35 protein-coding genes and 1 tRNA gene (2 of these 36 running past the window's edge) are annotated in these 57,671 nt (G+C 32.3%); 30 read left to right on the top strand and 6 right to left on the bottom strand.

Annotated elements, in window-relative coordinates:
* The 15 genes from dxs to EHE19_RS11180 all read left to right on the top strand — a co-directional run.
* Positions 1-1,747, top strand: partial view of a 1-deoxy-D-xylulose-5-phosphate synthase gene (gene dxs, locus EHE19_RS11250; RefSeq protein ID WP_137695851.1) — the 3' portion only. Its footprint begins 137 nt before the window's first position; the window shows 1,747 of its 1,884 coding nt (coding positions 138-1,884); its start codon lies beyond the left edge, outside the window; its stop codon occupies positions 1,745-1,747.
* Between the two features lie 3 nt (positions 1,748-1,750).
* Positions 1,751-2,569, top strand: coding sequence for a TlyA family RNA methyltransferase (locus tag EHE19_RS11245; protein WP_137695852.1), 819 nt, complete (start codon positions 1,751-1,753; stop codon positions 2,567-2,569).
* Between the two features lie 138 nt (positions 2,570-2,707).
* The gene (locus EHE19_RS11240; protein WP_137695853.1) at positions 2,708-3,565 is read left to right on the top strand and encodes an NAD(+)/NADH kinase; all 858 of its coding nucleotides are present in this window, start codon (positions 2,708-2,710) and stop codon (positions 3,563-3,565) included.
* A 4-nt stretch (positions 3,566-3,569) separates the two neighbouring features.
* Complete coding sequence (locus EHE19_RS11235) at positions 3,570-4,025, top strand: arginine repressor (RefSeq protein WP_137695854.1); 456 nt, start codon at positions 3,570-3,572, stop codon at positions 4,023-4,025.
* Between the two features lie 963 nt (positions 4,026-4,988).
* A complete protein-coding gene (recN, locus tag EHE19_RS11230) occupies positions 4,989-6,692 on the top strand; it encodes a DNA repair protein RecN (RefSeq protein WP_137695855.1) in 1,704 nt (567 codons plus the stop codon).
* A gap of 312 nt (positions 6,693-7,004) precedes the next feature.
* Positions 7,005-8,333, top strand: coding sequence for a SpoIVB peptidase (gene spoIVB, locus EHE19_RS11225; protein ID WP_137695856.1), 1,329 nt, complete (start codon positions 7,005-7,007; stop codon positions 8,331-8,333).
* 229 nt (positions 8,334-8,562) lie between these two features.
* The gene (spo0A, locus tag EHE19_RS11220) at positions 8,563-9,405 is read left to right on the top strand and encodes a sporulation transcription factor Spo0A (protein WP_137695857.1); all 843 of its coding nucleotides are present in this window, start codon (positions 8,563-8,565) and stop codon (positions 9,403-9,405) included.
* Positions 9,406-9,995: 590 nt separating this feature from the next.
* Complete coding sequence (locus EHE19_RS11215) at positions 9,996-10,685, top strand: response regulator transcription factor (protein ID WP_137695858.1); 690 nt, start codon at positions 9,996-9,998, stop codon at positions 10,683-10,685.
* A 98-nt stretch (positions 10,686-10,783) separates the two neighbouring features.
* Positions 10,784-12,298: a sensor histidine kinase gene (locus tag EHE19_RS11210; protein ID WP_137695859.1), complete on the top strand. Its 1,515-nt coding sequence runs from the start codon at positions 10,784-10,786 to the stop codon at positions 12,296-12,298.
* Between the two features lie 69 nt (positions 12,299-12,367).
* Positions 12,368-13,942 carry a S1C family serine protease gene (locus EHE19_RS11205; RefSeq protein WP_137695860.1) on the top strand — a complete coding sequence of 525 codons (1,575 nt, stop codon included), beginning with the start codon at positions 12,368-12,370 and terminating at the stop codon, positions 13,940-13,942.
* Between the two features lie 568 nt (positions 13,943-14,510).
* Positions 14,511-16,001 (top strand): HD domain-containing phosphohydrolase, encoded by a 1,491-nt coding sequence (locus EHE19_RS11200; protein ID WP_137695861.1) that lies wholly within the window; start codon positions 14,511-14,513, stop codon positions 15,999-16,001.
* 41 nt (positions 16,002-16,042) lie between these two features.
* On the top strand, positions 16,043-17,527 hold the full coding sequence (locus EHE19_RS11195) for a glycogen synthase (protein ID WP_137695862.1): 1,485 nt from the start codon (positions 16,043-16,045) through the stop codon (positions 17,525-17,527).
* Positions 17,520-18,155 carry an endonuclease III gene (nth, locus tag EHE19_RS11190; protein ID WP_137695863.1) on the top strand — a complete coding sequence of 212 codons (636 nt, stop codon included), beginning with the start codon at positions 17,520-17,522 and terminating at the stop codon, positions 18,153-18,155. Before EHE19_RS11195 ends, nth begins: the two co-directional genes overlap by 8 nt.
* Before the next feature lie 220 nt (positions 18,156-18,375).
* Entirely contained in the window at positions 18,376-20,562 is a 2,187-nt protein-coding gene (locus tag EHE19_RS11185) for a cell division protein FtsA (protein WP_244648206.1), read from the top strand.
* A gap of 36 nt (positions 20,563-20,598) precedes the next feature.
* Positions 20,599-22,290, top strand: a complete 1,692-nt coding sequence (locus tag EHE19_RS11180) for a sensor domain-containing diguanylate cyclase (RefSeq protein ID WP_137695864.1) — start codon at positions 20,599-20,601, stop codon at positions 22,288-22,290.
* Here EHE19_RS11180 and EHE19_RS11175 read toward each other — a convergent pair.
* Both EHE19_RS11175 and rpmB read right to left on the bottom strand, forming a co-directional pair.
* On the bottom strand, positions 22,280-22,978 hold the full coding sequence (locus EHE19_RS11175; RefSeq protein ID WP_205314708.1) for a hypothetical protein: 699 nt from the start codon (positions 22,976-22,978) through the stop codon (positions 22,280-22,282). The genes EHE19_RS11180 and EHE19_RS11175 overlap by 11 nt on opposite strands.
* Before the next feature lie 665 nt (positions 22,979-23,643).
* Positions 23,644-23,832, bottom strand: coding sequence for a 50S ribosomal protein L28 (gene rpmB, locus EHE19_RS11170; protein WP_137695866.1), 189 nt, complete (start codon positions 23,830-23,832; stop codon positions 23,644-23,646).
* A 556-nt stretch (positions 23,833-24,388) separates the two neighbouring features.
* On the opposite strand from rpmB, the gene recG reads away from it, so the two are divergent.
* The 4 genes from recG to EHE19_RS11150 are packed head-to-tail and all read left to right on the top strand — an operon-like array spanning position 24,389 to position 28,083.
* Positions 24,389-26,518, top strand: a complete 2,130-nt coding sequence (gene recG, locus EHE19_RS11165) for an ATP-dependent DNA helicase RecG (RefSeq protein WP_425314288.1) — start codon at positions 24,389-24,391, stop codon at positions 26,516-26,518.
* A 36-nt stretch (positions 26,519-26,554) separates the two neighbouring features.
* Entirely contained in the window at positions 26,555-27,130 is a 576-nt protein-coding gene (gene rsmD, locus EHE19_RS11160) for a 16S rRNA (guanine(966)-N(2))-methyltransferase RsmD (protein WP_137695868.1), read from the top strand.
* A gap of 7 nt (positions 27,131-27,137) precedes the next feature.
* Complete coding sequence (gene coaD, locus EHE19_RS11155) at positions 27,138-27,644, top strand: pantetheine-phosphate adenylyltransferase (RefSeq protein WP_137695869.1); 507 nt, start codon at positions 27,138-27,140, stop codon at positions 27,642-27,644.
* Position 27,645: 1 nt separating this feature from the next.
* On the top strand, positions 27,646-28,083 hold the full coding sequence (locus EHE19_RS11150; protein ID WP_137695870.1) for an ATPase: 438 nt from the start codon (positions 27,646-27,648) through the stop codon (positions 28,081-28,083).
* Here EHE19_RS11150 and ylbJ read toward each other — a convergent pair.
* Complete coding sequence (gene ylbJ, locus EHE19_RS11145) at positions 28,075-29,346, bottom strand: sporulation integral membrane protein YlbJ (protein ID WP_244648202.1); 1,272 nt, start codon at positions 29,344-29,346, stop codon at positions 28,075-28,077. The genes EHE19_RS11150 and ylbJ overlap by 9 nt on opposite strands.
* A 711-nt stretch (positions 29,347-30,057) precedes the next feature.
* The gene (locus EHE19_RS11140) at positions 30,058-31,125 is read right to left on the bottom strand and encodes a branched-chain amino acid aminotransferase (protein ID WP_137695871.1); all 1,068 of its coding nucleotides are present in this window, start codon (positions 31,123-31,125) and stop codon (positions 30,058-30,060) included.
* Positions 31,126-31,571: 446 nt separating this feature from the next.
* Between EHE19_RS11140 and EHE19_RS11135 the strand changes: the two genes are divergently transcribed.
* From EHE19_RS11135 to EHE19_RS11105, 7 genes are all read left to right on the top strand, one after another.
* Positions 31,572-32,723, top strand: a complete 1,152-nt coding sequence (locus EHE19_RS11135; protein ID WP_137695872.1) for an aminotransferase class V-fold PLP-dependent enzyme — start codon at positions 31,572-31,574, stop codon at positions 32,721-32,723.
* Positions 32,724-33,612: 889 nt separating this feature from the next.
* Entirely contained in the window at positions 33,613-33,780 is a 168-nt protein-coding gene (locus EHE19_RS11130) for a hypothetical protein (RefSeq protein ID WP_171003466.1), read from the top strand.
* 884 nt (positions 33,781-34,664) lie between these two features.
* Complete coding sequence (locus EHE19_RS11125; protein ID WP_171003467.1) at positions 34,665-37,424, top strand: CotH kinase family protein; 2,760 nt, start codon at positions 34,665-34,667, stop codon at positions 37,422-37,424.
* Between the two features lie 285 nt (positions 37,425-37,709).
* Positions 37,710-37,787: transfer RNA gene (locus EHE19_RS11120), tRNA-Pro, on the top strand.
* A 252-nt stretch (positions 37,788-38,039) separates the two neighbouring features.
* Positions 38,040-38,336, top strand: a complete 297-nt coding sequence (locus tag EHE19_RS11115) for a hypothetical protein (protein WP_137695873.1) — start codon at positions 38,040-38,042, stop codon at positions 38,334-38,336.
* A 697-nt stretch (positions 38,337-39,033) separates the two neighbouring features.
* Positions 39,034-42,120 (top strand): rhamnogalacturonan lyase family protein, encoded by a 3,087-nt coding sequence (locus EHE19_RS19945; RefSeq protein WP_137695874.1) that lies wholly within the window; start codon positions 39,034-39,036, stop codon positions 42,118-42,120.
* A 280-nt stretch (positions 42,121-42,400) separates the two neighbouring features.
* Complete coding sequence (locus tag EHE19_RS11105; protein WP_137695875.1) at positions 42,401-44,188, top strand: dockerin type I domain-containing protein; 1,788 nt, start codon at positions 42,401-42,403, stop codon at positions 44,186-44,188.
* An 813-nt stretch (positions 44,189-45,001) separates the two neighbouring features.
* Here EHE19_RS11105 and EHE19_RS11100 read toward each other — a convergent pair.
* Positions 45,002-46,861, bottom strand: coding sequence for a CotH kinase family protein (locus tag EHE19_RS11100; protein ID WP_137695876.1), 1,860 nt, complete (start codon positions 46,859-46,861; stop codon positions 45,002-45,004).
* Between the two features lie 1,149 nt (positions 46,862-48,010).
* Here EHE19_RS11100 and EHE19_RS11095 point away from each other — a divergent pair.
* Complete coding sequence (locus EHE19_RS11095; RefSeq protein ID WP_137695877.1) at positions 48,011-53,032, top strand: endo-1,4-beta-xylanase; 5,022 nt, start codon at positions 48,011-48,013, stop codon at positions 53,030-53,032.
* Positions 53,033-53,641: 609 nt separating this feature from the next.
* Here the strand turns inward: EHE19_RS11095 and EHE19_RS11090 are convergent.
* Entirely contained in the window at positions 53,642-53,956 is a 315-nt protein-coding gene (locus EHE19_RS11090; protein ID WP_171003468.1) for a hypothetical protein, read from the bottom strand.
* A 520-nt stretch (positions 53,957-54,476) separates the two neighbouring features.
* Between EHE19_RS11090 and EHE19_RS11085 the strand changes: the two genes are divergently transcribed.
* The 3 genes from EHE19_RS11085 to crcB form a co-directional block, all read left to right on the top strand.
* Entirely contained in the window at positions 54,477-55,727 is a 1,251-nt protein-coding gene (locus tag EHE19_RS11085) for a radical SAM protein (RefSeq protein WP_137695878.1), read from the top strand.
* Positions 55,728-56,183: 456 nt separating this feature from the next.
* Positions 56,184-56,813, top strand: a complete 630-nt coding sequence (locus tag EHE19_RS11080) for a cohesin domain-containing protein (RefSeq protein ID WP_171003469.1) — start codon at positions 56,184-56,186, stop codon at positions 56,811-56,813.
* 601 nt (positions 56,814-57,414) lie between these two features.
* Positions 57,415-57,671: the 5' portion of a fluoride efflux transporter CrcB gene (gene crcB / locus EHE19_RS11075; protein WP_137695880.1), read on the top strand. The gene runs 124 nt beyond the window's last position; the window shows 257 of its 381 coding nt (coding positions 1-257); the start codon lies at positions 57,415-57,417; its stop codon lies off the right edge, out of view.

Genomic DNA, 57,671 nt, shown 5'->3' with positions numbered 1-57,671 from the left:
TCTTGGAATTGTTGAGTTGACACTTGCCCTTCACAAAAATTTTAATTCTGAATTTGATAAAATTGTCTGGGACGTTGGTCATCAATCATATGTGCATAAGATACTAACAGGACGTAAGGACAAATTTGATACACTTAGAAAGCTTGGAGGACTTGCTGGTTTTCCAAAAACTAGTGAAAGCAAGCATGACTGCTTTAACACAGGACACAGCAGCACGTCTATTTCTGCTGCTCTTGGTATAGCTAGGGCAAGAGATTTAAATAATGAAAAGTATAGTGTTATTGCCGTTATTGGTGACGGAGCTATGACTGGAGGTATGGCATACGAAGCGCTGAATGACGGTGGAAGGCTAAACAGTAATTTTATAGTTATACTAAATGATAATGAAATGTCAATTTCCCAAAATGTTGGAGGTTTGTCAAAATACCTTAGCAGGCTTAGGACAGACCCAGTATATACAAAAGCCAAAGAGGACGTTGATAATTTTCTTGAAAAATTGCCTAAGTTTAGCAAAAAGGCAAGAGCTGCTGCAATAAAGATAAAGGGAACAATAAAATATCTGTTTGCACAAGGAGTGTTTTTTGAACAATTAGGATATAAGTATTATGGACCAGTGGATGGACATAATTTTGAAGAGTTAAATAAGGCATTAGTTGCAGCTAAAAAGATTAAAGGACCTGTTTTGCTTCATGTAAGCACTCAAAAGGGAAAGGGTTATTCTTATGCTGAGGAAAGTCCTGACAGATTTCATGGAATAGCTCCCTTTGAAATAGAAACAGGTGAAACATTAGGAACAAGTGAGCCAGATTTTTCAAAGGTATTTGGCGATACTGTCTGCCAATTAGCAGCTGTCAATGATAAGGTTGTTGCAATTTCGGCTGCTATGGTAAAGGGAACAGGACTCCATAAATTTAGCACAGAATATCCTCAGAGATTTTTTGATGTTGGAATAGCAGAGCAGCATGCAGTTACATCAGCTGCTGGAATGGCGATTAGCGGGATGATACCTGTAGTTGCTATATATTCCTCGTTCTTACAAAGGGCATATGACCAAATAGTACATGATGTTGCGGCTCAAAAGCTTCATGTAGTATTTGCAATAGATAGAGCTGGGATTGTTGGCGAAGATGGTGAAACTCATCAAGGGATTTTTGATATATCCTTTTTGAATCATATACCCAATCTTACAATTATGGCACCTGCCGATTACTATGAATTAAAACATATGCTTGATTTTGCTGTTAATAAGCAATCAGGACCAATTGCAATCAGGTATCCTAGAGGAAGAGGCAAAACTCTTATGACAAATGAAATTCCTATTAAAATGGGAAAAGGTGCCATTGTAAAGGAAGGTAAGGATGTTTGTATCTTAGCTGTTGGGACTATGGTGGCTACGGCTTTGGAAGCGGCTGAAAAACTCGAAAAGAGTGGCATCAGTGCTGAAGTAGTTAGTGTTAGATTTATTAAGCCAATAGATGAAAAATTAATCATTCGTTGTGCCCATAAGTTCAAACAGATAGTTACGCTCGAAGATAATTGCCGGGTTGGTGGCTTTGGAAGCAGAGTATTAGAAGTAATTAATAAAAATGGATTTGCAACCAATTTAAATATTATGGCATTGCCAGAGGAATTTATTCCTCATGGTTCTAGAAATGAATTGCTTAAGAATTTAGGATTAGATTCTGATTCGGTTGCAAATAGTATTTTAGAATATTTCGCTAGGGCTAAAGCGGGTTTTGGAGGATAAACGTTGGAAAAGGAAAGACTTGATGTATTACTTGTTGAAAAAGGTTTGTTTGAAAGCAGAGAAAAGTGCAAAAGTGCCATTATGGCAGGTGTTGTTTGGATTAATGGAGTACGTGAAGACAAGCCGGGAACTAAGGTTTCAGTAGACTGCCAGATTGAGATAAAAGAAAATATAAATCCTTTTGTTAGCAGAGGCGGATTGAAGCTTGCTAAGGCCATAAGCGAATTTAATATAGTTCTTGAAAATAAAGTATGTTTGGATATAGGAGCATCAACAGGCGGATTTACTGATTGTATGCTGAAAAATGGTGCTGCTAAGGTAGTAGCCATTGATGTTGGTTATGGTCAGCTTGCATGGGAACTTAGAAATGATTCACGTGTTATTTGCATGGAGCGGACAAATATAAGATATGTTAAACCAGAGGATATAGGATTCCTTTCTGATTTTGCTTCAATTGATGTATCATTTATTTCATTAACGAAGGTAATGCCTGCTGTGTTAGAATTATTAAATGCTGATGGGGAGATTGTTTGCTTAATTAAACCTCAGTTTGAAGCTGGACGAGAAAAGGTTGGAAAACATGGCGTGGTTAGAGACAGCGCAGTACATAAAGAGGTTATTTTAAACATTGTAAATTTTGTACTTGCCCAGAATTTATATATAAAGGAGCTGTCTTATTCGCCAATTAAAGGTCCTGAAGGAAATATTGAGTATTTACTTTATTTATCAAAGCAAGATCAAGGCAATTCGTGTAATGAAGTTAATGAACTTATAGATAGTGTGGTTACAAGTGCTCATTTGTCACTTGCTGGAAAGATATAATTAAGTATTAATTTAAGTAATATTTCCTAACTTTTGTAATTGTAAATTACAGGAGTAGACTTAGTTACCTGTACTGATTTATATGCGGAAGTTGATTATTACATCGAAATCACTAAATACAGCCTCCTGGAGGGTAAGATGAAAAACATAGGTATTATAACGAATAGAGAAAAAGACATTGGATTAAAATATACAAATCAGTTGATTGAAAGTGTAAAGAGACATGGTGGTCAAGTTATACTTCCAACTCCTAATTCAAGTGGCAAGGAAGGAATTGACGATGAGGTCAATGAAATATGTGCAAGTTGCGATTTGATTATATGCTTAGGTGGAGATGGTACTTTTTTAAAAGCGGCTAGAGCTGCTTATTTATACAATATACCAATGTTAGGCATTAATCTTGGTTCTATGGGATTTTTAACAGATATTGAAAAAGGAGAAATTGATAAAGCTGTAGAAAATATATTTAGTGGAAATTATAAAATTGAAGAAAGAATGATGATTTCTTCAAAAATATATAAGGGTGGAAAGTTGTTTGCTGAAGATGAAGCAATAAACGATGTTGTAATATCCCGTGGAGGAATACAAAGAATTTTGCATTTGAGTACATTTATTGATGACAACTTCATCGAAATGTTTCCATGCGATGGCATTGTATTAGCAACTCCTACTGGCTCTACAGCATATTCATTATCGGCAGGGGGACCTATTGTTGATCCAACCTCAAACCTTATTATTGTAACGCCTATTTGTCCTCATATACTGTATTCTAGTTCTTTTATTGCAAAAGAAGAGCAGATTATTAAGGTGTGTGTGGCTGATGGTTTTGAACACACAGCACTTGTAAATGTAGATGGACAAAAGCTTTATGAAATATCAGGAGGAGACTATCTTGTAATTGAAAAGACAAACAGTAAAGTTAAAATTTTAAAGATTGATTCGAAAAATTTCTTTACAATAGTTAGAAATAAATTTTACGATAGAAAAGAGGATTGATAATATGAAGTATAACCGTCATGCAAAAATTTTAGAAATAATAGATAATAACGTAATAGAAACTCAAGAAGAACTTGCTGAGAAGTTAAAAGAGCAAGGTATGGAAGTGACTCAAGCTACTGTTTCTAGAGATATAAAGGATCTTAGATTGATTAAGGTTATGTCATCTGATGGCAGATATAAATATGCTACATTAACCCAAACAGAAAATCATATATCAAGCAGATTAACAACTATTCTAACTGAATCGTATGTATCAAGTGATTATGCAAATAATATAGTAGTTGTAAAAACTCTTTCTGGAATGGCGCAGGCAGCAGCTTCTGCAATTGATGCCCTAAAATGGGAGGAAATATTAGGTAGTATTGCAGGCGATGATACATTATTAATTGTTTGCAGAGCTGAAAAAATAGCAGAGGAAATAGTGAATAAATTTAACAAAATGATAAAACAGTCTTAATATAAAATTTTAATTTTGAATTTTTGAGATTTATTATTTTTGATATTTTTTTACTAGGTTTAATTTGTGTTTTATATTTATTAAATGTTTAACACATTCAAGGGTTAATTTATCAAGAAATAGTAAGACTTGTGTTTATATTTATTAGATGCATAATACATTCAAGGGTGCATGTATCAAGAAGCAGTAAGACTTGTGTTTGATATTTATTAGATGTTTAACCCTCCAGGTCTGCTTGCTTTAAGGACCTGGTTCTAGCTAGTGTTTGATATTTATTATATGCATAACAGATTCAAGAGTGCATGTATCGAGAAATAGTAAGACTTGTGTTTGAAATTTATTAGATGCATTGCAGATTCAAGAGTGCATGTATCAAGAAGCAGTAAGACTTGCGTTTGATATTTATTAGATGCATAATACATTCAAGGGTGCATGTATCAAGAAATAGTAAGACTTGTGTTTGAAATTTATTAGATGCATTGCAGATTCAAGAGTGCATGTATCAAGAAGCAGTAAGACTTGTGTTTGATATTTATTAGATGCATAATACATTCAAGGGTGTATGTATCAAGAAGCAGTAAGACTTGTATTTGATATTTATTAGATGTTTAATTCATTCAAGGGTGCATGTATTAAGAAGTAGTAAGACTTGTGTTTTATAATTTATTAAATAAATAACTAAGAGATTAGGTATAACTTGCTTTATTTTCTTTTGAAGTTTATATTTTATAAAAGGTTAACTTCTATCAAAAGGATTAACTTCTATGAAAAAGGTTAACTTATATGAAAGTTTATATTTTATGGAAGTCTTAAATTCCGTAGAAGATTTAGATTTGGAAGTTATAGATTGAAAGTCATAAATATTTAAGTCATACAATTATAGACTTTTATTTAGGCTGCTTATAGAATTGCAGCTGTCTTATTTTACCATTGTTTTATAAAATTTAAGGTAGGTGAATATGAATGCTTTTGCAGCTTGATATTCAAAATATAGCTCTTATTGATAAACTCAGCCTTGAGATAACACCTGGACTTAATGTACTTACAGGTGAGACTGGTGCGGGAAAATCAATTATAATTGACTCTATAAATGCTATTCTAGGTGAAAGAGTTAATAAAGATATAATTAGAAATGGAAAAGACAAGGCAATTATTGAAGCTATATTTGATTACAATAAAAATACATATGTAAGTGATATTTTAGAACAGCTTGGAATTGAAGCTGAAGATGGGAATATTATTATTTCCAGAGAAATTTCTTTATCAGGTAAAAATACTTGCAGAATTAATGGCAGGCTTGTTAATGTATCTACTCTTAAGCAGGTAGGAGAACTGCTAATAGATATACATGGACAACACGACAACCAATCCCTTCTAAAAACTGAGACTCATATAGAACTTTTAGATGCCTTTGGCGGTGCTGCTCTTGAAAAGTACAAAGCTGAATATTCTGAACTTTTTGAAGAGTATAAATCAGTAAAGTCAAGAATTCAGGGACTTGTTGGTGACAAAGGTGAAATTGCTCGCAGAATGGACATGCTGAAATTTCAAATTGACGAGATTAAAAATGCCAAACTCAAAAAAGGTGAAGATGAGATTTTAAACAAAAAGAGACAGGTTTTAGTTAATTCTGAAAAAATAATGAGTTCTATTATTATGTCTTATGAACTGTTAAACGAAGATAATAATGGCAAATCTGCTATGTATATTTTAAACAAAATTCTTCAAGAACTTTCAAGCATATGCAAATATGATGAGGGAATAATTCCTATATCAGAAAAATTAGAATCTGTTATTTATCAATTGGAGGATATTTGCGGAGATATTATGGAAAAAAGGGATGGAGCAGAATTTGATCCTGAAGAGTTATCCCGTATTGATGAAAGACTTGATATAATTGCTAGGCTTAAGAGAAAGTATGGATATACAATTGAAGAAATTTTAGAATTTTATGAAAAATCTAAAAGTGAATATCAAGAACTTCTGCAAAGTGAGAGCTTAATAGAAGAATTAAATAAGCAATTAGATGAACTTACCCAAAAGTTGCTTTCTAGTAGTAAACAGCTGCATATAGAGAGGGAAAAGGCTGCACATACTCTTGAAAAAAATATTACAGCAGAGTTAGAAAATTTGGAGATGAAAAATTCCGAATTTAAAGTAAATTTATTATATAAGGAGAATGATACAAATTTTACTAAGAATGGACTAGACTGCGCTGAATTCCTTATTTCCAGCAATATAGGTGAGCCTTTAAAGCCATTGAGTAAAATTGCATCTGGAGGAGAAATGTCAAGAATAATGCTTGCTATAAAGACTATTCTTGCCAATGTTGACTCAATACCAACTTTGATATTTGATGAAATTGATACAGGTATAAGTGGAAAAGCTGCTCAGAAAGTAGGCGAAAGGCTGTCATATATTTCAAAAAATCATCAGGTGTTATGTGTTACCCACTTATCACAGTTAGCTTGTATGGCAGATAATCATTTATTAATTGAAAAAAATTCAAATGGTGAAAATACCTTCACAACAGTAAAAAGTCTCGATTCAAAAGGAAGAATTGAAGAAATTGCCAGAATAATTGGCGGTTCTGACATTACAAATCTTGCAATTAAGCATGCTGAGGAACTTATAAAAGCAGCTAAAATTTTCAAATCAAAAAAATAAAATAATTACTTTCATGTTTTAATTTACTTGAATAATAAAAATCCATAAAGGTTAACTTATGATTAGATAATTCGGTCACGCTTAAAAAAATAAAAAAAGCGTGACTTGTTATTTAGTTGTAATGGTGTTTTATAAGAAGTTTGTTTTTTTAAAAAGCTTGTTTTAATAAGTTTATTTTAACAATCTTATTTTTAAGAAGTTTATTGCAATATGTAAAGGCAAGCAGCATGTTAAATTATTTTTTATTTAGAAACAGCAATATAATAATATTTCATTTATTATATTGTTGTTTCTCATGGGGAGCGTGAAAACATGCACTATTATAAAACCAATAAAAAAAAGCTGTTTGTATTACTATTTGTATGTATTTGTGTAATTACATTTAGTTATGTGCAGGCATTTTCTGTAATACCCAAAAAGATTACACTTTTGGAAGGAGAGGAATATGTTTATAATTTTCAAAGCTTTTATTTTGTAAATATAAAAGCCGATAACAGCGAAGCTTTAAAACTAAATAATAAAGATATAGAAGCAAATGGTAATTATTTAGAATTGCTGTCGCCATTAGCATTTAAAACAGAAAAAAAAGGAACTGTAAATTTAGATTTTAAAGCATTTGGTCTAATTCCTCTTAAAACAATGCAAGTGGATATTATTCCAAGTAAAAAGCTTGTAGCTTGCGGAAACACTGTAGGGGTTAAAATAAAAATGGAAGGCATATTGGTTATAGGAATAAGTGATGTGGATAAAGGCTCAGGTGAAAGAAATGCTCCGGCGAAAGAAGCAGGAATTAGGGTGGGGGATATTATTTATGAAATTAATGGGAAGAAAATATCAGGCATAAATGAACTAATTGAACAAATTGACAGTAGTAATGGAAAAAAACTTGAGGTGGCGTATAAAAGAGGAAATAACATTATGCGTACAATATTAACCCCAACTATAGGTATAAACGATAAAAAATACCATATTGGGTTATGGGTAAGAGATAGTACAGCAGGAATAGGTACAATGACATTCTATGACCCTGAATCGCGCACCTTTGGAGCATTAGGACATGGTATAACAGATATTGATACAGGGCTATTAATGCCTGTAAGAAGCGGAGAAGTTCTTGAATCAAATATAGTTGCTATAAAAAGAGGAGTTCAAGGCACTCCTGGCGAATTAAAAGGTATATTTATGGAGAATAAATTGCCAATGGGTAATATATTTAAAAATGATGAATGCGGAATTTACGGCAAATTATTTAACAATGATTTGAAAATGTTTAAAAATAAGGCTTATCCTATAGGGATTAGAGGTCAAGTAAAGGTTGGAAAGGCAACTATTTTATCAAATATAGAAGGCAATACTATAGAAGAGTTTGATGTATATATTGAAAAGGTTGCACGACAATCCTTCAGCGGACCTAAAGGAATGGTAATTAGGGTTACTGATAAAAGATTATTAGACACAACAGGCGGCATTGTACAGGGGATGTCGGGCAGTCCAATAATTCAAAACGGTAAACTAATTGGAGCGGTAACACATGTTTTGGTTAATGATCCAACTAGAGGCTATGGAATTTTTATTGAATGGATGCTAAAAAATATTGACGGAAATTCTAATAATCATTTGCAAGAGTTGAAAGTTGGTTGAAATTTTAATAAAATAACATTATATTATTACTCTTTGGGCAATAATATAATGTTTTTTCTTTATAATATTAGAGAAATATGGTAAAATAGAGGCATACACAAGTTATTTTGTTTTTGTAAAAATATTTTTCTTTGGCAATTAATGAAAAAACTTGTAATTATGTCGAGTTCAAAATATAATAGATACATGACATATTTTGGTAAAATAAAAAACGTAGGGGGTTATTGCTTTGAGTAATAATAAAATTCAAGTACTTATTGCGGACGACAATCGTGAATTCGGAGATATCCTGTGTGAGTATTTATCAAATCAAAATGATATTGATGTTGTAGGTCTTGCAAGAGATGGTTTGGAGGCTGTTGACTTAATATTTCAGAATACTCCGGATATCGCAATACTAGACATTATAATGCCTCATTTAGATGGTCTTGGGGTTTTAGAGAAGATTGCTGAGTCCACTATGGAGAAAAAACCATTATTTATTGTTCTATCAGCAGTTGGCCAAGACAAAATTACACAACGAGCACTTGCATTAGGGGCAGAATATTACATTGTTAAGCCTTTTGACATGGATGTTCTAGTTAACAGAATCAGACAGTTGAAAACTAATACTTACTTAACTGCACCGCAGAATTCTATTTCATCATCTATCTCTTCTCACAAGAATGAGTACTTTACTACATCTGAGAAGAGACCAGCTCATATCAATAATACTTCAAGAAGCTTGGAAGTAGAGGTAACTAATATTATGCATGAAATAGGTGTTCCTGCACATATTAAAGGTTATCAGTATTTAAGAGATGCTATTATGATGGTAGTTAAAGATTTGGATGTAATCAATTCTATTACCAAATTGTTATATCCTAGTATTGCCAAAGAATACAATACTACTCCAAGCAGAGTAGAAAGAGCTATTCGTCATGCTATTGAGGTGGCTTGGAGCAGAGGTCAAGTAGAAGCTATCGACGCTCTGTTTGGCTACACAGTAAACATTGGAAAAGGCAAGCCAACCAATTCTGAGTTTATAGCTATGATTGCTGATAAATTAAGATTAGAAATGAAGGTTAGCTAATTTAAATTGAAACAAATTGTGTCTAACAACACTGCATTTATTTATCAATTAGACTCTTCTGCTTTATTGAATTAAAAACCACAATAAAGCGGAGGAGTTTTTTTGATTAAAATATTTAATTTTGTTTTAGGTTCTATGTAAATAATTGGGGTATAAATTAATTAAAAAGTAACTTTTGATAAACTAAAATTTATTTTTTAACCTAGACGGTATAATAAACATTTTGTTAATATTTTAATATTTATATTACATTTTAAATTACTATTGATATAATTAAAATAAATGTCTATCTCTATTTAAAAATATTATTAATTTTAAAATAATGATAATATTATGGTAATTAAAGATAACTTAATAACTCAGATATTTGGAAATCGTTGTGCAGGTGTTTATCACTTAGAGTAATTGGATGAAATTGATACGGTTAATCACCTATAGACGCAAAAAAGCTGAGTTATTAATATTGCTAAGCAGTTTCAATAAAAAAATAAAATTTTGCTGATAATATAGTTATAAAATAGATAAAAAGGGGGGACGGGTTACGTGCCTGTTCTATAATCCGTTAGCAATTGGGGCGCGTAGACATAAGTATGAATAGCAAAAGTAAAATATTGATTGTAGATGATGACAGAAATATTTGTGAACTAATAGGATTATATCTTCAAAAAGAAGGCTATGATGTAGTTTTTGCATACAATGGAATAAACGCAGTAGATATTTTCAAAGTACAGACTCCTAGTTTAGTTGTGCTGGATATAATGCTTCCGGGTATTGATGGATGGCAGGTTTGCAGAGAAATTAGAAAGGTCAGTTCCATACCTATTATAATGTTAACTGCAAAAGGTGAAACCTTTGATAAGGTTCTTGGCTTGGAATTGGGTGCTGATGATTATATGGTCAAGCCCTTTGAGCCAAAAGAACTTGTAGCAAGGATAAAAGCAGTTTTGAGAAGATATGAACACAAAGAAGTAGATACTCAGGAGGTAGCATATACCAATTTGATAATAAATAAGAGCAACTATACTATAAGGCTCAAAGGAAATCTTATTGAAATGCCTCCAAAAGAACTTGAACTGCTATTCTTTTTGGCTTCCAATCCCAATAAGGTATTTACAAGAGAACAGCTTTTAGAGCATGTATGGGGCTTTGATTTTTATGGTGATTCACGAACAGTGGATGTTCATGTAAAGAGAGTAAGGGAAAAAATTGATATTGAGGGTCAGTCTTGGCAGCTAAAAACCGTATGGGGTGTAGGCTACAAGTTTGAAGTGAAAAGTTAGAATACTACACACAAACATATATACAACTTTTAACAAAAAAGGGGGAAACAAGTCCATAATTTTATTGGAGTTTGCGCCAATATAAAACTGGATTTAAAATGACGTTTAAATTTAATACAATATTTAAAAAGCTTGTTAGCGTATTTATCGGATTATTAGTACTCAACTATCTGGTAACAGGTGGCTTTTTGTTCTATTTTTTAAATGATTATAGTACAAAGCAAAAAGAAGATACTCTTAAAAGGAACGCTGAAGTTATAAAGAACGCTTTTATTATTTTATATGGTAATATGGATAATACATCTCTTAAATGGTTTCAGAGTTTCTTGAACCAATCAAGTGTATTAAGCAATTCTATGATATGGATTGTAAACAATTCAGGGCACATTGTATATAGTGAACCAAGCATGCCTGAGAGTTTTATTGAAAAATACAGGGATGAAAACAGACTGGCTAAATTACCTGATCCAAGGCAATATTCAGATGTTATGGAGGTTGGAAATGAAACACTTGTAAAGACAGGTAATTTCTTCGGCTTTTTCTCTGATGAAGCTTTCAAAAATGATGGAAGTTCGTGGTTAACAGTGCAAATGCCTATTCAAGTAATACCTAGTAACGGAAAGCAAATAACAATAGCTGCTGTTTACTTACACACACCTGTACCTGAGGTTCAGAGGCTTCAGTTTTCAGTATTGAGATTGTTCATGATATCTGGTGGATTATCAATATTGATAGCAATTTTTCTAGTGTATCTTTTCTCGGTTAAATTTACAAGACCATTAAAACAAATTAATCAAGTTGCAAAGAAAATTGCAGGCGGAGAATTCAATAACAGACTTGTTGTTAGTTCAAAGGATGAAATAGGTCAGCTGGCAGATAGTTTTAATCATATGTTAGATGATTTGCAAGAACTAGAAGAAATGAGAAGAGGATTTATTGCAAATGTTTCTCATGAACTTAGAACCCCAATGACTTCTATCAGAGGATTTGTTGAAGGCATAATTGATGGTACTATACCGCCCGAAAAACAACTTAATTATTTGCTAATAGTAAAGGATGAGACCATCAGACTCAGCAGACTTGTAAATGACCTTTTGGATCTTGCCAAAATGGAGGCTGGAGAGGTTACTTTAAATATTAAGCAATTTGATATAAATGAACTGATACGTATATGTGTAATTAAGCTTGAAACTTTGATAACATCTAAAAATATAGAAGTTGAAGCCAATTTTGCGGTTGAAAATTTAATGGTTTCTGCTGATAAAGACTCTATTGAAAGAGTTATAATAAATCTCTTGCATAACGCAGTAAAATTTTCTAATGAAAATGGGAGAATTATTTTAGAAACTGTAAAGAATAAAGAAAAGGTATTAGTTTCAGTATCAGATACTGGAATAGGAATAAATGAAGATGATATTAAACGAGTTTGGGATAGATTTTATAAATCGGATAAGTCCCGAGGGAAGGATAAAACGGGAACTGGTTTAGGACTGGCTATTGCTAAAAATATTATTAATGAACACAATCAAGAGATTTGGGTTGAAAGTACAATTGGTGTAGGTACTAAATTTACGTTTACTCTTGATTATTTCAAAAACAATCTAGAAGATTAACATTTTGTTCATAAATTTTTAAAGAAGTTTTATTACAATTTATCTAAATCTGTAAGGAGGGAAAGCTTAATGACCGACGAAAGTACTGAAAAAATAAATGATAACGATAACCAAAATATTGATACTAATGAGGATAATAACAATATTCAAAATATTAATAATAACGAGGTCAATAACAATAAAGTTTCAAATGAGAACCTTGGTGAAAATGGGATAAACAACACGAATTCAGCATATAGTTATTCTTTTCATGAGAGTAACCCTGTTAACAATGGTAATACTAGTAACAACATAGCTGAGACTTCAAACGAAAATCAGAAATATGAGGGTAATTCTTCTGCTTCGTATAACAATAGAAATTACGAGGATACTCAAAAAACTTTGCAGAATCAGAATTTGAATACTAGTTATAATGGCTATAACTTAAATATGAATAGCTATTATAAGGAGAATTTCAAAAAAACAAATAACAAAAAATCTGATGCATGGAAGTATATCTTAGTTTCTTTAGTTAGTGCTATAGTTGGGGCAGCAATTGTATCAGCTATGCTTATAGTTGTTGCACCAGCATTACAACCTCAAATAAAAAAACTATTGGGTATTAGTACGCAGGAAAATAGTAATATTGGAGCACAGACAGGCATAAGTGAAATAAAAAAGGTTGAAATAGTGCAAACAGGTGAAAGTGCTGTTACTAGTGTTGCAGAGAAGGTTGGTCCTTCTGTTGTTGGCATTAGAGCCTCTTATCAAAATACAAATGAGTTCTTTGGTTCACAAGCTGATTTTGGAGAGGGTTCAGGGATTATAATAAGCACAGATGGCTATATTCTTACAAACCATCATGTTATAGAACGTTCATTGAATAATAAAACCAGAGATATAAGAGCTGGCTCACAAATATTAGTATATCTTCCTAGTAGAATAGATAAACCCTATAAGGCAGAAATTAAGGGATATGACTCCAAGACTGATTTAGCTGTTCTAAAGATTAATGAGGGTGGGTTGCCAGCTATTGAGTTTGGCGATTCGGATACTGTAAAAGTAGGAGAGCCAGCAATTGCTTTTGGTAATCCAGGTGGATTAGAATATATGGGTTCATTAACAACTGGTGTTATTAGTGGATTAAATAGAACAGTTCAGCTTGATGGAGGCAAAAAGATTAGGCTTATTCAAACTGATGCAGCTATTAATCCTGGAAATAGCGGTGGTGCGTTAGTCAACATTAAAGGCCAGCTAATAGGTGTAAATACTATCAAAATGGTTGCTACTGGTTTTGAAGGCTTAGGATTTGCCATTCCAGTCAATGATGCAAAAAAAATTGCTGATGAATTAATTAAAAACACATATATATCTAAGCCTTATTTAGGAATATACGTTGATAATAGCTATACAGAAGAAATAGCTAGAGAAAATAATTTGCCTATGGGAGTTTTTGTAGCAGATGTTGAAATTTTAGGAGCAGCCCAGAAAGCAGGTATCAGAGCACTAGACATTATTACGAAATTTAATAATGTACCAGTTAAATCCTATGATGAACTAGAAGACGAAAAGAATAAATTTAAGCCTGGAGATGTTGTAGAAGTAGAAATTTATAGAGATGGCAACAGGAAAAAATTGAAAGTTACTCTAGGTGAAACAAAATAAAGATTATGATATAATAGGTACAGCATTTTATAATGTTTGTACCTATTTTTTATTAAGTCTAGAATCAAAATGAATTTTATTAATGAAGTCTTATTAATGAAGTAGTTTTAATGAATTTTTTGACGAAGTTTTTATGAATAAAATTATTTAATGAATTATTTTTAATTGTAGATTACATCAGCGACTTTAAGTGTTTCGGGGAAAATTTATCAGCTTAAAACCAAAGCGGTACCCGCAAATTATAGAAGAGGGGACATCTCTTTCATCGATATAAAATAAATTTATTACACAAAAATATACAATTTATGTTGCTAATGTAACAAAAAAACTTTAAAATTAAGATATGAGAGTCAAAATTTGATTTAAACAAAATTGGCTTATTAATACTTTTTTGCATATAATAGATTATTCTCAAAACATACTTATTTTGTGAGTTTTGAGTTTGCTACCACAATAATGCATATTTTGATTCACAAAGTCAGTTGGTGGTTAGCCCTTAACTCATACTATCTAGCTGGTAGTATTTGACTATGGTAAACTACTTAAAAATTTACTGATGGAGGAAGGTATGAACTTTAGTAAGTATTACATTTATATTATAAAATGTATTGCATTGATTGTAACTATTCCAGTATTAATTTATGGACATTCTAAGCATAATATATTTTTATTATCTATTGGTTTATTAGCATTTTTGATTTTTTTAGCAGTTAATGTTTTAGAAATTATTATAGTATCAAAAATCAGATCTAAAAATAAGCGCAGGCTACAAAAAATTATTAAAAATAAAGCAATAAAGAGTCTAAAACCTCAGCGCTTTTTTTATCCTAATAGAGATAAGGATGCTTTAAATGCCTATGAGTTATTAAAGCAAAAACAGGAAGAACTTGAGATATTAAGGATTACATCTGAGAAATTTAATTCTACAATGGATGTAGATAATATTGTAGAGTATATTTTTGATGTTTATCAAAAATTTACTAATTGTGATAGATGCTTAATTTGTTTTAAGGACGTTGATTCTCAAGATATCTTTTGCAGATATGAGTTTGGAAAAGAGTTATTTGGTGAAGTTGGAAAGTTTTTTGATGATGACTCAGTAATTACAAAATGCTTCAATACAAATTCAATTGTTGTTAACTGTGATATTCTAATTAAAAAACGAGGAATATACGGTGACAAGCTTGCAATTCCTTTAAGTATATCTACCGAACAGCTAGGTGTTATATTTTTAGAAACCTCTAAAAAGAATTCTTTCAAGAATATCAATTTGCCATTTATTAAAAGTTTGGCTAATTATGCTGCTGTTGCAATAAATAAGGCTGAATTATTTAACGATGTTTGGGCTCAGAAGCAGGAAATAGAGGCTCTTTATGAGGAAGCTGCTGCAGTTAATGATGACCTTAATGATAACATTGAAAATTTAAATAAGGCTAAAGAAGAACTTAGACAAAAAAATGAAGAATTGCTTAGATATTCTGAAAGTTTAAATACAGGGTACATACAAACCGTAATGTCATTAGTTAATGCAATTGAAGCAAAAGATGCCTATACTAGCGGACATTGTCAAAGGGTTATGGAAATAGCTTGTGAAATAGCTGCTAATATGAATCTTGATGAAGAGTCTATACAGGATTTAAAATATGCTGCAGTTTTGCACGATATAGGGAAAATAGGAATTTCTGCTGGAATTTTAAACAAGCCAGAGAAGCTGACAGAGCAAGAATATGAAGAAATTAAGAAGCATCCAGAGATATCATACAACATATTAAAAAATGTTGAATTTTTAAATAGAGGACTTAGAGCTATTTTAGAGCATCATGAAAAGTACAATGGGTCTGGATATCCTAATAACTTAAAAGGTGAAGAAATCAGCCTTTTAGGAAGAATATTGTGTATTGCGGATGCATTTGACGCAATGACTAGTAACAGAACCTATCGTAAGGGTATGACAATGGAAGTTGCAGTTAATGAAATTGAAAGATGCAAAGGTATTCAGTTTGATCCGAAAGTATCCGATGTATTTATTAAAATGATAAGAGAATTAGTAAATACATAAGTTAGATTATAAAAATGTCATTATACTGTGGAGGGAATATAGTGAAAATAAATAATAAACAACTAAAAGTGCTTTTTGTTTCTGCAGAGGTTGATCCATTTGCTAAAACAGGTGGATTAGCAGATGTAGCAGGCTCATTACCAAAAGAGTTAACTTTGCTAGGTCATGATGTAAGAATAGTAATGCCAAGATATGGAATTATTGATGTAAATACAAAATATGTTGCCGATGTTGCTGTTGAAATTGGGCATCGGATAGAAACATGTGTGATTAAAGAAGGAAGTATTTTCAATACTGAAAACAAAGCAATTCCTGTATACTTTATAGAAAACCACAATTATTTTAATAGGAATGGAATCTACTGTTATTTTGATGATGCACAGAGATTTATATTATTATGCAAAACAGCTCTTGAGATGTTACCAGCTATAGGTTTTAAACCTGATATAATTCATTGTAATGATTGGCATACTGGACCTATTTGCCTATTGCTAAATGAAAAGTACAGAAAGAACGACTTCTATAAAGATATAGCAACAATATACACTGTTCACAATTTAGAATATCAAGGTAATTTTGGTGCAGATGTTACTAGATATTTAAATTTGGAAGAAGGTTATTTTGTTTCTGATAAAGCAGAGTTTTATGGCATGTTTAGTTTTATGAAGTGTGGTTTAGTGTATGCAGATATTATTAATACTGTAAGTAAGCAATATGCAGAAGAGATATTAACCACAGCCTATGGTGAAAAAATGGAGGGTGTGTTAAATAAGAGGAAAGAAGATCTCTTTGGAATAGTTAATGGTATTTCATATGAAGAATTTGATCCTAGCAAGGATGAATGCTTATATGCCAATTTTGACAAAAATAACATAAAGCTAAAAAATAAAAATAAACAAGCAATTCAGGATGAACTGAATTTACCAAGAAGCCAAGCTCCATTAATGGGTGTAGTTACAAGACTTACAGGGCAAAAAGGCTTAGAACTTCTATTGGGATGTATAGATGATTTAATTATAAAAGAAAATGTACAATTGATTGTTTTAGGACTGGGTGATGAGTGCTATCACAATGCGTTTTCAGAGTTACAAAAGAAATATCCTCTTAATGTAGCTGCATTTTTTGAGTTTAATACTGATTTAGCAAAAAAAATATATGCAGCTTCAGATATGTTTTTAATGCCTTCTAGATTTGAGCCTTGCGGGTTAGGTCAGATTATAAGTCTTAGATATGGCACAATACCTGTGGTAAGAGCAACTGGTGGGTTAGCAGAGACTATTATTGATTATGATGAAAATAATGCAGAGGGGAATGGTTTTTCCTTTGAGGAATTTTCAGTAAGTGAATTTAACAAAACAATTTATAGAGCTATTGATGTCTACAAGAATAAGCCTAAGATTTGGGAGACTCTTGTATTAAGAGCTTTAGATAGTGATTTTTCTTGGAAAAAGCCAAGCAGAGCTTATCTTGAACTATACGAATTAGCTGTTAAAAGAAAAAAAGGTGAATTAATTACAAATGAATAAAAAGGAAAAAGTTATTCATATATTACAAATTTTTGACGGGATTTATCCTAACGCTGAATGTACACTTGATTATAAGAGTCCATTGCAATTGCTTATTTCAACGCAATTGGCTGCTCAGTGTACAGATGCAAGGGTGAATATTGTAGCTAAAGATTTGTATTCAAAATATAAAAGTGCAGAAGACTTTGCAAATGCTGATATTGCAGAATTAGAACAGGATATTAAATCAACTGGCTTTTATAGAAATAAGGCCAAAAATATTAAAGAGTGTTGCAGAATACTTGTTGATAAATACAATGGAGAGATACCAACAAATATGGAAGAACTAACAGCACTTCCTGGGGTTGGGCGTAAGACGGCTAATCTTGTTCTTTATGAGATTTATGGTATTCAAGGAATTATTGTAGATACACACGCAAAAAGGCTATCAAATCGAATTGGATTAACTAAAAGTGAAAATCCTGAAAAGATTGAATATGATCTTCAAAAAATCGTCCCAAAGGAAAGATGGGCAGATTTTTGTCATATGCTAGTATCTCACGGCAGAGCAGTATGTAAAGCTAGAAAACCTGAATGTGAAAAATGCGAAATAAGGGATTATTGTAGTTATATCGTTAAAAATAATTAGTAGTAGCTGTAACAATATTATTTTACAAACTTAATGAAGTTTTACAGAACAGCAAATAATTGTTGATTGTATTATGTGAATGTCAAATAGTCACATAGTGCATATCAAAAATCAAATTTTGTTTGTTCATAATGCTTTTATGAGTGTTTAAAAGCCAAAATCGGCTTATCTGCAGATAGTCTTTGTAAATTTTGCATTTTAAGCCGATGTGGAGGTTAATATGACTGATAAACAGACGATGTCAAATATAAAAGATACAAAAGATATTAAACAAGGCAGCCAAAATAAATTAAACCTAGTAAAAAAATCAAAAACAGTAAAAAAATCTATAAAGGCTGACTATAGTGCCGAAGATTTGATTTTTGCTCTTGATATAGGAACTAGAACTGTAGTAGGCATAGTTGGATATTATGAGAAGGAAATTTTTAAAGTTATTGCTGCAGAGGTAGTTGAGCATCAAAGCCGTGCTATGCTTGATGGTCAGATTCACGATATATTAAAGGTTGCTGAAGTAATTACTGAAGTAAAAAACAAACTAGAGAAAACTCTTGGTATTACATTAACAAGTGTTGCTATTGCTGCGGCTGGGAGAGTATTGAAAACTAGTCAGGTAAAATTAGAGTATGATGTTGATCCTGATACTGAAATAAGCGAAGAAATAGTTGGTGGCATGGAAGTAGATGCCGTTCAAAATGCTCAAGAAAAGCTTGATACTGAATTAGAAGATGAAAAAACAGTCTTTTATTGTGTAGGCTATAGTGTAGTAAATTATTTCCTCAATGGTTATGTTATTTCATCATTAGTTGGCCACAAGGGTAAAAAAATTGGAGTGGAAGTATTGGCTACATTTTTACCACGAGTTGTTGTAGACAGCTTATATACTGTTATGGACAAGGTAGGGCTTAAAGTGCACAGTCTTACTCTTGAACCTATTGCGGCAATTAGTGTGACTATTCCTAAGGACTTACGTTTGTTAAATTTAGTTTTGGTTGATATTGGAGCAGGAACTTCCGATATTGCTGTTACTCAGTCTGGGTCAGTTGTTGCTTATGGAATGGTTCCAATTGCTGGTGATGAGATTACAGAAAAAATTGCACATGAGTATCTAGTGGATTTTAATACTGCTGAGAAGATAAAAATTGATATTTCATCTGGAGTAGAAACCCTAAAGTTTAAAGATATTCTTGGTAAAAATATTGAAATTTCTAATAAGCACGCTTTGAGTATGCTTGATAGTACAATTGATTATCTAGCTAGCAATATTTCTGAAAAGATATTAGAGTTTAATAAAAAGGCTCCTAACGCAGTATTTCTTATTGGTGGTGGGAGTCAGATTCCAGGACTGACAAGCAAAATTGCCAATTATCTAGGTATCCATGAGGATAGAGTTGCTGTAAGAGGAAGAGATGTAATACATAATATAAAAACCAAGCTTAAGAAGCTATCAGGTCCAGAAGCTATTACTCCGCTGGGTATAGCTATGATGGCGTATATTCAGCAAGGTCAGGACTTTTTATCTGTTACCTTAAACGGAGAAAAGGTAAGACTTTTAAATTCTAAAAAGCTTAGTGTTGCTGACGCCTTGATTTTAGTTGGTTATAATCCTGAAATGCTAATTGCTAGGACAGGCAAGTCTTTAAGCTTTACTCTTAATGGCAAGCAAATGTATGTAAGGGGCGATTATGGCGTAGCTGCTGAAATCTATGTTAATGATAGTGTGGCTAGCATAGATACTCTATTAAAAATCGGTGATAAAATAAACGTAATTCCTGCTAAAAATGGAGAAAATGCTAGAAGGTGTATTGCTGACTATGTTAAAAATCCAGATCCTATTATAATACATTTGAATGGTGAAGCTATTACGCTTTCTCCTAGCGCAGCAATAAATGGAAGAACTTGTGATATTTCTGAAAATATTAAAGAAAATGATGTTGTAAGTATATATGAAACAATTACTCTTAAGGATTTGGTAAAGGAATTTGCACTTGATATAGAGGAAAAAGAATTATTAGTTAACGGCAGAAATAAAAGTCTTGATTATATACTGCAGAATAATGATGATATTAGGTATAATGAAATATATACTGAAATAGAAAACAATTCATTGGTACAGCATAATTACGTTAATGATGAGATGATTACTTCTCAAAAGCAGATAAGTGAAACTAACAGTGATGCTGACAAATCTAGTAATGATAGAGAGTTTTTTGTTACTGTTAATGGAGAGAGAGTTGTTCTTAAAGAATATAAATCTTATATTTTTGTAGATATTTTTAGTTACATCAATTTTGATTTATCTACTCCAAAGGGAAACATCGTGTTAAAACTCAATGGAAAAGCTGCAAATTTTACTGATAAAATTCAACGTGGTGATAATATCGAAATTTATTGGGAATCCAAAGGATAAGTACGTTGCTCGTAAGAATGTAGTTTTGGAGGTTGTATGAATAGAATTCAAAAATTCGAACAGGTATTAGGTAGATGTTGCTGGGGAATATTAGCTTTCTTGGCTATATCTGTGGCTATAAATATTAATCCTGCAATTAATATAATTAATTTATCAAAATCAGATATAATGTTAATTATTTTAATTGTGTTATTAAGTATTTTTAACTTTGTTCGGCTTAAATATATTAATAGTAATTTACTTTATACTGAAAAAGTATTTGATGTCTTTAGAATTATTGAAGTTGCATTGTTATCAATATTTATAAATGGCAACTATCAGCGTATAGAGCATTATCTTATAATCATTCCAATGATATTTTCTAGCCTTTCAAGGGGCAGAAAATCAAGCTTTGTGTTATTAGGTATTAATGCTGTAATTAAAATTGTAAAAGGATTTATAGTATATTTTTTATCAGATACTATTATTTTAAGTACTTCAGATTTATTTGATTACTGTATAGAATTAGTGTGGGTATATGTTATATGGATTTCAATAATAATTATCACATCTGCTTTTAGTAATCAAAATTGTAAGAACGAAATAGAAAACCAAAGATTAGTTTTTGAACTTGGAGAAAAATATGAACAGCTTGAAGCTGCTCAAAATGAAATAAAAATTCAATATGACAAGCTAAAAGAATCTAATCTCAAGCTTGAAGATTCTAATTTACGACTTACAAAAAGTATTGCAGAGTTCTATACTCTCCAGCAGATAAGTGAGGCTATAGGCTCTATTTTTGATATAAATGAATTACTTAAGTTTGTTAATGACGTAATTATTGGTGTTATGGGTGTAAACTATTCTACAATTGTATTTTTTGACCAAAAGAAAAATAAGCTGAAAGTACACTTTACAAATGTTAAAGATAAAGAAGATTTAGCAATATTAAGTGATAATATTAATTGTAGGTTTTTATTAGATATATTAGAGAGTGAAAAACCAATACTAGAAAATGATGTAGTACCAGAAAAGTTTGAGTTTATTCAAAGCAGAGTTATAGGCTCATTTATTTGTATTCCACTAAGTTCAAAATCCCGAAAGTTTGGATTGCTCCTAATTGAACATAAGAACAAAAATACATTCAACAATGAAAACCTAAGTCTTGTTACAACAATTTGTAAATCTGTAAGTATGGCAATAGAAAATGCTGAATTATATGCAAGTATGCAGGTTTTAGCTACTATTGACGGACTTACAGGTGTATATAATAGAGTGTATTTTCATCAGAAATTTGAAAATGAATTTAAATTAGCTAAGGAATCTGGATATGAATTAACTTTAGTTATATTAGATATAGATTATTTTAAGAAATTTAACGATACATACGGTCACTTATTTGGAGATGTAGTATTAAAAAGTGTTGCACAAATGGTTAAAAGCAGCTTAAGGTCTACAGATACTATGGCTAGATTTGGAGGAGAGGAATTTGTAATTATTTTACCTCGTACTTCAATAAAAAAGGCATATGAAAAGGTCGAGTACTTGCGACATAAAATTGCTAATAGTGTTATAACAGATAGTTTAGTATCTGCATCTGTTACGGCAAGCTTTGGAATTGCTAGTTTTCCAGAGACATCTAAGAGCGTTACTGAAATTATAAAAGATGCTGATAATGCATTATATAGAGCTAAGGATAATGGTAGAAATCGAATAGAGGTTGCAAAAGATTATGATATTATGGATTAGGTTTTTTATTGATTTTTATAGAATCAACAATATTCCAGAAAATATCATATTCTTTTGAGTTATATTGGTTAAGAGGCAAAAAATAACTGACTCTATATAGTTTTGAGTCTTTATAAAGAAATGCTTCGAGAGCTTTGTATTTTCCAGAAGTGCTATTATATGAATAATCCCAGAGATAGCCATCAAGTCCATTAATGCATATTTTTTTGGATTTAAAATCTATAAAGTCCAACATAGCAGTATTTTTTGAGTTTTCGAGAAATTCTTCAATTGAATAGGGCAGCTTCCAAACTTGAACAAATCCATTTTTGCTTATATCATTTTTGTTTTTAAAGTCAATGTGGTATAAAATTTCACCACCAGGCAAATTCGAAGGGATAAGTTCAAACATGCTGGGATAGCTAAATTCAAAGCCTTCTTCGGGACTCTTGAAGTCTAAAAATTTTTTGTGACTGCTAGCTGATGTTTGTATATATGGAGCGGTTTCAAAATTAATAGAGTAAATATCAGATATTCTAAACGAAAAAGGAAATGAAATATATAAATTCTTATCTAAAATCACATTATATTTTGGAGGTTTATCCAGCAATATTTTTAGTCCGACAATAGAAAATATGAGAAATATAACAGCTGAAGATATTATAATTATGTTTTTTTTATAGTTTTTTACTAGTAATAAATACATCATTATTTCTCCTATAATATGATTATTAAAAATAAATAGGCTTGCTATAAAATATGCATTTATATTGCTTTTGATTAATATGTTTTCTATTTCCTAAAATGTTTGCTTATTTACATTAGACATAGTTTTATCTTTAGTATATTAATGGGGAGTAGGATCTAAATAATTAACCTAATCAAATTACAATCAGTGATTCTTTTAAATAGATTTAGTGTTTTTGACTTATTTAAAATCATGATACTATATTTTATATTTATTCAATAATCCACTTTTTAGAAGTCAAATATACATATTTAATAATAAATACACATACCGGCTCATTTAGAAGCATGTTCTTAATAAAAGTTTTTTAGGAATAGTATCACGAAACTGAAAACACAGGAATATGATAAATAGTGAGGAGCTATATTTAGGGGGAGTGTATTTTATGAGAATAGTTGTAGTAAAGATGCCTAAACTTATTGGTGGTATATTGAAAAGAGTTTTTAAAATAGGATGATATACCGCTGATAGAATGTAACATTAGCTAAGAAAAAATTGCGAGAGCAATAAATAATGCAAATTGGTTATTCCAATTTTGCTTAAGTTAAATAAAGATAAAAAAATAAAAAAGCGTATCATAGACGCTTTTTTATTTTAAAGTAATTAAATTAGTTTACTAAAATAAATTAGATAGCTCTGGTAACTTTGTTTGAACGAAGACACCTTGTGCATATGCTAATTGATTTTGGTGTTCCATTGTCAACTATCTTTATTTTTCTAACATTTGGTTTCCATGTACGGCTAGTAGCATTTAACGCATGGCTTCGATTATTTCCAAATACAGTTGCTTTACTGCAAATTTCACATTTTGCCATATATAACACCTCCTTTAAATTATGGAGAATTCTAGTTTCTCTAATTTCGACATCAAAGCAATAACTATTTTAACATAACAAAACTTTTAACTCAAGCCTTTTTATATAAATTTTACTATTTAAAAAGCAAGCGAGAATATTCGAAATGAATTAATTTCCAATGTAAAGTATTTATTTTATAAATTGGTATTAATCTAAACAATGAAAAATATTGAAATATAAAAACTTAATCAATATTTTGTAAAAATAATGTTGAATAATACCTGAATTTGGGTATCCCAATCCGGGCATTTATTTTTGATAGAATGTGTATTATCTAATAAGCTTATGCTTTTGTTTAATAATCGCAGAAAGTGTGGTACAATAACATCTATATTGTTATAATAACTATGACAATATAGCTTAAATAAAGCTTATAAGAATAATGCTGGGCAATGACAGTACTTCTGAGTTATTATAAGATTTAAGAAATTAAAGTTGTATAAAATTTGATGCCTAGACCATGTCACTCTTTCTACCGAAAGTACTGTATGTTACTTTTATGTAAATATAAGACATGGATAATATTTATCATAATACTAAAGCATGGAGGCTAGAATTGAAACAATTATCGCTTGAAGACTTAAAAAAACAATCCATTAGATATATAAAGGGCGTTGGAGAGTCAAGATTATCCTTGTTTAAAAGGCTAAATATAAATAACTTCTTTGATCTGTTAACTTACTACCCAAAAGCATATGAGGATAGAAGCATAATTAAGAATATTGCTGACCTTCAAGATGGTGAGTTGTGTTCATTTGAAGGTACAATTGTATCTAATGTTAATGTAACAAGACCTAGAAGGGGAATGACTATATCTAAGGTATCAGTGCAGGACAGCACAGGTAAAATTACTGCGATATGGTTTAACCAGCATTACATAAAGAATTCGCTTACTGTCGGAGCAAATTATATTTTTTATGGAAAAGTTGAAAGAAAATTTAATAAACTTCAAATATCTAATCCAGTATTTGAAAAAATAGATAATACTCAATCACATAATAATGGCTTAAAGAAGAGTTTAAAAATTCTGCCTGTATATCCTTCAACAAAGGATTTAAGTCAGAACTTAATTAGAACCATAATGCAGGAAGCACTTAAAAGCTTTAATAATATTGAGTTAGAGGACATAATACCTAAGGAAATCAGGGAAAAATATAATTTGGCTGACATTATGTTTAGCTTAAATGAGATACATTTTCCAAAAACAGAATTAGATAAGGATATGGCTAGATATAGATTAGTGTTTGAAGAACTATTTTTGCTGCAGCTTGGACTTCTATCTTATAAGAATATTGCAACTGCTGAAAGGCAGGGTATAAAATATACAAAATCCTATGAGATGGAGGAATTTATAAAGTCGTTACCGTTTGAACTTACAAACGCACAAAAGAGAGTATTTAAAGAAGTTGAGCAGGATATGGAGAGCAATAACATAATGAACAGACTAGTTCAGGGTGACGTTGGCTCAGGTAAGACAATAATAGCTGTTTTGGCATTATTTAAAGCAGTAAAATGCGGCTATCAGGGTGCATTGATGGTTCCAACTGAAATATTAGCTGAACAGCACTACAATTCAGTTAAGCCCTTACTTGAAAAGTTTGATATTAAAGTTGAATTACTTTCTGGAAACCAATCAAAAAAGCAAAAGCAAGTCGTTTTTGAAGGCTTGAAAAATGGGACTATTAATGTGGTTATTGGAACCCATGCATTAATAGAGGATACAGTAGAGTTCTTAAATCTTGGGTTAGTAATAACTGATGAACAACATAGATTTGGTGTTAGGCAAAGATCAATTCTGACAGAAAAGGGAAGAAACCCTGATGTCTTGGTAATGACGGCAACACCTATTCCAAGAACTCTAGCACTTATTTTATATGGAGATCTTGATATTTCAATAATAGATGAACTTCCACCTGGAAGAAAACCAATAAAAACATACTCAGTAAATGAGTCAATGAGAGAAAGAATTAATAATTTTATTAGGGAAACCGTACAAGCAGGTCAACAGGTTTATATAGTATGTCCTTTGGTTGAGGAATCTGAGGAGATAGAGGCAAAATCAGCAGTAGTAACGGCTGAGGATATTAGCAAAAATGTTTTTAAAGATTTAAAGGTTGGTATTATTCACGGCAAAATGAAATCAAATGAAAAAGAGTCCATAATGAGGAGTTTTAAAGACGGCGAAATAAGCATACTTGTTTCAACTACAATTATAGAGGTAGGTGTCAATGTTCCAAACGCTACGCTAATGGTTATTGAAAACGCAGAGAGATTTGGATTAGCTCAGCTTCATCAGTTGAGGGGAAGAGTAGGAAGAGGTGGAACTCAATCCTACTGTATATTGTTTAATCAATCTAATTCAAAGGTTTCAAAGGAAAGAATGAAAATAATGGCCCAATCAAATGATGGTTTTGTTATTTCAGAAAAGGATTTAGAGATAAGAGGACCTGGTGAGTTTTTCGGAACCAAACAACATGGATTGCCTGAACTAAAAATTGCTAACCTTTATAAAGATTTAGAAATACTGAAGCTGGCACAGGAGGGTGCAAAGGAAATAGCAATTAAAGATCCGGGACTTATAAAAAATAAAAAATTAAAACAGTATTTAGCACAGCATTTTGGTGAAAAGGCGACACTTTCTTAGCTGTGGTCATTTAACCAGCTATGCTTGCATATCTTTATGAAGGAGGAGTCTAAAGTGCGTGTAATTTCGGGTAGTGCAAGAGGACTAAAATTGGCTGCTTTAGAAGGTATGAATACAAGACCTACTACTGACAGAGTAAAAGAAAATTTATTTAATATACTTGCTCCATATATTGAAGAGGATTCTAAAATATTAGATTTGTTTGCCGGGAGCGGTGCTTTAGGCATTGAAGCTCTAAGCAGAGGGGCAAAGAGTGCTGTTTTCTGTGATAACAATGATAAGAGCATAGATATAATAAAAAATAATATAAAAAAAGCAAGACTTATTGACAAATCGGAAGTTTTTTTGGGTGAAGCCCAATTAATATTAAAAAAACTCTCCCATATGGGAAAAAAATTTGATATAATTTTCCTAGACCCACCTTACAGTAAGGGTATTATTCCAGACATATTAACAGAATTGGAAAAAATGGGAATATTAGAGAATAAAATTATAATTGTTGCTGAAACTGATGTTGAAGATTTGTTGCCAGAGGAAACAGAAACATTGTTAGTTTCAAGAAAACAAATATACGGTAATACCAAGTTGACATTTTATAAGCACAAAGGATGAAATTTACATGAGAATATTTATTTACCCTGGGAGTTTTGACCCTGTTACTAATGGACATTTAGATATAATTGAGAGAGCATCAAAGATTTGTGACAAGCTAATCGTAGCAGTATTAGTCAGCCACAACAAGACGCCGTTATTCAGTATGGAAGAACGCACAGATATGCTAAGAAGAGTTATAAAGGAATGTAATTGTACTAATGTTGAGGTTGAATGTTTTTCAGGATTGTTAGTAGACTTTGTTAAGAAAAAGAATGCAAATGTTATTATTAAAGGACTCAGGGCAGTATCAGACTTTGAATATGAACTTCAAATGGCTTTATTAAATAAAAATCAGTCTCCAGAAATTGAAACACTATTTATGATGTCAAGTATTAACTATTCATTTTTAAGTTCAAGTATGGTAAAAGAGATTGCCAGATACAATGGGGATTTTAAAGGTCTTGTACCAGAATGCATAGTAGAAGATATTGCAGACAAATTTGGAATCAAAGAACCAAAGGGGGAGTTATAATATGGAAATATTAACGGTACTGGAAACTTTAGAGGACTTAATTGAGAAAAGTTCTGGTGTACCCTTTTCGGGGAAATGCATAGTTGATAGGGAAGAAGTCTTAGAAATAGTTAAAGAGATGAGACTTAAATTACCTGATGATATTAAACAGGCAAAATGGGTTAAAGAAGAACGTCAGAGAATACTATTACAAGCGCAAAAAGAAGCGGATAACATATTAAAGGATGCTGAGAACAAAATAGCTTCTTTGGTTGATGAACATGAGATCACCAAAAAAGCTTATGAACAGGCAAATGAAATAGTAGGCAGTGCTCAAAAGAACGCAAGAGAGATACGTTTGGGCGCTCGGGAATATGCGGATAGTGTTCTGAGTAAGGTGGAAGAAATTTTATCAGATGCAACTGATGTTATCAGAACAAATAGAAAAGAGTTAAAGTAACTTTTTCTTTGATGTAATGCTAATAAAGCAAATATATAGTAAAGAAATTGCAATTATAATTGCTGATATAACAAAAATATTTTGGATAGAAATCAAACAAATATTTCCCCAACTATAAATATATTTGATTGTTATGTTTGAGAAAACTGTTGATTCTAGTGCTAACCAATTATTAAATATAGTTATTCCAATATAAGTATAAACTGCAGAAATTATACCTTGTAATGCTTTACCTATTATATAGGGTTTTGCACTGATATCAGATGAACTTATAATGCTCATAACTTGAGTATGTACAGAAAAACCTGCCCATCCAATTATTAAACTGATGCAACAAAGTTTGATTTTCAAATTTGCGCTTGCTAAACTTATTAGATTTGCACCAGTTGTTATCTCAAATAATCCGCATAGCATTCCTTCAAGAGTTTTAGCTTCTATTCCTAAGTTGTTTACAATATTTGGTACCAGGCTGCATACCTTTCCGATTATTCCACTTGAAATTAAAATATTTATAAAAACTGAGAAAAAAATAATAAAGCCGCCTATTGTTAAAATTGTATATATAGAATTTTTAATACTTTCTCCAAATAGAGTCCATGTATTTATATCTGAATTTCTCATTCTTTGAAGTTCTAAGTGCAGCTTTTGTGATATCTTTGTATTAGATTTAGTTATTTTCGTATTATTTTTGTAATGTTTAAATATAAGTCCTACAGTAACACATGCTGCAACATGGCAAATATAAAGCAGATAGCCAATTTTGGGGGATTGAAACATACCAACAGCCACTGAACCCATAATAAATAGAGGCCCCGAATTATTTGTAAATGTTAATAGCCTTTCTGCTTCGGTCTTCGAGACAAGCTCTTGCTTTCTCAAATCATTTGTTATTGCAGCTCCAACAGGATATCCGCTAACTATACCCATTGCAAGTGCAAATGAACCGCAGCCAGGGATATTAAAGAGCGGACGCATTATTGGCTCTAATATTATTCCGAAAATATTAATAAATCCTGATTTGCTAAGCAGCTGTGATGCAACAAAAAATGGAAATAGAGAAGGGAATACTACATTAAGCCAGAGATTAATTCCTTTAGAAGCAGACGTAACTACTGTTTTTGGATATACAATAAGTGCAATTATAAATAGTACTGCAAATATTGGCACAATAAATTTTTTTATATATGTTTGTATATATCTTTTGCTGGTAATATATATGTATATTGCAATAATCAAAAAACAAATCAAGAAAAATATTTTCAAATTACCCTTCACGCTCTCTTTCAATAAGATAAATTTAAATAATTTTATATAGTTCATAAAATAGGTTGTAATAATCATAGCATAACTTAAATTATTGACTGGATTTAATTATGTTCCAAAGTTCTATTACTTTGACAAAAATCTTCTATTCATTAAGCAAGCCCTATTTAGAAATATATACGCTAAAGGTAAGTATTATAACTCAAAAGCTAAACTTTTCCACTCTATGATAATGCATAGAAATTGAGAGGAAGTATATAAAATTAACCAAATAGCCAACGACTATAGAAACAGCATCTAAACACGGGACGTATATCCTTATCATCTTCATCTGGATAATATTTATCAATGGAATCAGTATCTATACAATGGGATTTTAATTTTGGGATTTTAATTTTACGTGCTCTACAAACGAACAAAGAGCCAATCACTTGTTAAAGTAATCGGCCCTTCATAAAATTTCAGTTTACAGTTTTGCTCCAACTATTGATGTAGAACCGTAATTCTATATGCAATACAAACGAACAAAGAGCCAACCACTTGTTAAAGTAATCGGCCCTTCATAAAATTATATTTTTTTGTTCTATCCCAACTATTGAGATTACTCGTAATTGTATTTTTATGTATCAGTGTAAACTAATATAATATTGCCTAATAATATGTCAAAAGTTAAGCTTGAATAGAAGCATATTTAAAAGGTTTAACTGATTATTACAGAGTAACCTTTTGAGTCCATCCAAATGTATCTTCTAATTCTCCGCTTTGGATGCCTGTAATTGTATCATATATCTTCTGAGAAACCTCTCCGATTTTGCCATCATTAACTTTAATAACTTTTCCGTTCCAGCTGAACTCACCAATAGGTGAAATTACTGCTGCAGTACCAGTACCAAACGCTTCTTCTAATTTGCCGGCTGCATGAGCATCATAAATCTCTTGTATTGATATTCTGCGTTCAGATACAGGTATACCAGCTTGTTTTAAGAGTTCAATAGTAGACATACGTGTTATACCAGGAAGGATTGTGCCAGTAAGTTCAGGTGTAATAACTTCTCCATCAATTTTGAAGAATACATTCATTGTTCCAACTTCTTCAACATATTTCTTTTCAACACCATCTAACCATAACACTTGAGTATAGCCTTCTTTTTTAGCCTCAACTTGAGCTTTTAGGCTGGCAGCATAGTTAGCAACAGTTTTTGCTTCACCAAGACCACCTCTAACAGCACGAACATATTTGCTTTCTACATAAATTTTTACTGGATTAATTCCTTCTGGATAATAAGCGCCTACAGGTGAAAGTATTATTATAAATTTGTATGAATGTGATGGTCTTACGCCAAGAGCAGGTTCTGAAGCAAATATAAACGGACGGATGTATAGGGAGGTACCTGGAGCACTAGGAATCCAGCCAGCGTCAACTCTAACAATTTCTTTTATTGCTTGTACGCAGTCATCAACATTAATTTCTGGAATACATAGTAGTCTATTTGAATTATTGACTCTCTGCATGTTTTTTTCTGGTCTGAATAGTAGAATTTCGCCTTTAGCAGATTTGTATGCTTTTAAGCCCTCAAAAATTGCCTGACCATAATGCAATGCCATTGCAGAAGGATCTACTGGTATAGGAGCATAAGGTACTATTCTTGCATCATGCCAACCTTGTCCTTCATCATAATCCATAATAAACATATGGTCTGTGAAGTTTATACCAAAACCCAAATTATTCTGATCTGGTTTCTGTTTTGGATTTGTTGTCTTAGTAATAGAAATATTCATTAATATTACTCCCTTCATATTTATTTAAATATTATATTTTGATGTATATAAAGTTACAATCAATCTGTTTTATTAATTACATTTAATTATGCTACTTTTAAAAAAAAAAGTCCATAGTTTAATGGCAATTTAGTAAAATGTGTATAAAAAAAGTTACTATTTAACTTAATTAAATTAGTTTAGTATATTAGCGTTTAAATTTATTAATTATTTGAACAAGATAACTGAAAAGTATAGTTGGTGCTTAAATAAGTTTGAACAACTTAAATATTTGGTTACCTCAAATAAAATGTTTTTGTAAACAAGTCAACTCTACAATCATAATATAATAGTAATATAATTGCGTGTGAGCCGTATATGGGGCTATATATAGATTAGTACCACATTTTTAAATTAATATAAGATGCTGTTTTAGGGTATTGTTATACAGCTCATGGAGGTAGACAATGATTTATTTGGACAATGCAGCAACATCATTTCCTAAACCTGAAAATGTATATGTAGAAATGGACAGATGTATGAGAACATATTGTTCTAATCCTGGAAGAGGAAGTCATGCTATGTCTTTACGGAGTGCTATGGCAGTTACAGAAACTCGTGAACGTATAGCAAAGCTGCTTAATATAAAGGACTATCTCAATATTTGCTTTACAAAAAACACAACTGAGGCGTTAAATCTTGCAATACTTGGGTGCTTGTCAAAAGGTGACCATGTAATTACAACATGTATGGAGCACAATTCAGTATTAAGACCACTTAAAACTATGGAAAAAAATGGTGTGATTAAGCTTACAATATTGTCAGGAGATGATTTGGGAGTAATTGATCCTGTTCAAGTCAGGAGAAGTATAGAGAAAAAAACTAAATTGATTGTCTGCACACTTTCCTCAAATGTAAATGGAATTATTATGCCTGTTAAAGAGATAGGTGAAATTGCTAGGGATAGAGGAATATTGTTTTTAATAGATGGAGCTCAGGGATTAGGTTGTTTAAAAATAGATTTAACTAAACAGTATGCAAGTATGATTGCATTTCCAGGCCATAAAGGACTAATGGGACCGCAGGGTACAGGAGGTTTATATATAGCCCCTGGTGTTGCTTTAAAACCATTAATGACCGGAGGAACTGGAAGTAAATCAGGAATTTTATATCAACCTGATTTTTTGCCAGATAAATATGAAAGCGGAACACTTAATACTCCAGGAATTGTTGGATTGGGTGCCGGAATAGAGTTTATTGAAAAAATTGGGGAAGATGCAATTAAGACTAAAAAAGATTTACTTATTAAGAGATTATATGATGGATTATATCAAAACCGCTATATTAAATTGTATAGTTCAAAAAATGCAGCTGAAAATTCAGGCATAATTGCATTTAATATTAAAGATATAGATTCTTCTGAAATTTGCGAAGAACTTGACAGTATTTATGGAATAGCATGTAGAGCAGGACTTCATTGTGCGCCATTGGCACATAATCATTTCAGAACGCAAAAGACAGGTATTGTTCGAATGAGTGTAGGTTATTTTAATACAATAAATGAAATTGACAGAGCAGTAATAGCTGTGAATAAAATTGCATATGAAAAAAGTAGATAAACGGTTACTCATTCAGAAAAACACCAATTTATAATTTAATTGTCTTTTAATTTGAATATGGGCTTAAAGTAAGGAATAAACTGTAAAGTATAAGTTATTATATAATAGTTTTAAAAAAGATGCAGTTGAACATTCATAATACAGAGAAATTAATGAAATTGATTAAAAAATTAATATTATTAATAAATTAATAAAAAATATTAAAAAATATTTCAAATTATATAGACAGAATTTATTTCCAGGTGTATAATCTATATATATTATAAATCAAGGTAATGTTTACTATATATAAAAGGGAGGATGGATTTCATGCTGACTTATAGGGGAATTTTTAAGGTGAGCATGAAGAAATATTATGGATAATACATTTAAAAAGATACTAACTGTTATTTTATTAGTGATTTTGGGACTAGTGGCAATAAGGATAATAGGGGCTGTACTCAGTGTAATAATACCATTAGCTGTTCTTGCACTTATTGGGTATATTGTTTTTAGATTAATTAATAAGACCACTTATCGAAAATTTTAATTTTGTGATTGTATTTTAGAAATACTAGATTTGAAAGATTATACATTTAAGCTTATTATTCAAACAATCTCATTATTCAAAGAAAGGTTAATCTAAAATGGTTTTTCGTTGCGGCGCTTATTAAAATTAATAATAAGCGCTGTTTAGTAATTAATTAAAGTTTTAGCGGTATCAGTTGTTATTATTCCAACTAGTACATCAAAGCTGTTTGGTAGTTAATTAGGGATTAATTTATTTGTCAGTTCTATAAATAAAACTAGCTTATAAGAATTAGCTTATATGTCGATATATATATTAGGAAGGTACTTTATATTAGGAAGATACTTCTAGTTAAATGGATGAACAAAGGGGGTGCTCATTATGGATATTACTAGAGTAGCTGCTGTTTCACCTATAACACGAGTAACTGCATTCAATCGTAAGGAAGCTAGAACAGATGACAAGAGAAGAGAGGAGGATACTAAACGAAATGATTTTGCAAATACTCTCAAACAAAAGATAAATCATAGTTTTGATTCAAAAGTTTAATTTTTACTATTATTTATGCATTTATTAGTGCATTTTGAGTACGAAAGCAATTAAAAAAGAGAGGTAAATTGTAATGCAAAATATAAATAACGATACACTTATCTAGGCCATGAAGTTGGTAGTTTACGCTTCATGGCTTTTTTAATATATAACTCAACGTTAAAAACATTGGGAAATATCAGCTAGAATTTCTATAGAAGAGCACTACCTACAAATTCAAACAATATCTTTAACCAAGTAAGCTCCCACTTATCTAAGTTGTACTCTCGTACCAGTAAACGCTATAAGTATTCTTACCTGCAAACTCAATTCAATAAAAACAGCATAACGAGGTAAAATAACGCTTTATACCAATCATTTTGTAAGCCTTGCATGGTAAATTTATAGTACTGGTTTACTGCTACTCCCGAACAAATATAAGCTAAGGTCAAATAATAATACTGGCTTACTGGCACTCCCGTACAAGCATTAGCAAGTAGTTTGTCTGCAAGCTTTGCTTAAAGCAAATTTATACAATAAGTCAACATAATTATCATATTTTAGTTTGTGTGTAATTTCTACAACAAATTACAATTATTGATAAATATACACAATTGTTATATAATTATTATATAAGACTTTCTAGGTCGACAGCGATTGGACAGAAATGACAATTTTGCCGTTGCCGGCTAGAATTTCTAACGAGGCAAAATTCCCTTCACTTCTGTAAGTGGCGGGTACCGCTTAGGTTTCAAGCGGTGAGAATATCTCCCGCCTCGCATACACGCCTATAATTAAACATAATTTTTCTATAATCGAAAAATTAAAATTGATTCTAGGTGTTATAGTGCTAGCTAAGAGATATTCTAATAAGTTAATAAAATTTATTTAAAGGGGATATTTTTATGAGAAAGAAATTAACAGCTATAGCACTATCGTTAATTCTAAGTTCCCAATCAACATTTACATTAGGAACTAATTTAGAAGTATTTGCTGCTGATGCCGGAAATACTGGTGGAATGACCAATTCTATAATAGTTGGAGATTTAAATGGAGATGCAAGTGTTGATGCAATAGACTTTGCGCTGTTGAAAAGCTATTTGCTTGGAACATTAAGTAGTTTTCCTGTTTACAATGATCTGGCTGCGGGTGACTTAAACGGGGATGGTACAATTTCTGCTATCGATTTGGCATTAATGAAAATGTATCTACTTGGAACAATTACAGAATTCCCAGTTTCAGAAAGTGTGAAGACAATTTTTATTAACGAGATAATGGCATCTAATACTACATTACGTGATGGAGATATTGAGGACGCTGATGCAGGAAGTTCTGGAGGTGCCTATTCTGACTGGATAGAACTTTACAATTCCGGCAATCAGGCAGTTGATTTAAGAGGTTATACTCTGTCTGATTCATCTAGTACATGGGAATTCCCTTCGGGAGTTATTCCAGCAAAGGGATACTTGCTTGTGTGGGCATCGGATAAGAATAAAGTTGCAAAAGATGGGCAGTTACATACTAATTTTAAATTAAGTGCTTCAGGTGAGGAGATAACCTTGAAAGCACCCAATGGATCTATTATTGATTCACTGACATTTCCTGCATTAAAGGATAATGAGTCATACGGACGAAAGACTGATGCTTCTTCAGAATGGGTAATATTCTCCAAGGCATCACCTTCAAATTCAAATATTAATTCATCTGAGTCAATAGTTGTAAAAGAACCTGCATTTTCACATAATGGTGGTTTTTATACATCTCAATTTAATCTTCAGCTGACAACAAATGAACCAAATACAAAAATTTATTATACTCTAAATGGTTCTGATCCTGTTCCCGGTAAACAAGGAACATTCGAATACACAAGTCCAATATTAGTTAAAAGCAGAGCAGGAGATCCAAATGTTCTTTCTGCGATTTCTAATATATCAAATGATATGTGGTCACAATGGAGAGGACCAAAGGGAGAGGTTTTTAAATGTACAACAATAAAGGCAGTTGCAATTAAAGATGGCAGTAATAAAAGCAAAATAATTACCCATTCATATTTTGTAGACCAGAATATAGCTAGCAGATACAACTTGCCTGTTATATCTTTAGTTACAGACCAAGCTAATTTCTTTGATAATTCAAAAGGAATATATGTTAATGGGAACTATGAAAAGAAAGGCGAGGAATGGGAAAGACCTGTACATATTGAGTTCTTTGAGAAAGACGGAACGCTTGCATTTTCTGATAACAGCGGTATACGTATAAATGGCGGTTATACAAGAAAGATTGCTCAGAAATCACTTAGACTTTATGCTGGTCATGATTATGATGATGTAGATTCATATAAATATGAAATATTCCCAGGATTGAAAAAGAAGGCAAATGGAAAGAAGTTAGATAAATTTGAAACATTAATTTTGAGAAATGCTGGAAATGATAATTCAGGAACATTTTTCAGAGATGCTTTAATTCAGAGTTTAGTATCACATCTAAATGTAGATACTATGGCATATAGACCCTCAGTTGTGTTCTTAGATGGTGAATTCTGGGGTATTTACAACATAAGAGAACGCTATGATAATAAATATCTCAAAGCCCACTATAATCTTGATAAGAATAAAGTTATTATACTAGATGTATTACAAACACCTGAAGTTTCGGAAGGGGAGCCTGAAGACTACAAGCTGTATCAAGATGATGTTATAAATTATCTGAAAAGTAATAATATTAGAAATACAGAAGTTTATGAGAATATTAAAACAAAGATAGATATCGAAAACTACATTAATTATAATGTAACTCAGATTTACTGCGGTAATACAGACTGGCCGGGCAATAATGTAGCTATTTGGAAGTACAAGACTGATGATGGAAAATATCATCCAGAGGCTCCATATGGACAGGATGGAAGATGGAGATGGATGCTTAAGGATACTGACTTCGGCTTTGGATACCAAAATCAAAGTCCATCTTTTGATTCTATAAAATATGCTACTTCAGAGCAATATGTACCTGGAGCTGCTCTTAATTCAAACAGTTCATGGGCTGTATTCCTGTTAAAAACGCTAATTCAAAATACTGAGTTTAGAAATCAGTTTATTAATGCTTTTGCAGACCAACTCAATACATCATTTATTCCTTCAAGAGTAACTGCAAAGGTAGATGAATTAAAGGCAGGAATTCAAACTGCAATGCCTGAGCATTGTGATAGATGGCAAGCTATTAGTATGGGAAATAATAATCAGGGTGGTGGTATTCCTGGTATCCCTGGCATTCCAGGTATGGGTGGTTCTTCATGGGATGATAGTGTAAAAGTTCTAAAGAACTATGCAGAACAAAGACCTTCATACATGAGACAAGCCATAGTAAATAATTTTAGAAATGATGGAGTAACAGGAACAGCAGAAATCAATATATCGACTAATACAGCACAAGGCTATGTAAAGGTTAATTCAATTGATATAAAAACTACAACACCTGGAATAACCAATGCATCAAGTTGGACTGGAATTTACTTTAAAGGTGTTCCTGTGACATTAAAAGCTATACCAAATGAAGGCTACAAATTTGACCATTGGGAAGGAATATCAGGTGTTACAACTACCTCTGATACTATAACCTTCAATCCTACTGGAAATGTAAGTGTAAGACCTGTATTTACAGCGAAATAGAGTTGATAAAAAACTACTGTAAATAGGTTTGATGCAGATAAATTTGAAACTAGAAATAAGGTAGTTTTTGTACATTAAAAAGAATAGGAAAGTGTATTTAGAAACTTGTTGATTGCTTCCCTTGTAGTAGAAGACAGTAGAAATAATAAAGGCTGTCAGCTATGAGGGGAGCATGATTTTATGCTGCAAGCTTTATGGCAGCTAGTAACTAAAATTGCATATTTACTTTAAAATACAATTATGTTATACTATTTTCCGTAATAACGGTTAGATAATATATATTAACGGGATGTAGCTCAGTTTGGCTAGAGTACTTGCTTGGGGTGCAAGGGGTCGCACGTTCAAATCGTGTCATTCCGACCAGTGAAGAATGAAGGGTTTCATGTTTTTTGAGACTCTTCTTTTTTATGCAAAAATGTGCTGTTTACACCTTATTTACACATTGAAGAATAAAACTATAAGAATAATGTGTATTTGTACACATGCATTCTGATAATACATTTGTAGTATTTAATACTTTATCTTTGGATATGAGATACATATTAAATTAGTCCTTTAATCCCGTTTACCTATATGATATAATCAATTTCACAAGGTATTTGGAGGCGAGTATCAGTGGAAGATAAAACATTTGATCTGATTGAGAAGATATATAGCGAGTTATTACAATTTAGGAAAGAAACAACTACAAGATTTGATAAGCTTGAATCAGCACAACAAGATGTTGTACAGAGACTTTCAAAGCTTGAAGCTAAAGTAGAACATGGTATAGAAGACAAGCTTCAGATACTTGGTGAACAGGGTTCTGCTACCACTACTAAGTTAGATGAACACTCTTTGCAACTTACCAATTTAAATAACAAAATGGATTATCTCGCTTTGTCAGTAAATAGCCAAGATAAAAGGCTTTAAGTTGTTGAGTCTTCCAAAATTATGAACGTAAAATAATTAATAATCTGATATAAATTAAAATATATATAAATGAAAGTAAATGAAAGGGAGATGAAACAGTTCTTCCTTTTTTTGATTTGCTTTAGAGATTTGTATTAATCTTTTACATTTATTACTTTGGCTAACACCACTTCTATACAATTATATTACCTGTACTACCTAATTAAAGGTGGAATTGGTTTATATTTTTTCTTTGGTTTGGGGCAAATAGTTAGCATCTTATTCAATAAAGTATAGGAAAATAAACTAAGAAAATAAAATTCATTCGGAACTCGAAGTTACCTAAACTATTGTGATTGACCACTTTATGAATATAGTGTATTATTAAATTGGAAAATTAAATTTTTTATGCAACAATGTGGAAGATTGTTTTAAAAAGTCAAAAAATACAGTCAACTATAAGAAAATTACTGTCTCAAAAAATTCATAATTACAAAAGCTAAAATAATGGGCAGGATAAAAAAGGTAAACAATACAACCTTTCTTATTTATTGTGGACAAAGTGAAGGTAAGTATTAATTCAATTGTCACAGAAGGACTTGAAGACTAAATTTAGCATTTAATGCTATGTGAATATAAGCATTTATAATTAGGTTTAGTCATATATTAGTCTGAAAAAATTGAAAAAGTAAATTAAGATAATTCAGGGGGGAAAAGTATGTTTAAAAAAGTAGTTGCACTTCTTTTAAGTTTGCAAATTGGTTTATGTTTTATGCCAATTCAGCAGCAACCTGTAGAAGCAGTATCTTTCCAACGACAGATGGAGGATTTGGATAGAGGTGTCGTGGCTGTAAAGGTTAGCAATGGTGTGTTTGTAAGCTGGAGAATGTTCGGTACAGAACCAACCAGTGTTGCATATAATTTATATCGTAATGGAACAAAAGTAAATTCAACACCAATTACCAACAGTACAAACTATCTTGATGCAAGTGGTACTACCAGTTCAACATATACTGTAAAGGCAATTATTAATGGTAAAGAACAGGCTGCATCAAAGGCTGCAAATGTATGGGGGCAGAATTATTTACAGGTTCCTATTACGCCACCAGGCAACGGATATATGGCAGGAGATTGCAGTACTGGTGATTTAGATGGAGATGGAGAGTATGATATTGTAGTAAAGTGGGAAAGAGCAACAAATGACAATGCAAATGCAGGAGTTACTGATCCAGTATATCTTGAGGGCTATAAGCTTAATGGTCAAAGATTATGGACAATAAACTTAGGCAGAAATATTCGTGGCGGTGCCCATTATACTCAATTCATGGTATATGATCTTGATGGTGATGGTAAGGCCGAGGTTGCATGTAAAACTGCAGACGGTACTATGGATGGTAAGGGTATATATATTGGAGATAAAAATGCAAATTATGTAGATGCTAACGGATACATATTGTCAGGGCCAGAATATCTTACTGTATTTAACGGAGAAACTGGTGCGGCTATTACAACTGTTAATTATAATCCGCCAAGAGGCACTGTTTCCAGTTGGGGAGATAATTACGGAAACCGTGTAGACCGTTTTAGAGCATGTATAGCTTATCTTGACGGAGTACATCCAAGTCTTGTAATGATGCGTGGATATTATACAAGAATGGTAGCGGTTGCATATGATTTTAGAGATGGAAAGCTTACACAAAGATGGATATTTGATAGTAATAACAGCGGTAATTCAGCATTCGCAGGACAAGGTAATCACAATCTCAGTGTAGGAGATGTTGACAATGATGGTTTTGATGAAATTTTAAATGGTACATCTGTCATCGACCATAATGGAAATGGCTTATGGACTACAGGATTAGGACACGGAGATGCAATGCATTTTGGTGATTTGGATCCAAACAGAGAAGGCTTAGAAGTGTGGACAGCTTTGGAAGGGGAAAAAGGTGCTGTATTATTAGATGCAAAAACAGGTAAACAAATATTCAGATACAACTATACAAAGGATTGCGGAAGAGCTTGTACGGCTGACATAGTTGCTTCTTCTCCTGGTGAAGAAATGTGGGCTTCAGGTTCACCACTTTATAGTGCAACAGGGCAAAATATAGGAACTGCTCCTGGACCAACTAATTTTGCAATATGGTGGGATGGAGATGAACTCCGTGAACTTTTAGACGGTACTACAATTTCTAAGTATAATGCGGGAACATTGCTTTCTGCTACTGGCTGTGTTTCAATAAATGGAACAAAAGCTACTCCTTGCTTACAGGCAGATATATTGGGTGACTGGAGAGAGGAAGTTATATTTGCAACAAGTGATAACAGAGCTTTACGTATATATACTACTACAGATATTACAAATCGCAGAATTTATACACTAATGCATGATCCTATTTATAGATTGGGAATAGCATGGCAGAACACTGCATATAATCAGCCTCCACATACAGGCTTTTTCATTGGCAGTGGAATGAAAGAACCGCCAATACCAAATATTTATACTCCTAATAATGTAGTTGTTATAGATAAACCAGTTAGAGGTGATTTAAATAGTGATGGCAGCATAGATGCTATAGACTTTGCATTGCTTAAAAAGTACCTGCTTGACTCTTCTGAGGATATATCTGAAGAGAATGCAGATTTAAATGGAGATGGAGAAATCAATGCACTTGATTTTGCATTAATGAAGAAATATCTGTTAGGAGTAATTACGGAGTTTCCTGTAGAGGACGAACCTCCAACACCATTTTCAACAATATTCCAGGCTGAAGATGCGTACATATTTAATGGTGTAAAAGAAAACATCAACGGTGGCTTTACTGGAGAAGGTTATGCTAACTATAACAATGAAAAATCAAGCTATGTCGAATGGACTATAAATGTAGAAAAAGCAGGTGTTCAAACACTTAAGTTCAGATATGCAAATGGTACTAATGCTGACCGTCCAATGGAAATACGAGTTAATGGAAACGTAGTTAGTAGCAGTACAAGCTTTGTCCCTACAGGAAGCTGGACAGCATGGCAGGAAGTTGTATTAACTGCAAATCTTGTAGCCGGCATCAATACTATCAGGGCTTCTTCTACTACAGACACAGGAGGTCCTAATGTTGACTACTTGGAGGTGACAAATGCTACTGCTCCAACAACAAAGCCGTTTAATGGGGCTACGGTGTATCTTTGCGGTGATTCAACAGTAATGACTTATAATGCATCCTACTATCCTCAAGCTGGATGGGGTCAAATGATTTGGAAATACTTTGATTCAAAAGTTACCTTTTCAAACCATGCAATTGGAGGAAGAAGTTCTAAAAACTTTGTAGAGCAAGGAAGACTAGATGCTATTTTGAATGTTATAAAACCCAATGATTATTTATTTGTTCAATTTGGACATAACGATGCAACTGTAAATAATGCTGACCGTTATGCAGCACCATATACAACCTATAAAGAATACCTTAAGAAATATGTTGCTGGTGCAAGAGCAAAAGGTGCAATTCCAGTGTTAATAACTCCAGTTGCAAGACTTAATTATTCAAATGGTGCTTTTAAAAATGATTTCCCTGATTATTGTATTGCTATGAAGCAGGTAGCAAGTGAGGAAAATGTACTATTGATTGATTTGATGACTCTTAGCTTAAACTACTTAACTTCTATTGGGTATAATGAAGCATACAAATTGTACTTAGTTTCTTCAAATGGAACTGATTATACTCATTTTACAGAAGCGGGTGCAGATGCTATGGCTAAAATTATTGCACAAGAAGTAAAGAAGTTAAATATACCATTAGCTAGTGCTGTTAAATAGTAAAAATTATTACGGTTATACCTTTGAGAATTAAGCAGCTGCCTCCACTCTTCTGTATGATAAGTGGAGGTAGCTTTAAAGAAGTCCAAGAAAATTATATATTAATTTTAATAGTAGAATTTAGTTGGCAGATTTATCGCATAAAGAGGTATGTTATTTATAAAATAATAGCTTTTTATATGAAAGCTGATTGTAATTAAAAAAATTCAAGTATGAAAGATTATTTGATTATAAAAAGATTACTAATTTTTAAAAAAATAATTTATGTGAGGGAGAACTTATGTTGAAAAATAAAATATGCAAGTTTTTGTGTGCTGTCATTTTCACAACAACAATTGCCTGCAATACAAATGGATTTAATGCAACAGCGGCAACTGAATATAAGTTCGATTTTGGTGGTGGAGCAGTAGAGCCAGGATATATTGGTGTTAGTGCAACCACTGCTTACAGTGCTGCAAGAGGATATGGTTTTAATACTCCAGCAAATATGAAAAATGTAACAGCATCAGGCAGTGGGCTTACAAGTGATGCTGTTCAATTTTTGGCCTTTGGTACAAAAAGTACAAATACTTTTAACGTAGACTTGCCAAATGGACTCTATGAGATTGAAGTGACATTGGGAAATACTTCAAGAGCAAGTGTTGCTGCAGAAGGTGTGTTTCAAATTATTAATATGACTGGAAATTGTGCAAAGGATAAATTTCAAATTCCAATAACAGATGGGCAGTTAAATATATTGGTTACTGAAGGTAAAGAAGGAACAGCCTTTACACTAAGTGCTCTTACAATTAAAAAAATATCAGATAATGCAGTGACAAACAGAACTATATATGTAGGAGGAGACTCAACAGCCTGCAATTACTATCCAATAGACACTAGTGCACAAGCTGGATGGGGGCAAATGCTTCATAGGTTTATAGATACGAAAGAATTTCAAATAAGAAATATAGCTGCCAGTGGGCAGTGTGCAAGAGGCTTTAGGGATGATGGTCAGTTTGAAACAATCCTTAAATACATTAAGCCAGGAGATTACTTCTTATTAGAATTCGGAATAAACGATACAGCAGCAAAAAACAATACAACTGAGGCACAATTTAAAGAAATAATGAGAGATATGGTGAAACAAACAGTTGCAAAGGGTGCTACTATAATATTGGTAACTCCCCAGGGAAGATCAACAGATTTCAATTCCTCAAATGTACATAATTCTGAAGGCAGATATTATAGAAACTCCACACTTGCACTTGCAAGAGAAGAAAATGTTCCACTAGTAGACCTAAATGTTTTAAGTTCTAGATATTTCACAAGTATTGGGCCAAATGCAACCCTTTCCTTATTTATGAGTGGGGATGCTGTTCATCCTAATAGAGCAGGTGCAACTGAACTGGCACGTTTAATTGTTGAGGATATACAAAGGCAGGGTCTTTTCGATTCTAAAGAAAAGGACAAAGCTGGTGATTTAAATGGAGATGGAAATATTGATGCAATAGATTTTGCACTTATGAAGCAATTCTTACTCGGTGTAATTAGTGATTTCCCAGATGTAGATGACAAAATTGCTGCTGACCTTGATGGAGATGGCAACATAAATGCATTAGATTTTGCATTAATGAAAAAGTATCTTCTAGGAGCCATTACAGAATTTCCTGTAGATGAGGGAAATACAGAAATTTCAACAATATATCAGGCTGAAGATGCTTATATTTTCAACGGCGTAAAAGAGACAATTAACGGTGGCTTTATAGGGGAAGGTTATTGCAATTTAAACAATGATACAACAAGCTATATTGAATGGACTGTTAATGCTGAAAAGGCAGGTTTGTATAAACTAAAGTTTAGATATGCAAATGGTACAACGGCTGATCGTCCTATGAAAATAGAGGTTAATGGAAATACTGTAATCAGCAGTTTAAGCTTCTTTTCTACAGGAGTATGGACCACTTGGCAAGATGTAACTATAAATGCAAATCTTAATGCTGGTATAAATAAAATAAGAGCTTCTTCTATTGTAGCAACAGGAGGCCCTAATTTAGATTACCTAGAGGTAACAAATGTAACTAAACCTTAAGCAAAGTAATTTTCTGGTTGTGTAATATATATTTGAGAAGTACATGAGATATATTTTATACCAAAACTGGGGCTTTTCTGTGGCGTTAATACACAATCGAAATGGCAAAAGACAATTACAGTTAATACATTTGTGATGATATTGTATAAAAAAACAAGAAATACTATATAAATAGTACGCGAGTGCAATTATATATTAATGGATAAGCTTGAATAGAAATTGATGCTAGAAATAATAGGTGAAGAGCAAGTATTGTAGCCGACACAGCGAAAGTAAAGTAGCTGTGAGTATTAGCTCGAGACAGGATGTCGAGTGGTATACGTTCGGCGGAAGTGCTTGTTTCTCCACCGCACTATTTCAGCAGAAATTTCGTGAGCAAACCATTGATATATTGAATATGATATATTGAATAAAAAATAACAGTAACAAGACATTTGTCTGGTTACTGTATTTTTTTATATAAAACTATTTAAATATCTACTTTGCATGTAAGCCTGCTTTGAAACCCAAAAATTAAAGTGCTCTACAGGTATTGGTTAGAATATAATTTGCTTCTTTTGGCAATTGCCATGCGCAACAATTGCCAATGATATGTTAATAAATGAGTATACTCATCTTAAATTTAGTGGGTACTTATCCGGTACATAATGCAGATAACACATATATATGCTATCTGCATTATGGCAATTAACCATTCGAAGTTTCGGATGAAGAACTACACATAAAAACTACATATAAAGAACTACATCTGAAGCCATAAACTCAATATGTGTTAAAACCACATTTGTAAGAAACAAACTACTATTTATAACTCTAAAATCCCCATGGGTTAGTAGTTGTAGGCTTCCAACCAGATGTGTCTAGCCAAGCAGCTCTATTGATTACAAATCTTTGAAGAATATCTATCTGCTGCTCCCAAGTCTGTGTAGTTTGTGTTCCAAAACCACCTACCATAGAAGTGTTTAAGATATTCCATTTTTGGAAGTTACGCTTTGCACCGTTTGACAACGGACTTGATAACCTTTGTATCAATGCCTTCAAATTATTATCAGATAGAGGACCGCTGCGTAATGAACTCCAACGGGCTGCAATTTTTTGCTGGAAGCTTGGATCCTTCATTAATGTGTAGTACCAATCAACAGTCGAGTTTGTACCGAACATAGGTTGGAACTGCCATCCTTGTACATTAGAAGATCCTCCACCGCCCCAGCCAAAACCAGCGACACAATCAAAGCCAAGGTCAAAGTCCCAGAGAGGTCCGGCTTTTAGCTTTTGACCTCTGTCTTTAAATATTCTTGTACTACGCATGTATGAGTCACCTTGGCGTGCCATTTCATTTACGATTATATAATCTACAAATGAATCAACATCTATGTATGCAGGATAACCGGTATTTGGATCTGATGGGTTTGCACTGTGGATAGCATTGTGAGTTTTTTGAATGTAATTTGTTATCCAAGCAATTTGCTCAGGAAGAGCATCATCAGGCTCTGTAAGTTCAAGGTCAGACCATCCGTTACCTCTGATTAATGGAGGTTCTGCTGCCATCATATTGAACTGCATTAAGTAACCACCTGTAATATTTGGCTCAGTTAAATCTTCTTTTTTTAATTTCGCAATGTTTAGACGATCCTTGTCTATTTCTATTTTTTCAGTTAACAAGTAAACACCTTGGTAGTCGGAAGAAGATACCGGCTGATTATCAGTATTGATATATACCTCTACAAATGTATAGCCAGGTGTTTCTAATCCCATTATATTTCCAAGTTCATATGCTAAGGCATTACGGATAAGGGATTTATCCGGATATGGTGAAAGTAAACACCAGTCTCCATCTGCAGGGAGACCCATTATTGAATATTTTGCATCGTCACCTTTGTTATCCCAGAATTCGAGTCTATAAGGTGCCTTTTCAAAATTTGAGGAGGATTGTCCACGAATATGGTAGCCACCTCTTGTAGCAATTGTAGGAGCTTGCAATAATGAAGCTTGATTGTTTTTAGGCTCCATTACCATGATTGCAGCCTCTAAATAATCTTCTTTACCTGCTTTTCCAGCACCATAGGAATCAATAATTACAATAGGTAAATCATGAGTGGTATTTATTGAAGTGCATATATAAACTGCTGTACCCACCTTGCCACTTGCAGCTCCATTTACAAAAGCTTGAGCTCTTACTTGAGTGGTTTTTGTAAGCGTTAAAGGATTCTTATAAACTGGTGAATTAATTGTAGGAATGCTTCCATCAGTTGTATAACGTATTTCAGCATTTGAAATTTTTGTACTTAAAGATACTGAAATAGAGTTCTGGAAGGTTGAACCAGGAACAGAGAAAATTATATCTCCAAGCAATTTCTCAGCTTCAGTTTTCTTTCCTTCTTCTGTGCCTTTATCAGCTGGGAACTTATCAATTACCTTAAGTAAATATTGCTTCAATAATGAGTAATCAAGTGCATTAACAGAACCATCTGCATCTAAATCTGCAGCTTTAAGATCAGATAATTCAGTATTACCTAAAAGATGACCTTTCATTAAAGCAAAATCTATGGCATCTATTGCACCATCTTGGTTTAAATCACCGTAAAGTGTTGCTGCGGAGACTATTGTCATTGAAAAAACACTTGCAGCAAGTGCTATTACTAATGACAAAATTAGTAAGCGACTTCTTTTCATACAAAATTCCTCCTGTAATATTTAAGTTAACAATATGCTAGTGGATAAAAACTCAAAAAATATATTGATACAATTCAACATCAAATTATATTAATATTTGTGTTGCTGCATCAATAATGTAATTAATACGACGGATAAATAGGCCACTAAAGATAAGATTTTTCTATTTTCAAGGTGCAGAAAATTAACAACTATGATTAAAATATCAATTATATTACAATTATAACTTGTTTTTACGAAGCTTACAAATAGATATTGCAGCATATTATATGATTTTAGGGGTGTTTTATCAGCTATTGTTGGAAAGTGAATTTTATTGGTTATTATTGTAAGATCTTTAAATATAATAAAAACATACTATACAAGATATGATATTTTTTAGATTTCCCCAGAATAATAAGTCTTTAGTATTGCTGAATACAATTCATTATATATTTTCTACACTTGTTATCAAAACATTTATTGTTATAAGCTAATAGTAAAGTAAATAACGTTTATAAAAATCAAATGTCTCCATTACATTTCTAAACATATTAGTATTTTATATGTTTTGTATAGATTTATATATTGTGTATAGATTTATATTTATGATATAGTATTTCCTAAATTAATGGAAGTTTCCATATGCTTATTCTAATGGCTTTTAGGGAAATTATAGTATATTAAGAATGCTCAAATTAAAAGCATTTCTAAGTGTTGCAAAGTAAATTTACTAAAACTCTGCTTAATATATTTCCCTAAGAACATTTAGCAAGAAATCAAGAAGATAGATTAAATATCATAATTTAAATAGGTATCAATTTAATTGTATTGTTTGAAATAATAGCATATTATAATATACTATTATTTTGCACTTGGTTTGCCTAAATAGCATTTTGAGAAGAAATGCTTACTCTATTGTCTGCCACGCTAATACTGCCACTGATATTAGTGTTAGAATAGCTGCACTGTTGCAGTGGATAATAGTTATAAGCATATTATGGAGTAAGGATTTATACAAAGCTAAAATTTTTGTAAATTTGAAAAGGGGATTTCAGTCGATATATTATGTGTGTTTGAAAAGGGGATTCAGTCAATATTCAATATATCGGAGCTTTTTAGGCAAATACCAGTGCAATAAAACACATATCAAATTTAGGAGGTAGGAACATGTCAAAAAAACTAAGTCTGCTTTTGGTAATAGCGATAGTTTTAACATCATTATTACCAATGAGCATGTCAGATGTTCAAGCAGCAGATACTTTATTTGCTGAGGCTGGTGACACAAAAAAATATGATTTTGAAGATGGTTCTTCTCAAGGTTGGGAAGGATTAGTCAGCACTGTTGAAGTAGTTAATGATACAGTTGCGGCTAATAGTGGTTCGTATGGACTAAAGTCATCAAATTCTTCTGCAAATTGGCAAGGAGCAATGCTCAATATTACTTCATTTCCAGCAGGAAAATACAAGATTGAGGGTTATGTAAAGCTTGTGTCAGCAGAAAGAAGTGCTCTTAAGATAACCCACCAGCATACTGATAAAGGTGCAGATGGTGATGCTTATGATCAGCTTACAGCAAATGATAATGTTACTTCTAGCGAATGGACAAAGCTTGAGGGAACATTCACATTGTCTAAAATAATGGTTGCTAGCAGTATAAAAATTGAATCTGCTGATAGCAATAATACACCTGACTATTATCTTGATGACGTAACTTTCACATTAGTAAGTTTAGATAATTCAAAACCAGAAGCATCAAGTAATATAAAGAGTTATGAATATAATTTTGACAATGGAACAACACAAGGATGGAGTCCAAGAGGAGACGGTGTTAATGTTGCTGTTTCTGCAGAGGCAGCCACATCATTACCAAACAGTATAAAGGTAACAGGACGAAGTCAAAATTGGCATGGTGCAAGCATAAATGCTTTAGGAAAGTTGGACAAGGATGTAATTTACACAGTTACAGCAAAGGTTAAATCTATATGTGCATCAACAACACCTAGTGCAATTAGTTTAACAATGCAGCAAAAAGCAACAGCTGGCGGAGCAAGCACAGAATATAAACAGGTTGCTTCAACTGGCAGCATTAATGATAGTGAATGGCATGAAATTAAAGGTACATATTCATTTACTGAAGACATGGTAGATCAAACCTTGTACTTTGAAAGCAGTGACCCATATGATTCATTCTATATTGATGATATATATATTGCATCTCCAGGAGCTGGTGTACCTAATATAGGATTTGAAGACAAGACCACTCAGGGCTTTACATCAAGATTAGGTTGTAATGTTACAGTAACAAATGCTGATAAAAAAGCAGGAACATATAGTTTACTTGTTAGTGACAGAGAGGATGAAATTGACGGTCCTATTATTGATGTAAGTGGAAAAATGCTTCAGGGTTCAAAATATAATATTTCCACTTGGCTGAAAATAGCACCTGGCAGCGAACAATCAGGAATCATTGTTTCAATGGCTTATACTAAAGATGGTGACACAAAATATACTAATCTTTTTGGTTCTGTGAGCAATCCATTTGTTGTAACAGAAAGTGAAGGTTGGGTTAATCTTAATTTTGATTACTTAATGGCATATGATGCTGATGAAGTAAGCTTGTACATAGAATCAAGGGGAGATACAGCATCCTTCTACATTGATGATTTCTGTGTTACATATATACCACCTTCAGGAATACAGACTGATATTCCTTCATTAAAGGATGTATATGAAAAATATTTCGAAATGGGAGCATCAGTAGTACCTGGTGAGTATACTGGATCTTCAGGTGATTTGCTCAAGAAGCATTTTAATAGCATGGTAGCGGGAAATGATAATAAGCCAGAGTCAATATTACCTAATACATTCCTTGCCCTTGAGGACATCACAGAAGCAAATTTAAATTTAGATTTTTCAGATTATATTAAAGAATATACAGAAGCTAATAATTTGAAGTGGCGTTGGCACACCTTAGTATGGCATAGTCAGACACCTGACTGGCTCTTTACAGATGAAAACGGGAATGATTTAACAACAACAGATGAAAATGGAAATTTGGTTCTAATAGAGAAGGATCCTGTAAAGCAGGCTGCCAACAAAGAATTGGTGCTTAATAGATTGAAAGCTTATATAAAGCTGATAATTAATAGATATGGAGAATACATTGACTATTATGATGTGGTTAATGAGGTTATTGACCCAGCTGAGCCTGATGGAATGCGCAGAAGCAAGTGGTATGTAATAACTGGTAAGGATTATATCAAGGTAGCCTTTAAAACTGCAAAGGATGAATTATATGCAAAAGGCTATACTGGTAAGCTTTATATTAATGATTACAATACAGAACAACCTTCAAAACGTGATTTCTTATATAATCTTGTACAAGAGATAAATAAAGATGAACCTCTGATTGATGGTGTGGGTCATCAGTGCCATATAGGCCGTACTTCTCCATCTGTAAGTTCTATTATCGCTTCTATTGAGAAATTTGCAGATGCAGGTCTTGACAATCAGGTTACTGAACTTGATGTAAGTAACTATGATGACAGTGTAAGTGATTTCGCTAAGTCAACAGCTAATAAGGATGTTCCGGAAGAAGTACTTCTAGAACAAGGATATCGTTACAAGCAGCTATTTGAAGGACTTTTAGACATAGATAAGAAAAAAGATTGCATAAGCAGTGTTGCTATATGGGGAATTTCTGATGCTAATACATGGTTATCTACTTTCCCAATAACAAGACTGGAGAAACCGCTTCTTTTTGACACAAATCAACAAGCGAAATATGCATACTGGGGTGTTGTTTTGGCAAATCCAGAGTATAAAGAATATTCTGCAAATCTGCCAATTTTAATAAAGAATTTATCAACACCTAAAGGAACACCTAAGATTGATGGAAATAGCGAACTTCTTTGGGAATCAAATGCGCCAATTTCAGTGCAAGGTGATAATGGCTATATAGGTTCATTTAGAGTACGTTGGGATGAAAACAATCTATATGTATTTGCAGAGGTAACAGATGCTTCTACTAATAAGTCAGGTTCAATAGATGTATTTGTAAATGATACAAAAACAACCTTTGAACGCAAAAACTCAAATAGTAATTTTAAAACAGTTGAGACTGAAAAAGGTTATATTCTTGAAGCAAAAATCCCATTAACTTCGACTGTTGTTTTAGACGAAAAAGTTTCTTTTGATATTCGCTTTGTTGATGGAAATGGAAAAATGGTTTCATGGAATGATATAACAAATAATCAGGACACAAGCAAAGCCAATATTGGAAAATTAACTCTCAGTGAAGCCGTTAGTGCAACTGAAGCTATAAAAGGTACACCTACAATAGATGGTACTAAGGATAAAATATGGGATAATGCTAATGAGATTAGTGTTAATAAATTTATAACTGGAACATCAGGAGCAACTGCTGTAGCAAGAACTATGTGGGATGAAAACAAGCTTTATGTATATGCTGTAGTTACTGACGGCAGCTTGCATAAAGAAAGCAAGGATACATACCAGCAGGATTCTATTGAAATATTTGTTGACCAAAAAAATGATAAGACTGACATTTATGGTGATGATGACGGTCAATATAGAATTAATTTTGACAATGAGCAGAGCTTTGGAAGTAACCCTGGAGGAAGCGCTCTTACATCAGCAGCAATTGTTACTGAAACAGGTTATATTGTAGAAGCTGCTATTGACTTAGATAAGATTGATGCTAAAGAAGGAACTGTTATTGGTTTTGACCTACAAGTTAATAATTCAGATAACAGCAATGGTATAAGAGACAGTGTTGCTATTTGGAATGATATTTCAGGTAATAGCTGGTCTAGTTTGGTTAAAATAGGTGTTGTAAAATTAGTGTCAACAAAAGGCTCAAATACTGACAATGGTTCTGGTTCAGGTTCTAACTCAGGCTCCGGTTCTGGCACTGGCACGACACCAAATGATGATAAAATTAAAATCAATGGCAAGAATGATAAATTTGCAAAAATAATATCAGAAGTTATAAAAGGCAAAAAACATACTATACTTGAGATAATAGAAGATGAAATTAGTAAAATTCTCAAAGACAATATTTTGACTATTACTATTGATGTTAAAAATGGTTCTAATATTGTTGAAGGCAGGTTTGAAGGTGTAACCTTCAAAGAACTGAAAACAAAAAATGCTGTACTGCAAATTAATACTGAAAATGGAACCTACATTCTTCCTGCTTCAAAAATTGACATTGAAAAAATAGCGTTAGCGTTGGGTTCAGATTTAAAGGACATAACTATAAGTATTAAAATCGCAGAGTCATCTGATGAGAAAATTGCTTTAGCCGAAGAGAATGCTAAAAAGAATAAGTATAAGCTTGTGGCAAAGCCTATAGAGTTTGAAATTACAGTGACTAATGGAGATAAGACTATTGATGTATCAAAATTTGACAGCTTTATTGAGAGATTGATAGCAATTCCTGATGATATTAACCCAAAAGAAATTTCTACAGCTGTTATAATTAATACAGATGGTAGCTTCTCTCATATTCCAACCTCAATAGTATATATTGATGGTAAGTATTATGCTAAGATAAAGAGCATGACAAATAGTACATATGCTGTAATTGCTAATAACAAAGCTTACAGTGATGTAGAGAAGCATTGGTCAAAGGATGCAGTAAATGTAGTTACTTCAAGACTTATTTTGAGCGGTACTGTGGGTGATAAATTTGAACCTAATTTAAGTATTAACAGAGGCGAGTTTGTTGACTCAGTTGTAAAGGCTTTAGGTCTATATAGAAGTGGTGCAGGAGTGGATAGCTTCATTGATGTGACAAAAGCTTCTGCATACTATGATTCAATAAGTATAGCTTATGAATATGGTTTAGTATCTGGCTATGCAGACAATTCATTTAAACCAAACAGCAAAATTACTCGTCAAGAAGCTTTAGTAATTGTTGCAAAGGCTATGAAACTTGCTGGAATAAAAACTGATTTAAATGAAAATGAATTAAACAACATATTAAGCAGTTTTAAGGATTCTAACAAGGTATCAAGCTGGTCAAAGATGGCTATTGCTGCTTGTATAAAGAATAATATAATATCTGGTACAAATACAAAAATGATTGAACCTCAAAGCAATATTACCCGTGGAGAGGTAGCATCAATCATTAATAAGATTTTGAAAAACTCAGGCTTAATTTAATAAAAAAACTGCTTGCCGAATTATTTAGCAGGCGTTAAAACTGTAGGCTGCTGCGTGAAAACGCAGCAGCCTACAGTTTTTTAACTATCTATATTAATAAAAGTTAGTGGGGGATACACTTTTCTTAACCAAAACTATTTCAACCCCCAAATTTTTAAATTTTAAGACTTTTTAAATCTAAGACTTATCAAATCCAAGACTTTTTAAATCTATGACTTTTAAAATCCAAACCTTTTCAAACTGAAAAGAAACTAACCAATGCTGAACGAAATATTTCTAGTTTTTATAAGCCCAATGACCAAGGTAACTTTTTCTGGTTTATCAATGAAAGCAGATAAAAATCATATAAAAATCTGATAATTAAAACTACAGAACTATGAACCGAATCATTGATGTGTAACTACATAACTGCCTCATGAATATGATATAGGGTAACATAAAATAATATTTATCTTGTATGATTGGAGAGATGATTAATGTATGATAATGATGACATGAGGCCAGTTTACAGACCGGAAATTGTAGATTGGTGTGATGACGGTGAATATGAAGATTCCTATTCGGAAGATGATTATTATGATGAATCCGATGTTCGTGAACCAATTATAATTATTCCTTGTCCACCGTTGCCAGGCTGTTCTCCTCAGCAATGCAGACCATGTCCACCAAGCCAATGCAGGCCGTGTCCACCAAATCAATGTAGGCCATGCCCACCAAGCCAATGCAGACCATGTCCACCAAACCAATGTAGGCCATGTCCACCAAGCCAATGCAGACCATGTCCGCCAAACCAATGTAGGCCATGTCCGCCAAACCAATGCAGGCCATGCCCGCCAAGCCAGTGCAGACCATGCCCTCCAAGTCAATGTAGGCCATGTCCGCCAAGCCAGTGCAGGCCATGTCCACCAAGCCAATGCAGACCATGTCCTCCAAGTCAGTGTCTGCCTAATTGTGCTCCATAAAGTATATTTAACATAGTACACAGCTTAAACGCATGTATACTATACATCAGATTTTATGAAGCAAATTTAAAAGAACTTTCGCACATGGAACTATTGTGCAGGAAAATTATAAAGTTCTGTTATAAAAATAACTAAAATATAGCTGGTGCTTATATGGTGCACTTTAAAGTTTCAAAAATGCAATTGGTTGCTGAAGTGAGAGTACTAGTAAATTGGTATTATAATTTTATCCTGCAAGGTTCCTAAAATAATTAGAAATACATTAACTTAATTTTAAGCCGTTATATAAATTCTCATTTGATAAGGTCTGACACCTATAATTTCAATTGAGAAAGTTGATTTTAAAATTTAACAAATAGTGTACTTTCAGAAGCAAATGAATGATTCAAGTTTTCATGTAATAAACATAGGATTCAGTTTTTAGAATAATGAGAGTGAAAGGGGGAGGTTCACTCTCAAAATAATTATTGGGGGGAGATAACTTGTATTATAGGCTGAATGCACATTGCCAATTGGTAAAGGGAGCTTGTAGAGGTGCAATTTATGATTTTAAATCGGGTAAGGTTTTTTCAATTAATCCTGATGCGCTGCAGCTATTAGAGAAATGTCAAGGAGAACCTATCGATGAGGTAATTGATATAAAGCTGCCAGAAAATAAAAATGTGTTGGAATTTATAGATCAATTAACATATAGAGGACTAGGAGCAATCTACATCAATAAACCTGAAGATAAATCAATGAAGAATACAGAAGCTGAAGAACAGAGGCTGTCTTTTTTATGGCTTGAACTTACTTCAAAGTGCAATAATAAATGCCTACATTGTTATAGTTCTAGTGATGCCTGCAGAAATGATGATAAGGTACCCCATGAGAGATGGATGTCTTTAATTAGTGAAGCTCGCAAAGAAGGGGCTACCTCAATACAGCTTATTGGTGGAGAGCCGCTGCTTTATCCGAAGTGGAGGGAACTTGTAATTAAGGCAAATGAAGAAGGATATGAGTTTATTGAAATATATACAAATGCAACTCTAATTGATCAATCTTGTATAGATTTTTTTAAGCAGCAAAATGTGAATATTGCAACAACCATTTACGCTGATAATGCTGAGGTACATGACCAAGTAACACTACATTCAGGCAGCTTTAATAAAACAATGAGTGCCGTCAGAAAAATTTTAGATGCAGGTATTCCTATTCGTATTGCTTCAATTATTATGAAAACAAACGAAAATGAGGCTGATAATATATTGAAATTATTAGAAGATTTAGGCCTGCCCGCTACTAAGCTAGATGTTGTTCGTCCTACTGGAAGAGGGGATGATGAGAAGCTTTTGCCTACTAAATACAAAAATCCTAAAATAAGACCTCCTTTCTATACAAGTGCTGAGGAATTTTGGAAAGCACATAAATACCATAGCTGTCTAGCTGGGAAAATTGCAGTGAGCTCAACAGGAGATGTTTTTCCTTGTATATTTGCTCGTAATGAAATTTGCGGGAATATACTTGATTCTTCATTAAGTGAGATACTTAACGGGTCTGATCTTCAGAAGTGTTGGAATACTACAAAGGATGACGTGAAAAAATGTAAGGATTGTGAATACCGATATGCATGCTATGATTGCAGACCTATTGCTCAGTCAAATGATTGCAACAAGGACTGGTATGCTAGCACAGTAGAATGTGCATATAATCCTTACACAGGGGTTTGGCAAGATGATGATTCAACTGAATGAAAAACTATATAAATGGGTTGTTAAATCAACAATTTATGTACACAGATAATTAGTGCGAGAAATAGTACTAAGTAGTAATATATTTATTTGCGAAACTCGGTCAGAAATTGATTTTATAAATAATAGGTGAAGACCCCCTTTATTTGTTAAACTTACCAATGGATTGTTAACAAAAGACTAACTTATTTCATAAAACTAAAAGTCAGAGATATGTCTGGCTTTTTGTTTTATATATCATGGTGGCTTTGGAGATTCATGTAATATTTAAAAACAATCTGTTACTTTTAGTAAAAAGTATGGTATAATTAATTAACTCAATTTTTTAGAAAGTTGGTCGACCTCATACAATTTCTGTCAAAGAATGTATATTTCCTTGATTTCTTGCATGAAATATTGTGCATGGATTTTAGGATTGCATTTGAAAAAATTGAGAAAAAACTATATAGGGTGGTTATAATGAAAAGAATTGTATTGACCGTAGCAGTGATGGTTGTAGTAATTTTCAGCTTGATACTGATTCCACCAATTGCAATGGATATACAAATGCCAGCGAAGGTTCTTAATGAATCATCACAAACTATTTCCAATGAACAATTGGGCACAAATTCAAGTGGAAAAGTTAGTACACAAGAAAGCGCAGCAAAGGTTAAATCTAATTCACCTGCACTGTCTATAACTGTTGGTGATGCTTCTGGTAAAAAAGGAAGTACTGTTTCTATTCCAGTAAACTTTAAAGATGTTTCAAAAGTTGGTGATGTAGGAACTTGTAATTTTTACTTAAAGTATGATACCAATGTACTTAAAGCAGAATCAATTACAGCTGGAAAAATAATTTCTAATCCAAAAGTAAACTTTTCTAGTTCCATCGATGAAAAGAATGGTAAAATAAGCGTATTATTTCTTGATGACACAGTTGGAAATCAGCTAATTAACAAAGATGGTACGTTTGCAACAATAACTTTTAAAATAGTTGGTTCAAGCGGAAACACCAAAATTCAATTTACAGATGGTGGAGCTGTTGGAAATGGTAAAATGCTGAAGATAGACAATGTAACCCGTACTGATGGCACTATTAAAGTTAAGTAGATATATGAAGTTTATCAAATGCTTAAATTCAATTGCTTATTTAAAGTTCAATACTTAAAATATATAATTACATATAATGATAATTTAGTCAGCCTTTTTATTAATCAAACATTAAAAGCCGGTTTATAAGTGTGTTTTTCTTATAAGCCGGCTTATAATAATATTATCGACCTTTGCAATTGAATATAATGCTTAAGGCACATATGAACTCAAAAACTCATTTAAGAAAATAAGAAAAACCACCCACATTGGCGAAAACTACTTGTGTTATAATTGACTGAAAAGTACAACATGTAAGCAATAACTATATTTTTGAGTTGTTTTTTCAATAAGCCATAATAAACCAATAATGATTCTGCCTTACCAAGATTCATATGTGCGAAGTTTGGTAATACTCATTTAATCAGAATAAGATATACTTTTGATTGAAAATGGGCTTGAAGATAATAATTTATACGGTCAATCTTTGTTAAGAAGCACAAGAGATAAAGTAAAAGAGTTAAAATAAATATAAGAATAAAAAATAATTAATTTGTATTCCAAATACACAAAAAAATAAAATAATAAGCATATTTTATAATAATACAGAAGGAGTTACAACATGCTAAATTCGTTTGTGGTGGGCTGCGGAGGATTTATAGGCGCTGCCTCAAGATATTTGCTCTCATTATTAATTAATAGATATAATACTAGTACTTTTCCTGTTTCTACACTTATAATTAATATACTTGGTTCTTTTTTGATAGGTTTGTTGGTCGAAATATTAGCCGTTCAAAATCCAAATAATAAGAAATTACTGTTGTTTTTAACTACAGGAATATTAGGTGGGTTTACTACTTTCTCAACCTTTAGTCTAGA

It is taken from the genome of Ruminiclostridium herbifermentans, assembly GCF_005473905.2.
GTDB lineage: Bacteria > Bacillota > Clostridia > Acetivibrionales > DSM-1351 > Ruminiclostridium > Ruminiclostridium herbifermentans.
The sequence above is the reverse complement of the archived record's forward strand: the minus strand, read 5'-3'. Positions and strand labels throughout refer to the sequence as shown.

What these genes read in the sequence shown, in the direction of transcription:
- EHE19_RS11240 (WP_137695853.1), top strand. Translation starts at nt 2,708, where the DNA reads ATGAAAAACATAGGTATTATAACGAATAGAGAAAAAGACATTGGATTA.
- EHE19_RS11235 (WP_137695854.1), top strand. Translation starts at nt 3,570, where the DNA reads ATGAAGTATAACCGTCATGCAAAAATTTTAGAAATAATAGATAATAAC.
- recN (WP_137695855.1), top strand. Translation starts at nt 4,989, where the DNA reads ATGCTTTTGCAGCTTGATATTCAAAATATAGCTCTTATTGATAAACTC.
- spoIVB (WP_137695856.1), top strand. Translation starts at nt 7,005, where the DNA reads ATGCACTATTATAAAACCAATAAAAAAAAGCTGTTTGTATTACTATTT.
- EHE19_RS11215 (WP_137695858.1), top strand. Translation starts at nt 9,996, where the DNA reads ATGAATAGCAAAAGTAAAATATTGATTGTAGATGATGACAGAAATATT.
- EHE19_RS11210 (WP_137695859.1), top strand. Translation starts at nt 10,784, where the DNA reads ATGACGTTTAAATTTAATACAATATTTAAAAAGCTTGTTAGCGTATTT.
- EHE19_RS11205 (WP_137695860.1), top strand. Translation starts at nt 12,368, where the DNA reads ATGACCGACGAAAGTACTGAAAAAATAAATGATAACGATAACCAAAAT.
- EHE19_RS11200 (WP_137695861.1), top strand. Translation starts at nt 14,511, where the DNA reads ATGAACTTTAGTAAGTATTACATTTATATTATAAAATGTATTGCATTG.
- nth (WP_137695863.1), top strand. Translation starts at nt 17,520, where the DNA reads ATGAATAAAAAGGAAAAAGTTATTCATATATTACAAATTTTTGACGGG.
- EHE19_RS11185 (WP_244648206.1), top strand. Translation starts at nt 18,376, where the DNA reads ATGACTGATAAACAGACGATGTCAAATATAAAAGATACAAAAGATATT.
- EHE19_RS11180 (WP_137695864.1), top strand. Translation starts at nt 20,599, where the DNA reads ATGAATAGAATTCAAAAATTCGAACAGGTATTAGGTAGATGTTGCTGG.
- EHE19_RS11175 (WP_205314708.1), bottom strand. Translation starts at nt 22,978, where the DNA reads ATGATGTATTTATTACTAGTAAAAAACTATAAAAAAAACATAATTATA.
- rpmB (WP_137695866.1), bottom strand. Translation starts at nt 23,832, where the DNA reads ATGGCAAAATGTGAAATTTGCAGTAAAGCAACTGTATTTGGAAATAAT.
- recG (WP_425314288.1), top strand. Translation starts at nt 24,389, where the DNA reads ATGGATAATATTTATCATAATACTAAAGCATGGAGGCTAGAATTGAAA.
- rsmD (WP_137695868.1), top strand. Translation starts at nt 26,555, where the DNA reads ATGAAGGAGGAGTCTAAAGTGCGTGTAATTTCGGGTAGTGCAAGAGGA.
- coaD (WP_137695869.1), top strand. Translation starts at nt 27,138, where the DNA reads ATGAGAATATTTATTTACCCTGGGAGTTTTGACCCTGTTACTAATGGA.
- EHE19_RS11150 (WP_137695870.1), top strand. Translation starts at nt 27,646, where the DNA reads ATGGAAATATTAACGGTACTGGAAACTTTAGAGGACTTAATTGAGAAA.
- EHE19_RS11140 (WP_137695871.1), bottom strand. Translation starts at nt 31,125, where the DNA reads ATGAATATTTCTATTACTAAGACAACAAATCCAAAACAGAAACCAGAT.
- EHE19_RS11135 (WP_137695872.1), top strand. Translation starts at nt 31,572, where the DNA reads ATGATTTATTTGGACAATGCAGCAACATCATTTCCTAAACCTGAAAAT.
- EHE19_RS11130 (WP_171003466.1), top strand. Translation starts at nt 33,613, where the DNA reads ATGGATATTACTAGAGTAGCTGCTGTTTCACCTATAACACGAGTAACT.
- EHE19_RS11125 (WP_171003467.1), top strand. Translation starts at nt 34,665, where the DNA reads ATGAGAAAGAAATTAACAGCTATAGCACTATCGTTAATTCTAAGTTCC.
- EHE19_RS19945 (WP_137695874.1), top strand. Translation starts at nt 39,034, where the DNA reads ATGTTTAAAAAAGTAGTTGCACTTCTTTTAAGTTTGCAAATTGGTTTA.
- EHE19_RS11105 (WP_137695875.1), top strand. Translation starts at nt 42,401, where the DNA reads ATGTTGAAAAATAAAATATGCAAGTTTTTGTGTGCTGTCATTTTCACA.
- EHE19_RS11100 (WP_137695876.1), bottom strand. Translation starts at nt 46,861, where the DNA reads ATGAAAAGAAGTCGCTTACTAATTTTGTCATTAGTAATAGCACTTGCT.
- EHE19_RS11095 (WP_137695877.1), top strand. Translation starts at nt 48,011, where the DNA reads ATGTCAAAAAAACTAAGTCTGCTTTTGGTAATAGCGATAGTTTTAACA.
- EHE19_RS11090 (WP_171003468.1), bottom strand. Translation starts at nt 53,956, where the DNA reads ATGGTCTGCATTGGCTTGGTGGACATGGCCTGCACTGGCTTGGCGGAC.
- EHE19_RS11080 (WP_171003469.1), top strand. Translation starts at nt 56,184, where the DNA reads ATGAAAAGAATTGTATTGACCGTAGCAGTGATGGTTGTAGTAATTTTC.